This window comes from Ekhidna sp., assembly GCF_040220215.1.
In the GTDB taxonomy this organism is placed as follows: Bacteria; Bacteroidota; Bacteroidia; order Cytophagales; family Cyclobacteriaceae; genus Ekhidna.
Window position 1 is genome coordinate 1 of sequence record NZ_JAVJTR010000023.1, and the last position, 57,671, is coordinate 57,671.

General features: G+C 39.6%; 49 protein-coding genes (1 of these 49 running past the window's edge). 28 read left to right on the top strand and 21 right to left on the bottom strand.

The window, feature by feature from the left end:
• The first annotated feature begins 482 nt into the window (after window positions 1-482).
• From RIC88_RS15550 to RIC88_RS15560, 3 genes are all read left to right on the top strand, one after another.
• Window positions 483-2,018 (top strand): M28 family metallopeptidase, encoded by a 1,536-nt coding sequence (locus RIC88_RS15550; protein ID WP_350218483.1) that lies wholly within the window; start codon window positions 483-485, stop codon window positions 2,016-2,018.
• Window positions 2,019-2,270: 252 nt separating this feature from the next.
• Window positions 2,271-2,657, top strand: coding sequence for a response regulator (locus RIC88_RS15555; RefSeq protein WP_350218484.1), 387 nt, complete (start codon window positions 2,271-2,273; stop codon window positions 2,655-2,657).
• Window positions 2,658-2,766: 109 nt separating this feature from the next.
• Complete coding sequence (locus RIC88_RS15560; RefSeq protein ID WP_350218485.1) at window positions 2,767-3,045, top strand: hypothetical protein; 279 nt, start codon at window positions 2,767-2,769, stop codon at window positions 3,043-3,045.
• 4 nt (window positions 3,046-3,049) lie between these two features.
• Here the strand turns inward: RIC88_RS15560 and RIC88_RS15565 are convergent, their stop codons facing one another.
• Both RIC88_RS15565 and floA read right to left on the bottom strand, forming a co-directional pair.
• Window positions 3,050-4,432, bottom strand: coding sequence for a transglutaminase-like domain-containing protein (locus RIC88_RS15565; RefSeq protein WP_350218486.1), 1,383 nt, complete (start codon window positions 4,430-4,432; stop codon window positions 3,050-3,052).
• 93 nt (window positions 4,433-4,525) lie between these two features.
• Entirely contained in the window at window positions 4,526-5,422 is an 897-nt protein-coding gene (floA, locus tag RIC88_RS15570) for a flotillin-like protein FloA (protein WP_350218487.1), read from the bottom strand.
• 154 nt (window positions 5,423-5,576) lie between these two features.
• Here floA and RIC88_RS15575 point away from each other — a divergent pair, with 154 nt between their 5' ends.
• The 8 genes from RIC88_RS15575 (at window position 5,577) to RIC88_RS15610 (ending at window position 16,048) form a co-directional block, all read left to right on the top strand.
• Window positions 5,577-6,548 (top strand): phosphotransferase, encoded by a 972-nt coding sequence (locus RIC88_RS15575; RefSeq protein WP_350218488.1) that lies wholly within the window; start codon window positions 5,577-5,579, stop codon window positions 6,546-6,548.
• 65 nt (window positions 6,549-6,613) lie between these two features.
• Window positions 6,614-7,252, top strand: coding sequence for an SPOR domain-containing protein (locus RIC88_RS15580; RefSeq protein ID WP_350218489.1), 639 nt, complete (start codon window positions 6,614-6,616; stop codon window positions 7,250-7,252).
• A 115-nt stretch (window positions 7,253-7,367) separates the two neighbouring features.
• Window positions 7,368-7,814, top strand: coding sequence for a DUF3592 domain-containing protein (locus tag RIC88_RS15585; protein ID WP_350218490.1), 447 nt, complete (start codon window positions 7,368-7,370; stop codon window positions 7,812-7,814).
• A gap of 297 nt (window positions 7,815-8,111) precedes the next feature.
• Entirely contained in the window at window positions 8,112-10,853 is a 2,742-nt protein-coding gene (locus tag RIC88_RS15590) for an AMP-binding protein (protein ID WP_350218491.1), read from the top strand.
• The gene (locus tag RIC88_RS15595; RefSeq protein WP_350218492.1) at window positions 10,850-12,694 is read left to right on the top strand and encodes an AMP-binding protein; all 1,845 of its coding nucleotides are present in this window, start codon (window positions 10,850-10,852) and stop codon (window positions 12,692-12,694) included. The genes RIC88_RS15590 and RIC88_RS15595 overlap by 4 nt, the downstream gene beginning before the upstream one ends.
• Window positions 12,691-13,545 carry a hypothetical protein gene (locus RIC88_RS15600; protein ID WP_350218493.1) on the top strand — a complete coding sequence of 285 codons (855 nt, stop codon included), beginning with the start codon at window positions 12,691-12,693 and terminating at the stop codon, window positions 13,543-13,545. The genes RIC88_RS15595 and RIC88_RS15600 overlap by 4 nt, the downstream gene beginning before the upstream one ends.
• A 7-nt stretch (window positions 13,546-13,552) precedes the next feature.
• Window positions 13,553-14,680 carry an MBOAT family O-acyltransferase gene (locus RIC88_RS15605; RefSeq protein WP_350218494.1) on the top strand — a complete coding sequence of 376 codons (1,128 nt, stop codon included), beginning with the start codon at window positions 13,553-13,555 and terminating at the stop codon, window positions 14,678-14,680.
• A 621-nt stretch (window positions 14,681-15,301) separates the two neighbouring features.
• Window positions 15,302-16,048, top strand: a complete 747-nt coding sequence (locus tag RIC88_RS15610) for an SOS response-associated peptidase (protein WP_350218495.1) — start codon at window positions 15,302-15,304, stop codon at window positions 16,046-16,048.
• 100 nt (window positions 16,049-16,148) lie between these two features.
• Here the strand turns inward: RIC88_RS15610 and greB are convergent, their stop codons facing one another.
• Window positions 16,149-16,664, bottom strand: coding sequence for a transcription elongation factor GreB (gene greB / locus RIC88_RS15615; protein ID WP_350218496.1), 516 nt, complete (start codon window positions 16,662-16,664; stop codon window positions 16,149-16,151).
• Between the two features lie 666 nt (window positions 16,665-17,330).
• On the opposite strand from greB, the gene RIC88_RS15620 reads away from it, so the two are divergent.
• The 16 genes from RIC88_RS15620 to RIC88_RS15695 all read left to right on the top strand — a co-directional run bounded on the left by RIC88_RS15620 (window position 17,331) and on the right by RIC88_RS15695 (window position 36,955).
• Window positions 17,331-17,639 (top strand): hypothetical protein, encoded by a 309-nt coding sequence (locus tag RIC88_RS15620; protein WP_350218497.1) that lies wholly within the window; start codon window positions 17,331-17,333, stop codon window positions 17,637-17,639.
• A gap of 76 nt (window positions 17,640-17,715) precedes the next feature.
• Window positions 17,716-18,480: a GLPGLI family protein gene (locus RIC88_RS15625; RefSeq protein ID WP_350218498.1), complete on the top strand. Its 765-nt coding sequence runs from the start codon at window positions 17,716-17,718 to the stop codon at window positions 18,478-18,480.
• Complete coding sequence (locus tag RIC88_RS15630) at window positions 18,470-18,742, top strand: hypothetical protein (protein WP_350218499.1); 273 nt, start codon at window positions 18,470-18,472, stop codon at window positions 18,740-18,742. The genes RIC88_RS15625 and RIC88_RS15630 overlap by 11 nt, the downstream gene beginning before the upstream one ends.
• A 30-nt stretch (window positions 18,743-18,772) precedes the next feature.
• A complete protein-coding gene (locus RIC88_RS15635) occupies window positions 18,773-21,433 on the top strand; it encodes a carboxypeptidase-like regulatory domain-containing protein (protein WP_350218500.1) in 2,661 nt (886 codons plus the stop codon).
• Window positions 21,434-21,817: 384 nt separating this feature from the next.
• Complete coding sequence (locus tag RIC88_RS15640) at window positions 21,818-23,014, top strand: hypothetical protein (RefSeq protein WP_350218501.1); 1,197 nt, start codon at window positions 21,818-21,820, stop codon at window positions 23,012-23,014.
• A 902-nt stretch (window positions 23,015-23,916) separates the two neighbouring features.
• Window positions 23,917-24,909 (top strand): sensor histidine kinase, encoded by a 993-nt coding sequence (locus tag RIC88_RS15645; protein WP_350218502.1) that lies wholly within the window; start codon window positions 23,917-23,919, stop codon window positions 24,907-24,909.
• Complete coding sequence (locus RIC88_RS15650; protein WP_350218503.1) at window positions 24,909-25,514, top strand: LytR/AlgR family response regulator transcription factor; 606 nt, start codon at window positions 24,909-24,911, stop codon at window positions 25,512-25,514. The genes RIC88_RS15645 and RIC88_RS15650 overlap by 1 nt, the downstream gene beginning before the upstream one ends.
• Window positions 25,515-25,842: 328 nt before the next feature.
• Window positions 25,843-26,043 (top strand): helix-turn-helix domain-containing protein, encoded by a 201-nt coding sequence (locus RIC88_RS15655; RefSeq protein ID WP_350218504.1) that lies wholly within the window; start codon window positions 25,843-25,845, stop codon window positions 26,041-26,043.
• A complete protein-coding gene (locus RIC88_RS15660; protein ID WP_350218505.1) occupies window positions 26,044-27,060 on the top strand; it encodes a hypothetical protein in 1,017 nt (338 codons plus the stop codon).
• Window positions 27,057-31,016, top strand: a complete 3,960-nt coding sequence (locus tag RIC88_RS15665) for an Eco57I restriction-modification methylase domain-containing protein (protein ID WP_350218506.1) — start codon at window positions 27,057-27,059, stop codon at window positions 31,014-31,016. The genes RIC88_RS15660 and RIC88_RS15665 overlap by 4 nt, the downstream gene beginning before the upstream one ends.
• Before the next feature lie 79 nt (window positions 31,017-31,095).
• Complete coding sequence (locus tag RIC88_RS15670; RefSeq protein WP_350218507.1) at window positions 31,096-32,802, top strand: DUF262 domain-containing protein; 1,707 nt, start codon at window positions 31,096-31,098, stop codon at window positions 32,800-32,802.
• Between the two features lie 18 nt (window positions 32,803-32,820).
• Window positions 32,821-33,291, top strand: coding sequence for a hypothetical protein (locus tag RIC88_RS15675; protein WP_350218508.1), 471 nt, complete (start codon window positions 32,821-32,823; stop codon window positions 33,289-33,291).
• Between the two features lie 57 nt (window positions 33,292-33,348).
• Window positions 33,349-33,603 carry a hypothetical protein gene (locus RIC88_RS15680; RefSeq protein ID WP_350218509.1) on the top strand — a complete coding sequence of 85 codons (255 nt, stop codon included), beginning with the start codon at window positions 33,349-33,351 and terminating at the stop codon, window positions 33,601-33,603.
• Between the two features lie 825 nt (window positions 33,604-34,428).
• The gene (locus tag RIC88_RS15685) at window positions 34,429-35,145 is read left to right on the top strand and encodes a hypothetical protein (RefSeq protein ID WP_350218510.1); all 717 of its coding nucleotides are present in this window, start codon (window positions 34,429-34,431) and stop codon (window positions 35,143-35,145) included.
• 36 nt (window positions 35,146-35,181) lie between these two features.
• Entirely contained in the window at window positions 35,182-35,538 is a 357-nt protein-coding gene (locus tag RIC88_RS15690) for a DoxX family protein (RefSeq protein ID WP_350218511.1), read from the top strand.
• Between the two features lie 82 nt (window positions 35,539-35,620).
• Window positions 35,621-36,955: a 1-acyl-sn-glycerol-3-phosphate acyltransferase gene (locus tag RIC88_RS15695; RefSeq protein WP_350218512.1), complete on the top strand. Its 1,335-nt coding sequence runs from the start codon at window positions 35,621-35,623 to the stop codon at window positions 36,953-36,955.
• Window positions 36,956-36,964: 9 nt separating this feature from the next.
• On the opposite strand, the gene RIC88_RS15700 is transcribed toward RIC88_RS15695, so the two are convergent.
• The 15 genes from RIC88_RS15700 to RIC88_RS15770 all read right to left on the bottom strand — a co-directional run bounded on the left by RIC88_RS15700 (window position 36,965) and on the right by RIC88_RS15770 (window position 53,604).
• Complete coding sequence (locus RIC88_RS15700) at window positions 36,965-38,314, bottom strand: DEAD/DEAH box helicase (protein WP_350218513.1); 1,350 nt, start codon at window positions 38,312-38,314, stop codon at window positions 36,965-36,967.
• A gap of 54 nt (window positions 38,315-38,368) precedes the next feature.
• Entirely contained in the window at window positions 38,369-39,250 is an 882-nt protein-coding gene (locus tag RIC88_RS15705; RefSeq protein WP_350218514.1) for a sterol desaturase family protein, read from the bottom strand.
• 10 nt (window positions 39,251-39,260) lie between these two features.
• Window positions 39,261-40,175, bottom strand: coding sequence for a sulfurtransferase (locus RIC88_RS15710; RefSeq protein WP_350218515.1), 915 nt, complete (start codon window positions 40,173-40,175; stop codon window positions 39,261-39,263).
• Window positions 40,162-40,620, bottom strand: coding sequence for a cytochrome C (locus RIC88_RS15715; RefSeq protein ID WP_350218516.1), 459 nt, complete (start codon window positions 40,618-40,620; stop codon window positions 40,162-40,164). Before RIC88_RS15715 ends, RIC88_RS15710 begins: the two co-directional genes overlap by 14 nt.
• Window positions 40,621-40,626: 6 nt before the next feature.
• The gene (locus tag RIC88_RS15720; RefSeq protein WP_350218517.1) at window positions 40,627-41,850 is read right to left on the bottom strand and encodes a sulfite oxidase; all 1,224 of its coding nucleotides are present in this window, start codon (window positions 41,848-41,850) and stop codon (window positions 40,627-40,629) included.
• Between the two features lie 194 nt (window positions 41,851-42,044).
• Window positions 42,045-42,458 carry a DUF6691 family protein gene (locus RIC88_RS15725; RefSeq protein WP_350218518.1) on the bottom strand — a complete coding sequence of 138 codons (414 nt, stop codon included), beginning with the start codon at window positions 42,456-42,458 and terminating at the stop codon, window positions 42,045-42,047.
• Between the two features lie 10 nt (window positions 42,459-42,468).
• Entirely contained in the window at window positions 42,469-43,029 is a 561-nt protein-coding gene (locus RIC88_RS15730) for a YeeE/YedE family protein (RefSeq protein WP_350218519.1), read from the bottom strand.
• Between the two features lie 33 nt (window positions 43,030-43,062).
• Complete coding sequence (locus RIC88_RS15735; RefSeq protein WP_350218520.1) at window positions 43,063-44,472, bottom strand: MBL fold metallo-hydrolase; 1,410 nt, start codon at window positions 44,470-44,472, stop codon at window positions 43,063-43,065.
• 60 nt (window positions 44,473-44,532) lie between these two features.
• Window positions 44,533-46,254 (bottom strand): SulP family inorganic anion transporter, encoded by a 1,722-nt coding sequence (locus tag RIC88_RS15740; protein ID WP_350218521.1) that lies wholly within the window; start codon window positions 46,252-46,254, stop codon window positions 44,533-44,535.
• A gap of 60 nt (window positions 46,255-46,314) precedes the next feature.
• Window positions 46,315-46,935 (bottom strand): Crp/Fnr family transcriptional regulator, encoded by a 621-nt coding sequence (locus tag RIC88_RS15745; protein ID WP_350218522.1) that lies wholly within the window; start codon window positions 46,933-46,935, stop codon window positions 46,315-46,317.
• Window positions 46,936-46,995: 60 nt separating this feature from the next.
• Window positions 46,996-48,141: a tetratricopeptide repeat protein gene (locus RIC88_RS15750; protein WP_350218523.1), complete on the bottom strand. Its 1,146-nt coding sequence runs from the start codon at window positions 48,139-48,141 to the stop codon at window positions 46,996-46,998.
• Window positions 48,142-48,155: 14 nt separating this feature from the next.
• A complete protein-coding gene (gene gyrA, locus RIC88_RS15755; RefSeq protein ID WP_350218524.1) occupies window positions 48,156-50,696 on the bottom strand; it encodes a DNA gyrase subunit A in 2,541 nt (846 codons plus the stop codon).
• Between the two features lie 108 nt (window positions 50,697-50,804).
• Window positions 50,805-51,896, bottom strand: a complete 1,092-nt coding sequence (locus tag RIC88_RS15760; RefSeq protein ID WP_350218525.1) for a hypothetical protein — start codon at window positions 51,894-51,896, stop codon at window positions 50,805-50,807.
• 111 nt (window positions 51,897-52,007) lie between these two features.
• Complete coding sequence (locus tag RIC88_RS15765) at window positions 52,008-52,961, bottom strand: FKBP-type peptidyl-prolyl cis-trans isomerase (protein ID WP_350218526.1); 954 nt, start codon at window positions 52,959-52,961, stop codon at window positions 52,008-52,010.
• 31 nt (window positions 52,962-52,992) lie between these two features.
• The gene (locus RIC88_RS15770) at window positions 52,993-53,604 is read right to left on the bottom strand and encodes a hypothetical protein (RefSeq protein WP_350218527.1); all 612 of its coding nucleotides are present in this window, start codon (window positions 53,602-53,604) and stop codon (window positions 52,993-52,995) included.
• A gap of 111 nt (window positions 53,605-53,715) precedes the next feature.
• Between RIC88_RS15770 and RIC88_RS15775 the strand changes: the two genes are divergently transcribed.
• Window positions 53,716-54,009 carry a thiamine-binding protein gene (locus RIC88_RS15775; RefSeq protein ID WP_350218528.1) on the top strand — a complete coding sequence of 98 codons (294 nt, stop codon included), beginning with the start codon at window positions 53,716-53,718 and terminating at the stop codon, window positions 54,007-54,009.
• Window positions 54,010-54,011: 2 nt separating this feature from the next.
• Here the strand turns inward: RIC88_RS15775 and RIC88_RS15780 are convergent, their stop codons facing one another.
• From RIC88_RS15780 to RIC88_RS15790, 3 genes are all read right to left on the bottom strand, one after another.
• Entirely contained in the window at window positions 54,012-55,403 is a 1,392-nt protein-coding gene (locus RIC88_RS15780) for a COG3014 family protein (RefSeq protein ID WP_350218529.1), read from the bottom strand.
• A 100-nt stretch (window positions 55,404-55,503) separates the two neighbouring features.
• Complete coding sequence (locus RIC88_RS15785; protein WP_350218530.1) at window positions 55,504-56,088, bottom strand: penicillin-binding protein activator LpoB; 585 nt, start codon at window positions 56,086-56,088, stop codon at window positions 55,504-55,506.
• A gap of 43 nt (window positions 56,089-56,131) precedes the next feature.
• On the bottom strand, window positions 56,132-57,671 hold the 3' portion of the coding sequence (locus tag RIC88_RS15790) for a TonB-dependent receptor (protein WP_350218531.1). The gene runs 827 nt beyond the window's last position; only the last 1,540 of its 2,367 coding nucleotides appear in the window; its start codon lies off the right edge, out of view — the gene reads right to left on this strand; the stop codon is at window positions 56,132-56,134.

A 57,671-nucleotide genomic window follows, 5' to 3' on the forward strand; every position in this document is an offset into this window, starting at 1 on the left:
ACATCTCTTGAAATAATTATAGAAGACTAAACTAAAGGCCGTGGTGGCCCTTCATTTTTGGTTTGACCCAAAAACGAAGCAAAAAGGTCAAGCTAAAACCAAATCCCGGCCACCGCACAAGTCAACCCCGTGGTTTTAGCGAATTCGCCGTTCCGGCTATTAAGTCTGGTGCATTTCATGGCCGAAGGCTGTAGTTATCTTAAATGAGGAAGGCGCGATGGGAAGGAAACCTCGGAGATGGTCCGGCATTCCGGCCAGCGTCGTGCCTTGTGGGGTGATAGCTTTTGGGTTTCTAGACTTTTGCCGAATCGTTGGACCGCTACTTTTGTCGATGTAAAAGTAGGTGCCTCCGGCATTAGGGAAAAGAAAAATACGGTCTCATCAAACCTCATATACAACCCCAAAACTCCACTCATCACAAATTCATTACACCTTCTATGCGGATGAGTATATTTATCATCTCGAAACCTAACCCTTATACCATGAAAAGATTACTACTTATCCCAGCATTACTATTCGCGTTGGTTACCCTTGCTCAGGAGACTATTGATACCGAAGCGATAGAAAAGATCAAGAAAGAAGGCCTGGAAAACTCACAAGTTGAACAGATTGCGTTTGAACTTATAGATAAAGCAGGCCCTCGTTTATCTAATTCGGCCGGGTATGAAAGAGCAGCTCAGTATGCCATTAGCCAGCTGACGGAGTGGGGACTGGAAAATGCACAAAAAGAAGCCTGGGGTGAGTTTGGCAAGGGCTGGGAAGTCAACAAGAGCTATGTGGCGATGACCAAACCTTATTACATGCCATTCATTGCAGTGCCCAAAGCATGGACAGGAAGCACAGATGGCCCTGTGTCCGGAAAAGTGCAGTTTGTAGAGATCAACAGCGAAGAGGATTTTGAACAATACAAAGGCAAACTGAAAGGTGCTATTGTTGCCTTCAAACCTCGTGGAGATCAGTCGCCGACGTTTAAAGCAGATGCGCTGCGATACACCGAAGAAGAGCTCAACGAAATGACCGAGCCTCGCGTGGAGAGCAGCGGATGGACACCCGAGCAGATCGCAGCATGGCGAAAGCGTAGGGAGTTTAGCGAGACACTGAATACTTTCCTAACGGAAGAGGGAGTGGCACTGATTATCAAAGGGGTGAATGGTCGTCATGGGACGCTGTTTACCAGCAGTCCGCAGGGATATAAAATGGATGCGGCAATCGGAGCTGCTGAGCTAGAGACGGCTCCAGAGCACGTGAACCTGATGGCCCGACTGGTGGAGAATGGTGTAGAAGTGGTGTTGGAAGGAGAGGTGAAGACCACCTTTAATGAAGACGACATACAAGGGTACAATGTGATTGCTGAGATACCAGGCACAGATAAAAAACTGAAAGATGAAGTAGTGATGTTGGGAGGGCATTTAGACTCTTGGCACGGTGGTACCGGAGCTACAGATAATGGCGCGGGATGTATCGTAATGATGGAGGCAGTAAGAATACTACAAGCTGCAGGATTGCAACCGAAACGAACCATCCGTATCGCCCTTTGGGGTGGGGAAGAGCAGGGGATCTACGGCTCACGCAACTATGTGAAAAATCATTTCGGCGATTCGGAAACGATGACCCTGAAGCCTGAGCATGAAAAAATCTCTGCTTACTACAACATAGACAATGGTACCGGAAGGATACGCGGCATCTACCTGCAAGGCAATGAAGCCGTAGGCCCTATCTTTTCTGAATGGTTTAAGCCATACGAAGACATCATGGAAAACACCACCATCACGGTACGCAATACCGGTGGCACAGACCACCTGGGCTTTGATGCAGTGGGCATACCCGGATTTCAGTTTATCCAGGATCCGGTAGAATACTGGTCTCGTACGCACCACACCAACATGGACACCTACGAGCGCCTCGTAATCGATGACCTACAGCAGATCGCTACGATCGTTGCAGGATTTGTGTATAACACAGCCATGCAAGATGAGATGCTGCCAAGGGAGGAAATGGATGTGTCTGAGTCGGATTGATGTAATAACTCACCCCAAGCTTCTTGGTGTTAGGTCGCTATTCCAAAAACAGATGAGGGGCGCAGGTTATTCTTCGCAATGTGTATGTCACCTTTATTTTAAGAATATAGGCCTTTTGTAACGATCTTAGTGGGTAGAAATTTATCGTGGAACTTAAATGGCCGTTGATGATAGAATAACTTCTCGATCGATTCTATTGTAAATATTCGTAGTTTACTGTTTTAATCAATCCATTGGGATAATTTTAGATAAATGACGAAGCGAATAGTACTTATTGATGATGACAATCAAACCAATTACCTCAACAAGTTCATCATTGAAGGATCAAAGCTTGTAAATGAGATACTAACTTATTCTTCCCCTCTGGAAGCATTGAGTTATCTTAAAAACAGGACAGATGAGGAAAAAGGCTCCTTGCTGTTGCTCGATATCAATATGCCTATCATGGATGGTTGGGAATTTTTAAGGCATTATGCTACTCAAAATGGGAATGTGATGGTTGATAAAGTAGTTATGCTAACCTCATCAATAGAACAGACAGATCATGCGTTAGCTAAACAGAATGAATTTGTTTCCGATATTAAAGTTAAACCATTATCCCTTCGAATGATCAATGAGTTGGTAAAAACACACCTTTGATTGTAGTAAACTTAAAGTTCAATCCATTTATTAATCGAGCAGACATTTTAGTTTTGATTAAAATACCATTACATTTCTATCTCGTTTGAAACGATTTTAATATTACATTATGAAAAATCTAACCAAAACCTTAAAGTCACTGTTTGCGATGGCTTTAGTTGTTATTTTCACAGCCACCACAATTGCTTCTTGTACTGGTGGAAGCCAATCAGAGGACAGTAGTGAACAAACGGAAGAAGCATCTGAATCTGCAGAGGAAGCTGCATCAGACGAACACCCATCCGATGATAGTGAGCACCCTAGCGGTGAGCATCCCAGTGGTGATGAAGCTGAGGCAGACAGCACCTCAACAGAGACAAATCCAGCCTCAGAAGAGGATAGTGAATAGCTATTTAGCTTGAAGCATCTTTGCTCTTTCGCTCAAATGAAAAATTCGTTTTCACATGGGCAGACTCCCCATTTATTTCAAAAATAGGGTAGGCCATAAAGGGGACAGAACCGGATGCAGGTCCGGGACTAAACTCAAGATTTCGTCCCCTGCTAAATTCAATTCGATTGGCAGGGTGATGCCCAAAGTAATAGGTGGCTAAAGGCGTGTACTTATTTGCTTCACTAATATCTACTGGCCACCATTTGCCTTCTGCATAAAACTCTGCCCAACAATGGTAACCGTTCACACCTCCTTCATCTCTTTCTGATGGAATAGACGCCCCCACTGCAAACCGGGCAGGGATGCCTACAGACATAGCCAGGGCAATAAAAAAGGAATGAAACTCAGTGCAATTTCCTGATTTGCTGTCACAGGCATAATTAGCATCACCTGTTCCATAAGTACCTTGTTTGGCATAGCGCATATTGTCTATGACATAATCATACAGGGCTCTTGCTTCGGATAATGGGGTACTGGCATTTCGTTTTATAAGAGCCTCTTGAGCGATGGTTGCAAAACGTTCCGTAACCGGGATGAGAGGTGTGCCGGTGAGGTACATGTCCCGGTTTATATCATCTTCCCTGTAGGGGCTCTTTTCTTCACGGACTACATTATAGGTTACAGTGACTACTTGATTACTATGTACAGGTGCAAGTTCCATGAACAGAATTTCATTGCCATGAGTCACTTCCCGGATTATTCGGTAGTCCCCAGGGGCATTGATTTGCTGTCTTTCTATTTGCTGAAAGCGGTCACTTTGAGCTAGCGGTAGCCACATTCTTGCTTCGGTGTTGAGCTCGGGTAAGATCACTTGGTAAGTAAATGTGAAACGATCCTGACCTTCAATGACTCCCAGTAAATCATTCGAAGCGTTCTTAACCGGAACAGTTGTCCATGTTTTGTCTTTTGCTTGCTTCCATGTGTAGTAAGGCTTGCCATTAAGCTTATGTAGATTCGTGCTTGTTACCTCCATGCTATCAGCGGTTCCTTTCAGAAAGAAGTCCACATCATAGACATCACCATCAACAGTCGCAAGATCGACACAGGCAAAAAACTCATTTGAGCCAAGTACAGATAGATATTCCGTATGCACACGAACCAACTTCAATTCGAGTGCAAGGGTGTCACCATCATAATGAAAGTAACCGTCATTGGCAGCCACTTCTTTGCTTATGTGCATACGTATGCCACGATCCACATCTTCAATTTTGACACGATTGCTTTTTTGCTCTTCCTGATATTGCTTATCATTTTTGACTGTACATCCTATCTGGACAATGATTAAGCTGCAAAAGCAAATAGCTTTTAAAAACACTGCACTTTTCGTAAAATGGGTATGCTTCATTTAGAAAAAATACGGAATCATTCAAAAGATAACAAGGGCTGATTGAGGGTTTTACAAACTCATGCAATCAAACATGGCCTTTTAATATTGAATTCACCTTGATGTCATTAGTTTACCCTTCCTGTAGGCCATCGATAATCCTGCAGGAATTTCTGCTTGCGCCTGGATGACTTTCGCCCGGGCCTCTTGTACTTTGGCGAGCATTTCCTGACTAAGCGCAACTGCCTGTGCACGACGCTCTTCTGCTTTAGCCTTTGCTATTTCCAGGTCAGCCATGGCCTGATCAATCTGGAGTTTCGCTCCAATATTTCTTCCAATATTTATATCAGCAATGTCAATGGAAAGAATTTCAAATGCTGTTCCGGCATCCAGTCCGTGAGACAAGACTAACTTGGATATTTCTTCCGGCCTTTCCAGTACTTCTAAAAAGTTAGTTGAAGCTCCAATGCGAGAAATAATGCCCTGACCGACACGTGCTTTGATGGTTTCTTCGCCAGCTCCACCTACCAGTTGTTTAATATTTGTTCGAACTGTGACACGTGCTTCTGCTATTAATTGAATGCCATCGAGGGAAACTCCCGTGATTGATGGCACAATGATCATATAGGGGGTGACAGATATTTGAACGGCATCCAATACATCCCTGCCGGCCAGATCAATAGCGGTGGCCTGAGCAAAAGTCATTTCCAGTTTAGCCTTGTCTGCAACAATCAAAGCTTTAATGACATTGATAAGGTTGCCACCCGCCAGGTAGTGTGTTTCCATCAAGTTTGAGTTGATGTCTTTGATCCCCGCTTTAACAGCAAGTATCAGGGATGTAACAATTAAGTGGGGAGGAACTTTCCTGAACCGCATGAACACCAAATCCAGCAGATTTACTCTGACTCCCGAAAAGATTGCAGTAAGCCACAAATTGAGCGGAAAGAGGTAAAAAAAGAGCCACAAGCCAGCCAGGATCGACCCTGCGATGATAAATAATTGAATTTCCATAAGACGTCAGGATCGAAAAAATGATATGATGGCCGAATGTACGTCTATTTTAGATGGTTTGGTGAGATTTTGTTTGAATTAAAATTGATTTAATTCCATGTATTAGACGTACATAAATCACAATAGCTATACTTGACATCTATTATTTAGGATTATGCAGAAAATTGAAGAGATCATACTTAATTGCACTGGTGCTTCATTAATTCTAAACACGCATTCCGTTCAATCGCTATGGAGCGGGTATGGTGAAATAAAGAGGTATTTTTTAAAAGGGGGAAAGGTTAGCAGTGTCATCGTTAAGCACATTCAATTGCCAAACAATGTCAATCATCCCAGGGGATGGAATACGGCTTTATCGCATCATCGTAAGCTAAAGTCATATCAGGTAGAAAAGACCTGGTATCAGAAGTATGCCACTCAGACTGGTCAACAATGTCGAGTTCCTGATGTTTTCTACGCTATCGAAATAGACAATGAGCTTTTGCTGATCATGGAGGATTTGGATGCCAGCGGATATCACATACGTTTAGATCCAGGCTCAGTGCAATTATCGGATGCTAAGACTTGTTTAAGCTGGTTAGCACATTTTCATGCGACCTTCATGGGAAGGGAACCTGAAGAACTGTGGGGTACCGGTACTTATTGGCATCTGGACACCCGTCCCGATGAATTATCACGGATGAATAACCTTACACTTAAACATGCCGCGAAGCAGATTGATACAAAGCTGAAAAGTGCAACGTTTCAAACGCTTGTTCATGGTGATGCCAAACTTGCAAATTTTTGCTTTAGTGAGGAAAAATCTGTAGTAGCCGTCGATTTTCAGTATGTTGGCAAAGGGTGTGGGATGAAAGATGTAGCCTATTTTATCAGCAGCTGCTTTGATGAAGAGCAGTGCCAAATCCATGAAGAAGCGTTACTAAGTCATTATTTCAATCAACTTGAAATATCATTAGGTAAATACTCTGATTTCCAACTGGTTAAAGAAGAGTGGAATGACCTATACAAATATGCTTGGGCAGACTTTTATCGCTTTCTTGATGGCTGGAACCCCGGTCACTGGAAGATGCATGAGTACAGTGAGCGGTTGACTATGAAAGTAATTGATCAGATTTCTTGCGAATGATTTTGTTATAGTGATTAAATCGTCAATTACATTTAGTTACCTTTAATTAAAAGTTATTCAAATCAATGAGTGAATATTCCAACAAAAGTGGCAAGACCACAGGCATAATTGTAATCGTGGTGGTTGTAATAGCCGCATTGGTAGGTGCATGGTATTTTGGCTCTTATAAACCCGAACAAGAGGCAAAAGAACAAGCACGATTAGAGCAAATTGCACAGGCAGAAGCGGAGAAAAAAAGACAGGAAGAAGCCGTCCAAAGAAAAGCACGTTACGATCAGCTCATAATAGATGCTGATGCTGCATTTGAACTGGAGGATTGGGTAACCGCACAATCACAATATACCGAAGCATCGTCGCTCTTACCGAATGAGCAGTACCCAAAAGATCAACTGGTTCTGGTCAACGCAAAACTGGATGAAATAGCTGATAGAGAGGCCAGGAAAGCTGCCGGCGTAGTTGAAACTGTTTCTTCACCTACCGGGCGTTTCTACGTGATAATTTCCAGTAGTATTGATGATGACCTTGCAATGGATTATGCTAAAAAATTAGCTCAGGAAGGAACGAGTGTCAAGCTTGTACAGCATAATTACAATGAATTACCTTTTCATGGCGTGTCTGTTGGCGATTATGGTTCCTGGGCACAAGCAGAGGCTGCTTTATCCTCATTCAGCAACTTTGGGAATCCTTGGGTATTGAAGTATTGAATTTTCTAAAAAAGTAATGATCTGATTAAAGAGGTTCATAGGATCATCAAGCAAGTAAACAAGTAAAGTGGTTTGCTCATGACGTTTATACCCTAACCCCCGTATTCTTTGACACATGCGAGCTGACAATCAAATTTTTGTGCCCAATTGGATGGGCATGATCCTTTTGCTCTCAGGCCTGGGACTGGCAGCATTCGCGTGCCATGTGGTCTATAAAAACCTTTATCCCATGGTGGAGTGGACCGAAACGACCGGGACGGTCTTTGACACGGTTTTTGAATACGATGATACCGAGCATGAATTTTACGAATATGAAAAAGCATACTTTTATGATCAGGATGGAGCGCGCCGGGAGGTAGTTTCCTTCACTTCCTCCGGAAAGTCCGATCAAGGAATTGCAGTGGAAGGGGAGGTCATCGTATTTTATAATCCTGAGGATCCATCCCAAGCCATGTTGTTCAAGTGGAGCAATTTTTTAGGGGTGCTTATGCTTCCATTCGGGCTGTTTCTGGTTTATTTCGGATGGATCATGCAGCATGAAAAACCCGATTATCGTAAGTAATCGGTACACTCACCCAGCCCCGCGCGTGCTTCAAAAGTGTGGAAAGTGATTCTATGATTTAATCGCCAGGAGTGATGAGAGTCTCTAATGACACTTAATTATTTGATAAACTTATGCGGATAAATATTCCAACTTAATTGAAAGATGGCTTAATATTGACAATAAGTTTACGCTTTTTATTCCTTGATCTCAATGTTCCCGCCTATAATTTGCCCGAATTGCTCCAGTGATTTTGAGTATTCGAATTGTTTTAACGATACTGATTTGTTGTTAAAATGTAATCATTGTTCGACTCATGTGCCTGTAGTAAATGGAATCACTTATTTTGTTGAAAAAGATATCTCATACCAAGAGAATGAAAAAGATTTTTTTGATTCGTTTTATCATAAAATAGATGAGAAAAGAAGAGATTATTTAAAATTTATAGACAATAAAATTTCACGAAATCTCATTGATGCTTATTCTGCTTTTCAACCCTTTAATGAATCTTCAAGATCATTCTATCCATTTATTCATGATATAAAAAATAAATTATTAGAGCCCGGAGACTTGATTCTAGATACCTGGTGCAGGACTGGGTGGACCGGATATTTTCTTGCTTCGATATTTCCAGAACAGTCGGTTGTTTCAGTATGGGAAGGCAATAAAGATGTGCTAGGATATGCTGGATTTGATTACTGGCTGGGTAATAAGAATCGTCCTAAGAATTTATCATTTACTCACCTTGATCTCAATAAGCAATTGCCTTTTGCAAGTAATACATTCAAATTAATCCATGGGCTTGATACACTTCATCGTTACGATCAAACGGTTCTTGTGTCTGAATTACTTAGAGTAGCAAGAGAAGACGGGGCACTAATTTTTCCTCATATTCATCTTTCCAATTCTGAGCCGGAACCATTTTTTGAAAGAGGTGAGAAGCAGATTCATGGTACAGAGTGGGAGCGTTTTTTCTCGAATAGATTGAATCATACTTCCTGGAAATCATACGTTTTTTCAGAACCCAAATTATTTGATTTAAAGGAAACAAAACCGGTAAAAAATAATCCAAAGACCTCTGATTATAATGGACTGATAGCTCTATTACCTAAAGAAGTCTCATGGAACTTAACGCTATACTGGCCAAAATTTAATGATGGGGATCGAGTCATTGTCAACCCTTACTTAAGGATCGATCTAAATAAAGCGAAAGTAAATGTTGATTTAAACTACTTGAATGGTGCTATTGGCAAAATGCTAGAGAGACACCCAATCTATCATAAACGTATTGAACATCTACAGGATTTTAGTTTATCGGCTCAGGAAGCACAACTTTTGTATTTGGCTTCTCATAACGCTACAATCTCGGAAATTGCTGACAAGTTTAGTATTCCTATAGAGTCACTCATTCCAATGCTGGAACGATTACAAAGAAGTGAAATAATACATGTACTACCCTTATCCAGAGAAGCTGTTAATCTTCAGTTGTTTCATTCTGCGTTACCTTTTCTTCCACCTAAAGAGGAGCAAACTTTTTATCATCAAAGATTGAACTTAAATAGTCGTTATTCCGGCAAGTCAATTATTGAAGACCTTTCAGAAAGCGCTAAGTTAAATGGGGAAGAGGTTGCCTACCTTACAGCAGCTATTAAGTCATGCCTGATTGAACAAGAAGTAAGAAAAGGGGATTGTATCATTATTTCTTCCTCACCTCATTTTGAATCGTTATTAATTCTTTGGTCAGCTTTAGAGCTTGGAGTTGAGGTGAGTGTGATAAGTACCGAAATGCCTTTGGAGACAAGGCTAGCACTATTTAAAGAAAGAGAAGCCAATATTCTTTTCCTGGATTCGACCACCTATCTCCAGGCTATTGGAGAAGTTGATGATGATACTGTCATTGTTTTGGATGATGAAAATGATCAGATTCCTGATCATAAATACTTCAGTCAATGGCTCGAATCAGCTTCTGAAGATCATGTTGATCAAACAATAGTTCCTCATCCTAATGATATCGCAGTAACACTTTATTCTTCAGGTAGTACCGGAAGGCCAAAAGGGATTCAATTAAGTCAGCAAACTTTGTTCAAAAGCGGAAAAGTTTTCGCTGAAACTTACGGTTGGACTGATAAAGACAAAATCGTGATGGTTACAGAGTTGGATTCAATGAGTGGCCTTAGAAACATTGCGATATCTACTGCTTTTTCCGGAACTGTCATCGTGATTCCACCATTTAATGATTCTAACAAAATTCTTTCGATTATTCAGGCCATTGAGGATGCGAATGCCACTATTTTAACATGCACACCGGCTTTAATTAAGCAACTGATTGAACTGGGCAGTCGAATACAATCATCTTTGAGATCTCTTAAGCAAGTTCTTTGTACCGGAGTTAATTTATCACCCGCTTTAGTATCTCGATTTGAAGATTTGTTCAATATTAGAATTCTTAACTATTATGGATTAACTGAAACTAGTGGCTTGTGTATAGGGGAAACTCCCGGTAATGCCAATGGCTACAGCGAGGGTTCAATAGGTGTAGCAATAGATTCCATTGCTCAAATAGTAGATGAGAAAGAAAAAATAGTAGATACAGGTAATGTTGGACGTTTAAGAATTTATAATGACCGCTTAATGACTAGATATCTTGATACAGATAATAAAAGTGATTTGTCTCTTAAAAATGGTTGGCTTTATACAGGTGACCTAGCCAGCCAGGATGATGCTGGCAATTTTTATTTAAAAGGAAGAGAGCGAAATATTATTAAAGATGTTGCCGGACAGGTAGTTTATATATCAGAAGTTGAAAACACACTATTGTCGCACGAATCCGTAAAGGATGTAGAGATTTCAAAAATAGTAGTTGAAGAAATTGAATCCCTATATGCTTGTATCTTATTGAAACCGGAGATCCTGGCTAGTCCAGAAGTTGAAAATGATATTAAATCTTTCGTAAGGCAAAAAATTGGTAACACTAAAGTACCCACCATTGAATTTGTGAGAGCGTTAAAGAGAAATGGCCGAGGGAATCTAGAACAAAGCAAATATAAGTTAACCACATGAGCATATTGATTGGTCGGAGTATAGAATATTTATCCGATATATTTCGCAAACTGGATCATAACGATTATCAAAATCGTATTTTTTTAATCACCGGAAAAGATAAACATACCTATAAGCAACTCTTGGATAGGGTAAAGGCAATTGGTTTTTTTTCCAATACCCAAGGACTTAATAAAAAAACAATTTTAGTTTCATTGTCAAATGATTTTGACTTGATATCAACCATCCTGGGGCTTATATCTGTGGGAGCGAAGGTTCTACTTGTAGATCCCAAGACCAAAAAGAGAAGATTGGATAATATTCTATCTGTTATCAGCATAGACGGATGGATTGCAAATAGCGCAATGGTTTCCGAATGGGGGTTGAAGCCTTTAGCTATTAATATTGAAATGCACCCGGATAGCACTTCAGGTAAGGGAGTAGTCAACAAGCTGTTAAAAAAGAAAAATAGAGATCAAAAGCAAACATTTAGTTCTTGGATAGATACGCTTGATCGGTTAGATAGTTTTCCTGATATCAATACTGATGCAACTGGTATTATTTCTTTTACATCAGGGACTACTGCAGATCCTAAAGGAGTGCCATTATCTCACTGCAACATTCTTAATCACCTGAATACGCTTTCAAGCCATTATAAATTGAATGAAAATTCGGTGATTTCCAACGTGCTACCAATTTTTCATGGTGATGGACTTTTTCAGGGACCATTTTTAGCCTTGTTTAATGGAATCACATGGTCAAAGCCAGTGGAGTTTGAGATTCAAAAAATAGAAGAATTAATGTTATCAATATACAAGCATAAAGTCTCTCACTTTGTGGTTGTCCCTACTATCTTAAAGCTTATAGACGAATTTGACAATGGACTAGAAGACAGTTTCGATACCAATGGGTTCAAGTTTGTAATCTCAACCGCCGCTTACCTCGATAAAGAGCTATGGTCACGCTTTATGGATCGTTTCAATGTTCTTGTGATAAATGTTTATGGATTATCAGAAACCGTCGCTGGCAGTTTCTTTTCTGGCCCTGACGATGACAGCTTCAAAATTGGTTCTATTGGTAAACCTGTGGATACAGAAGTCAAAATTGTAAACGATGGTGGACAAGTAGTGGGAGCCAACGAACTGGGTGAACTCGTGATCAGAGGCAAACATGTTATCAAGTCTTATTTGACTCCAAGCGGAAACCCTGATGAGGATGGTTGGTTTTTTACTGGTGATTTGGGGTTGTTTGATAATGATGGTATTTATCATATTAAAGGAAGAAAGAAAAGTGTAATAATTAGAGGGGGAATTAATACATATCCTGAAGAGCTAATGGAAGTGTTGAATCAGCACCCAGAAATCCAGGACTCTTTTGTTTTTGGTGAAAAAGATGACACCTGGGGAGAAAGAATAGTTGTTGCGATTGTTGCGAATGACGGATCAATCCTCGATAGCAATGGTGTTATCCAATATTTATCCAAACATGTTGCTGAAGAGCATATCCCAAATCAGATTCACTTTGTCAGTTCATTGAAGAGAGGGGCTTCTGGAAAAATTATTGAAGAAGAGGTTCGAAAACTAATAGAAGTAGAAGGTAGTAAGGGCGAAGAAGCCAAGTCAAGTGATCTAAAGACAGCTTTAATGAAGCTGGCAGAAGAATCTTTTAATAGTAGCATTAAACCTGATCAATATTATATGGAATCAGGAAGAGTAGAGGGGTGGAATTCTCTGGCTCATTTACACCTTGCAACACGCATAGAAGAAACATTTGCGGTTAAGCTATCTACCAAAGAAATTATGAGTATAACAAGCCTTTCTGCTGCTGAGACAATTTTGCAAGAAAAAATTGGTGAGAAATGAAATATCCTCATCCAAAAGTCTGGTTAGTGGTAATGCTTATTTTTTCTGGATTGTTCTTTTTAAACCTTCAGTTAAAGGAAGAAATTAGAAGCTACTTCAATGGTGTTAGGTTTAATTATTTATTCAATAAACAAGCTAAAGGTAAAGGAGATGTAAAGGTGGTACTACTTTGTTCATCTTTGGGAAAACAAGCTATTAGCGATCCATCCACTCTTAATAATCGAATGCAAGAAATAGATTCTAATAGTTTTGAGTTTGTAAAATTACCAATAGCGGCAGCCACTTTGGAAGACTTCACAGGCAATCAATTGTTGTTGGATAGACTTAAGACTTACAATCCAGATTATTTATTAATTCAGGAATCTTTCCTCTTAGTAGATCGAATTAAGGATGTGAATTCTTTTTCACTCAGAAACACAATAAGCTTTCAAAATATTAAGGAAATGACTCTGAGGTCACCTGATGTGATGGAGAGGGGGATTAAAAATAAAAACACCCTTAACGTTTATTCTGACTCCTTAACGAGAAGCTCTCATTTTCTTACACGAAGAAGTAATATTCGCTCATTTTCCTCATTGGAAGCATTCTCAAATTTAAATAGTGAACTACTTGTTTTTGAAATACCGCTTCCATCTTTTTTGGAAACCGTCATGGATTCTATAAGACAAAGTGACCAATACAGAGAAGTTTACACCACAACCAAGAAGCTTTCTAATTTTAGATACATTAAATATCCTTATAGTCATCCATTTTCTCATTACTACGATGAAAGTCACATGAATGATATTGGAGAGCAGATTTTTACGACTTGGTTCCTGAAAAAAATAAGTGAAATTCACAAAGAATCTTAATCAGTAAATGCTAGTTCTTCTAACTTATCTCTTAATTGGAGCAATATCCGTAGGCGTTTACTGGGCAGTAAAGGAAGAGGTTCAACCTTACGTTTTAATAGTCGCCAGCCTGGTTTTCTTTTCGTTGCACGATTTAATTTCTCTACTTATTCTCTCTATAGCTAGTTTAATTACTTTTTACTTGCTGAGACTTGGATCGAAAAGAAGTTTCTATTTCAGTTTATGTTTCATTATTCTGAGTTTTCTATTTGTGATTTTTAAGGTAGATGCGACGATTGAAGAGGGCTCTTTTAATGCATCATTACCGCTAGGTATGTCATTTTACCTGTTCCGCTTGCTCCATTACGCTATAGAGTCGTACAAGGGTCATTTAAGGAAGACGGAACTTAAGACATTTATTACATATATGTTCTATCTACCTGTTTTGATCATCGGTCCATTAATAAGATTAGGGGACTGGTCCAAAGAAATAAAACGAAGAAGATGGAATCCTGAGCTCTTCTCAAATGGAATGGAAAGGATCATGTTTGGATTCATTAAAATAACTTTTTTGGGCAATTTTTTGGTGAATGCAAAACTTTCCACTTTCATTCGATCTTTTGAAGATGAGCAATCCTGGATTGTAAACTATTTAGAGTGCTTTCAATACACAGCAAATTCATATCTGCAGTTTGCAGGTTATTCAGATATTGCAGTTGGTCTATCAATGCTTTTTGGTATCCGTATTATGGAAAACTTCCGTTTCCCTTTTCTGGCTACTGATATCAATGATTTTTGGAAAAGGTGGCATATATCCCTTTCTAATTGGTGTAGAGATTATATTTTTATGCCCGTCGCTTCGTTTTCAAGACTTACATGGCTTGCCATTATTGCATCTATGCTCGTTCTTGGACTTTGGCATGAATTATCATTGCGATACATTCTTTGGGGTTCGTTTCATGGGGTAGGAATTGTAATTTGGAACTTGCAGGATAAGTATTTTGGTAGAAAACTATCTAGCAAGGCAATGTCGATTTATTCGGTTATTGGGAGAATTATTACTATTCACTTTGTCATTTTTAGCTTTGCCTTTGTGAAGGAAGAATCAGTCAGCGAATCTTTTAGAATTTTATTGATACTTGTTGGACTTGACTAAATGACTATTTACACGTTTTTCACACGCTTCTTTAACAAAAAGATTGCCGGTTTTCTGACGGCAATCACATACCTGATTATGTTGCTTATCATCTGGTATTTTATAGGTGTTGAAGAAGGTGATTTCAGGTATTTGAATTATTAATAGGCAATATTCCAAAAACCAGTTGCAGTATTTCTACTTTGCCTATAATCACCTTCATGATTAATTATTTTTGTTGTATGAAACTGTCTTATCATCATAATTCCAAACAAGGTGATCAGCGTAATTTTAAAGTATTGGAAAAGGTTAAAACTTCCGTTGCATTAAATATTCTATTTGGATTTTGAAAGCCTGCAGAAGGTTCCTTGATTTCAATTTCTTCACTTTTCTAAATGAAAAGGTAATGAATAACAATCAGGTTAAATACCTTTTCGAATAAGGAAACACGGGAACACCATGCGGTAGTAAGAAATGTAACCAGGCGGGAAGGAGGGCAGCAAATAGTCCCTCCGATTTTTAGAAACAATTGATCGCAGTTTTGTGTTGATCCTGAAAGGCTGAAACAAAAACTGTGTGAGTACGTTTGCCCCCAACTTCTAAGGTAATTGCCAATACGTATCTTCTAACTAATTTAGCATTGTGAGTCACGACATTTCCCATTCTACCAAAAACGCCAAACTATACGCCAAACGCTATGGAAACACAGATATGTGGGAAGAGGCGCTAGAAGAAAGCATTCCCTATTATCACGTTTCCGGAATGGATGAACCAGATCTCCCGGTCATACTGAACGAAGATCCTGAAAATGTCAATTTCGTGCATTGGCCATTTATGCCATTTGAATTTGCTCCAAAGATTAATGGCAAGCCCATGAAAACCCTTCATGCAAGGGACGATAGGATTTTTACAGAGAAAAGTATTTATCGGGGTGCTGCAGAATCCAGAAGATGCCTGGTGATGCTGGATGGTTTTTTTGATGAGTATAAGAAGGGTGATAAGACATTCCCTTACTATATCCAACTGAAAACCAAAGAACCCTTTATGGTTGGCGGCTTATGGCAAACATTTACAGATCCTGTCGATGAAGTGGAAACTAACACGGTAACATTGGTCACAGGACCGGCTAATAAGGAAGTAGCCTGGGTTCGCAACGAGGTGCCTTACACTCCTGAGTCTCGAATGATGTTCATCGTTGATAAAAAGGACGATGAAACCTGGTTACATGGAAGTCCAGAGGAAGCTAAAGCCTTGATCAAACCATTTCCCGACGGAAAGCTCGACTATTACCCATGTCAGCCACTCAAGACAGTCAAGAGAATGCACCGGTTTTATTTAGGAAATGTGCCCTCATTGCTTGAGAAAAGGCACTACAAGGAATTGGACTAATTCGATGTGTAAGCAGCAAGCTACCTTGCAGCGCAGATAGCACGACCATGCTAGTAAGTAGTTAAAAAATCATAGTGTAATAGTATCTATTTTGGTTATACTACTTCTGATACTCTATTTTAAGAATTTTCCAAACAAAATCACCCATTTTGGTTTTAACTACAACCTCATCTCCAACCGTTTTATTAAGCAGCGCTTTAGCCATGGGGGAGTCCATGGATATATAATCTTTATTACCGATGAGCTCCTCGTAACCTACAATTCGAAATCGATTTTGAAAACCTTTCGCATCGTTTTTAATTTCTACCCATGCACCAAACATCACTTTTCCTTCTTGATTTGGGTGGTAGTCCACAACTTTTAAATTGTCAATACAGCTACACAGATAGCGAATGCGACTATCAATTTCTCGAAGACGTTTTTTGTTGTAATGGTAGTCGGCATTTTCTGAACGATCTCCCAAACTTGCGGCCCATGAAACCTTAGCAGTAATGTCCGGACGTTCAACACGCCACAAGTGATCATGTTCTTCCCTTAATTTTTGCATGCCTTCGGGAGTAATCAATTGCGAACGGATTATTTTGGGAAGTGTTGATTCTGGAATTTTTCGCCTCATAACCAATGATCTTGTTTCGAAAACATTCGCAAGTTATATAATGATGGATCGTTTGTCTGTGCAGAACAATCAATAGATGTTATAATGTCCTGCGCCTGGCAGGCAGGTTCGACAATGGCCTGTGCCTGCCTTCGTAGGCAGGTTAAGTTAAATCAGCTTTGGCATTAGTGCGGGATTAATGCTCTATGGTATAGTCATTTCCCAAAATATTAAGAACACATCTCTCAGTTAGGAGACTAATTCCAATATAGCTTTATATTGTGAATGAGAAATAAGCTTTCTAGGAGGAATTTCAATATTGGCCTCTTTGATGATCACTCCAAGTGTTTTAGTGCATATCCCAAGTTCTTGTGCGATTTGGGCCCTTGTTCTAAAGGTAACTGAGTTTTGCATCTATTTTTCTTTTTTAGCTTGACGAAAATATTTAGCCTCCGCATTATATCCAAGCTAACTACTTATAAAAAGAAATTAATAATTTCATTACTTTTTTTATGAGAAGATTGACTTTTGCTCACGACTATTTGATGAGAAATTTTAAGCAAAAATAAGAATTTATAAGAAATTATTTGAATCTACCGGTATGGCTATTGTGCAAATAAGAAGTAGGATTTTTCTTCGTTCAAGTAAGCTTACAAAAAAATAGTTTTTTACTTTAAATAAATCGAAATGAAAAATCTAAAAATTTTATCTGTATTTTTTATTGCTGCTTTGATAAGTATTAATTCAACAAGTGCTAAATCTCTTGAATCTGAGCTAAAAGAATCAGCTACTGAAGTCGCTAATTTTGATTCACCTGGAGAACTAAATGGAACCTCAATTTTTGAGAAATTTTCCGAGGTAAGTTTAGAAGAAGATGCTTCATGCACTGTGGAGGTTAAAGTTGGTTTTTTAGGTCTTGGCGGCAGGGTAAGTGCTACAGCTGATACTTGTGAAGAAGCTTGGGCTATGGTTAAAGCACTAATTAAAAAGAAATAGACGCTTCTATTTCATATCATTTGCACTGGAGACTTGATCTAATCATTTCTCCAGTGTTCACCTAAATTATAAACGGATGTACACTACATTTCTACGACTTATTTTACTTTTCCTCAGCTTTTCTGGATTTTATAGTGTTGCATATACCCAAAACGGACTGATTAAGTATTCTCAGGAACTCGGTTTAGGAGTTGATAAAAGTGCTTATTTAGTATTTGATGCTTCAAAATCAATTTATTATTTCCAACGAGGAAAGCTGGATTCAGGAGTAGAAATGGAGGAAGTAAACCCCAACGAATTTGCCTATCAGGTCAGGGACAAAGAAGGAATTTCTTTTTATTTTGATCAAGAAGAAGCAGTTCTTATATCCAGACAATACGTATTCTTTAATGACTCATTTGTCTTACTTGAAGAAGACATTCCGAACTTTCGTTGGGAAATATCCGAAGAGACCAGATTGATAAGTGGTTTTCTCGTACAGAAAGCACTTGGAACATTTAGAGGCAGAAATTATATTGCCTGGTTTACAAGGGAAATACCTTTTGATGTCGGACCGTGGAAATTTAACGGTCTTCCTGGGGCAATTCTGGAGGTAGTCGATAGTGAAGATAAATTCAGTTTTAAGGCTTTATCAATTACTTATCCATCTAAGCAAAAGTTGGATATTACGCCTCCAAAAAAGGGTAAAAAACTGAAAGGATTTGAGGAATTTAAGCAATATGTAAAAGAGAAAGCCACTGAATGGACGAAGTATATTCAATCAAAAGGCCCGGGTTATTCCGGAGCTCCTGACTTTGATAGTTTTATTGAAAAATTTGATACAGACAATAATGAAGAATAACTATTTAATTTTCATAATGATTCTATTTTCATCTCTTTCATGTGCATCTAGTAAGCAGCTTGTTGACACTGAATTGCAGATAGTAAATGAAAAGTTTAAAGAAGCTGAAAATGGGTGCACATATCTAGTAACATTACAAAAAGTAGACGAAGGTGTTCCTTACGAGTTCACTATTTCTTCTACTCAACCGACTTGTGAAGAGGCAAAATTAGATGCTGCCAAGACTATTGAAAAGATGAAACAAGATGTCGATACACCTTAATCTATCTACTAATGCTTTAAATTCATTCGCTTGAGGTTATTTTTTTTCTGTCTCCTCCTGGTCACATCTGCTTTATCTGTAGCACAGAATGATACAAAATCCATCAGGGGGAAGGTTGTAGATGACAATAATGACCCATTGCCTGGTGCTCTGGTGTATTTGAAGAAGACTGCATCGGAAACGGTCATTGCCCATGGTGTGGCTGATGGCGATGGTAATTTTGTATTGAAGTGGGAACGCAGTGGTGATCAGTTAATTACACTGGAAATACGCATGCTTGGATTCGAGAAGTTATCAATCACCCTTGATTCTCTGGATGCGATAGGATCTAATATTTTTATCCTACAAGACGATCCACAATTATTGCAAGAAGTTGTTATATCTGAGTCGCGTCCGGTATCATATAAAAATAATGATACCATCATTTACAATTTGGATAAAGTAAAAGAGGGGAGCGAAAGAAATCTAGAAGATATTTTAAAAAAGCTACCAAATTTCAATATTGGGGAAAATGGCAGAATATCTTATAAGGGTACAGAAATAAGAAAAATATTTGTTGATGGAGAAGATCTCTCCTCCGATGATTACAAAAGAATTTCAAAAAGCTTTAAGGCACAGGTGGTAAAGGATGTAGAAGCTATCGAAAGGTTTGTTGAAAATAGACTGCTTTCAAATTCGGTGCAATCGTCTGATGTCGCACTAAACATCAACATAGAAACACAGGATCAGATAGTTACTGGAGCTGCCACCTTTAAATACGGTTTATCAAATCGCAGAGATATAGATCTAAATATTTTCAAACTCAATAAAGGCCTAAAAGCCTTTGGCGTATTTCAGACTAATAATGTTGGACTCCAGACCGAACCGTATTCTGATCAATTTTCCATGGATCTCATTGCTCAGTTTACAGAAAATGAAGAGATATCATCTTTTGATCCTTTTCTTGATTTATCGGTAAATCCCGATCTTCCATTGTCAACGCAGATCAATCTTAATAATGAAACGACAGGTGCCATTACGGCAGTGATGCCATTATCCTCTAATTCGAAATGGCTATCTCAAGTCAGATATTATAGCAATGATTTGAGAGAAGTTCTAACTTCAGAAGTTAGAAATTTTCTGGATTTTGAGGAAGATCAATCATTTGTTTCTTCAGAATCTAGTAGTAGGATGGAGGATGTAGACGGATATTACCTCACAAACAGATTGAACTTCGGAATCGGGGAAAAAACGGAGGTGGTTCTTGATAATCGATTAAGTCATACAAGTCGGCTTTATGATAACCAATTACTTTTTGGTATCAATAGCGAATCGCTTTCCGATGTTAACGAATTTTTTGATACGGAAAGCAATTCTTTGATACAAAATTTATCCATTACTAAAAAGATTCATGATTTATCCGCACTTCAAATGAATGCGTCCTACGGCTGGTCAGATTATTCACAAAGACTAGATGTGATTCCTGCAGATTTTATTTCTGTAAGTAGCTCATCCCTAGATTTCGCAAGCCAAAAAATTGAAAGTAACAATTCTGAAAGTATTGCAGAAATGCTATGGTTTACGAAAAGAAAAAGTACTTACTATAAGCTTTTCTCTGGCATTCGCTTAGGGAAAACAGCTCATTTCACAGAGTTGGTTGGCGATGCATCAGATTCAGTTTTGAGTAGAAATGATTTGAACAATGACCGGTTTTTGCTTTATGGAGGTGTGAATATTCTCAAGAACTGGAGGCTATGGGAGTTCGATTTTACAGGTCGAATAAATCAATTTAGTGGAGATGTCGCTCAGGTTAGTTCAAGTAGTAGCATATTAGTTCTTTATCCAAGTCTTGAATCAAAGCTCTCCTACAGCATTAGTAGAAATTCACGCTTGAGAATGACCCACACCTTTAATCGATCATTTTATAATGATCGGGAAGTTATCCAGTCGCTGATATTGACTGACTTTAGAAGCGTTGAAAGAGGAGCAAATCAGTTGATTGATAATACTTATCACAAAGCGTCATTGTCATACTTTCTGGAAAGCAGGGCAAGCTATATTGAAGTATTGGCAAATATTGATTATAGATACAACCAAACTGACTATATCTTCAGTCAAACCATTGAAAATGGAGGAATTGAAAACTCGCTTGAGGTTGGCCCATCTACTGGAACATTTGGAGGTTATGCATCATTGGCAAAATTTTTCCCAGGAATCTCCACAAGATTTGAGTTGCTGACACAAATTGAGAGGCAAGCGGCCTTTATCAGAATAAATGATTTTGGTCCCTCTCAGTTATTACTAGATAACCGGCAAAATCAATTAAAATTTGGAACCAGTTTTGATTTTCCAGTGAATGTTTTCGGAGGAGTGTCATTTGTAAATCAACGTGTAATTATTGCATCAGAAAACGTAGAATTATCTTCCAGGGAGATCAAGAAAGTTGATTTAGACATTATTTTCAAGAAAAATCAGTTTCGCGTTAGTCAAAAGAATGAACTTTTTTTTGTTGAGAATGAAAGTTTGCTAATCAGTAAAATCAATGCAAGCTATTCGCCTAACAAAAAAGCTGTAACAATTTACATGAATATTGACAACCTCTTAGACGTGACAACTTTCAATATCCCTGTTGCGACTCAATTCATGGAGGGATCTACCAATCATTTACTATTAGGAAGAGTGATACTCGTAGGCCTTTCTTTCAATTTTTGACATACGGAAATAACCTCACTTTTCATTCCCTAAAACTCCTTAAGGCCAGTAATTCGAAAACTGAATTAATTGTCAAGAACCCCTAGCCGGACACCCCAAAATTTTCAGAGAAGCTGATTTCCAGAGACACGTGTCATATCAATTGGACATTTCAGTCTTTACTATAAGTACCCAATACTTCAGTCATGTTATGAATAAAAATCTGAAAAAAAATAGATGAAATTCAATAAGTCTTTTGGTAAAAGTCGATCACAAATTCTCTGTGTTATTTTTGCTTGACTTTAAAGCACTGTTATATATAACTGTGACCGATTCAAGCTAATAATACAGAATAGGATGCGTTATCTTTGAAGACTAACCTAAAACCTTTAAATAAATTATCTAATGAAATACTCACTACGCTTTATTGCTCATACCAAGAGCATCATATTTCTTTTTTTTTCTTTTGGACTTCTTATCTCTGGGTGTGAAGAATCTGATAATTCGGAGATCTCTCCAGATCAACAGCTTCATGAGATCGGATGTTTATCATATCAGCATGCATTAAATGCTGCTACCGCACGGATTGAATCCGAAACGTCGGGATGTTTTATGGTGAAGATCTATGTCTACCGCGTAATCCAGGATGGCCGCAAGCAGACACAAAGTAAAATCAATGCAGCACTGCAGACCATGTATGATGACTATGCTCCTCTAAACATAGCCTTTGAACACTTGGGTCAAAGCGACATGCAGGATGACCCCAACGGCGAATGGTGGGTTATTGCTGGTGGGTTTCAAGGGCCGAAATACCTGCTTTTTTCACCCAGTACTCCGTATATTGAAGATGCAGTGAACATATATTTCTTACCCGAAGATTACCGAGCGCCAGACGGTAATGCTTTCATTGTCAACGGTGAAGGTCGCATTCTCGATAGTAGCTTCGATGATATTGAAATTGATAAGATTGGTATGTACTTTGGTGGTCAAACCAATATTCCCGGTGTAGGAAAAGAGCAGGGCAGCAACATGGACAACCACATAATCTCCCATGAAATGGGTCATTGCCTAGGCCTAGGACATCAAACTGCAGAAAGTATCCATGATGTCATGCATGTAGGTTCCCGAACTGCGTCAACAAAGCACACGGGACCTTTTGCCCTCGGAGGAATCGTTGAGATCACCTCCAATCAAGAGAGCATCATCAACACCACGGTTCAGACCAATCTCATCGTGGAACCCGCGACAGTTGCACAAGAGCAAGATGCTACTTTCCTCAACTGGCTGACAGCACCCAATCAAGGTCCGAATAATAACTCATGGCCATTTACTACCGGAAGTGTGGTAGATATTAAATGGAATAAATCAATGATCGTATCAAGCCATGTTAAGATTGAGCTGTTAAAAAACGATATCGTTGAAAAGGTATTAACAGGATTTACACCTAATGATGGCTTATGGAAGTGGTCTGTCCCAAGCGCTTCAGGACTGCCAGGTGGGGGTGGGATGAAGAAGTTCAGGATCAAGGTAACTGATCCTGAAAACACATGTACCTACTATGACGTCAGCAACAAGGCGTTTAGCTTAATGATTTCTAACTAAAATTTTAAAATAGGCAGCTATTAGAACATGTTATATTCGAAAAATCACTGATTATCTTATTAATTCAACTATGGAGTACTCACCACTCTTTATCCTGGCGGTGATAGTCATCGCCAGTTGGCAATAGATAGGCTTGATTTTACGAAAAATTAAGAAGTTACTTTCTTAATTTTTTTTAATGATTGAGCAGATCTCTTTTGACGTAGCTTCTCCTTTTGAGTGAGAGATCTTTCCAATCTATCCTTTTTCAACTCATCATATGAACTATATAATTGTAAAGAAGCCATGAAGCAAATGTAATTATGAATAATGGGTAATCAAACGTACTTCGTTTGTGGAAGTTCTTTGTAAGAGAAATAACAGCTTAAATAGCAATATGATACGATACTCAATCGTTCATAGCTATTTTCTCATACCCACATCCATGCCGCACAGCACCTCGGGAATCTCCTCCGTCGATTTAATATAATGTTTATTATCGCGAACACAGAATGTGTTCGATAATGGCCTGTGTTATGTTAAATCAGCTTTGGGGATGGGGTCGGGATTAATGCTTCAGGAAGGGAAGGAAAATTATACGTAACAGGAGGGAAGGGACGGTTCGCCGCTGCGACTGGAACACTCTTTTACTCATACGCTTTATCATGCCGCACAACCTCTCGTGAATCTCACTATGTTCGATTTGACATCTCTTGATTTGTTTGAGTAAATGTGTGTGGAAGACCAGGGTTGGCCTCCCACAGATTTAGAACGAACTACAATTTCAACCAACAACTAAAAGGTTTGATTATATGGAATCAGATATTCATTTAAGTCAAGAAGGAGGTCACTCTAGTTATAAAATAGGTGTCTTCAACAAGATAATTCTTGGTCAATTATCATAATATCGCTTAGTTGCAGGTATGTCAAGAGCGGAGAAATACCTACCATTTATTATCGCTTTAGTAGTTCCTACTATTGGGTTGATTAACGCTAACCTACCTTATGATGAAATTGAAATTAGCAGGCTCATTTCTAACTATATACAGATTTCGGTCATCCTATTGACCATTTGGTACTTCAATAAATGGTTGATCAATAAAACAAATCAGTCGCAAAGCAACAGCTATCCATATAGATACGTGATCATCATTAGTGCAAATGCAAGTCTAATATTAGCCATAAGCTTTCTTAATTCGCTTGATATGTCCGAATCATTGGAACCCGAATTACCAACTTGGTTAATCATTTTCAGGCTTTCGATCATTATTTTGATCTTCAATGTAATTCTAAGGGTATTTCAAGCCCAAAAAGAAAAAAACAAGCTAGAGGTTCAAAACCTTTCTTTGCAAGCCGAGAACCTAAAGTTCCAGGTAGATACATTAAAGCAGCAAATCAATCCTCATTTTCTCTTTAACAGTCTAAATACGCTACTGGATTTAGTTGAAGAAGATAAGGAAAAGGCCATTCAATATATTCGAAGCTTTTCAAGGATTTATCGATCCGTACTGCAAAGCGCGAAATATGATTTCATTGCATTGGAAGATGAGCTTAAGTTTTTATCTGAATATTGGAGCCTGTTAAAAGTACGCTTCCATGATGCCATTGATTTAAGTATTGATATTAATGCGAATAAAATGTCCTCATTAATTCCACCACTTAGCTTGCAATTTTTGGTTGAAAATGCAGTGAAGCATAATGAAGCTTCCTCAACAAATCCATTGAGAATTGAAATAGGTGAATCAAAAAATAGACTCATCGTTCGAAACAAAATCAATCTTAAAAGCTCTGTAGAAAGTGAAAAACTGGGACTTCAAAATTTACAACAGCGCTTTTCACTCCTTCATAAGCCTCTTGAATACAAAAATGAAAACGGTCATTTCATCGTTAGCATTCCACTTAAAACTGTAGCGTAGTGTCGAGAAAAGTGAAAACAGTAATTATTGAAGATGAGCAATCGGCCATTAATCGTTTGAAGAAAGAACTCAACAAAATTGCTGAGGTCGAATTCGAAATTATGGCTACCATAGAGAGTGTGAGAGACACAGTTTCGTGGTTAAGGGAGAACAGGGAGGTAGAATTGATCTTTTCTGACATTCAACTCACAGATGGATTAAGCCTTGAGATATTCAAACAAATAGAAATAGATGCACCGGTGATCTTTACTACAGCGTATGATGAGTATGCCCTTCAAGCTTTTAAACTAAATAGTATTGACTACCTATTAAAACCCATAGATCCAGCAGAAATCACTGAGGCTATTTCAAAATATCTTGCCAGGAGTTCTGCGGAAAGTGATAATTACGTAAAGCAGCTATCAGATCTTGTTTCATCTTTTAAACCATCCACCTTTCGCTCCAGTTTTTTGGTGTCCTACAGGCACAAGATGATGATGATCGATGTAAGTGAAGTTGCCTACCTGTATGTGAAGGAGCGAGGAGTATTCTTAAAAAAGAAGGACGGTCAGGAATACGTTTTAGACTTCTTTCTCGATGATCTGGATAATATGAATTATATCTAACCAAACAGTTCGAAGATCATTAATCCGCTCAAAAGCTCAATACACTGTTTTGTTATATAATGTCCTGCGTTATGTTGAGTAAGCATTGCTATCCTGGAGCCAAATCATTTTTCTTACTTTTTAGGGAAGGGAGAAAGAGTTTTTCATTAGGGCAGGATGGAACACTCTTTTGGCATCCTTGGATTGAGTGTGGGCTTTAAGCGGATGACAAATGTGTGTGGAATCTGCGCTTGCTATTTCATAAACTTCACATCTTATTTATATCTCACATCATGAGATAAATATCTTTCATTTCGTTATATTCGACTTCTATAAACTTCAGAAGCAGATGAACCGCATAAAAGCAGTTTTAGAAGAGAAAGGGATCAAGCAAACTTGGTTAGCTGAAAAGCTGCAAAAGAGCTATAACATGGTAAATAGTTATGCTCAGAATAGGAGGCAGCCTAGTGTAGAGGATCTCTACAAGATTGCCGAAATACTTGAGGTAGATGTTAAAGAATTATTGAAGTCAAACAGAGAATTTATTTAAGTGAGATCTGGTATCGATATATTAGAGAATGAGATTGTAGAGCAGTACCCAGAGGTTCTGGAAATTTTGATTCGAGATCACACAACGCAACAAAATATATTATGGGCAACAGATGATTATGAGCATTTAGGTGAGATGTACAGCTTCAATTCTCATATAACACCTGATTTAATAACAGGTGACAATGGAAGTCTAATTATGCCTAGAGCCCATAAAAACAAAGATTTACAGAAGAACCGGTCAAAGGAGAGGGCAGAAGTTTTTACACCATCATGGGTCTGTAATGCCCAAAATAATCTAATTGACAATGCTTGGTTTGGAAAAGAAGAAGTTTTCAATAGAGAAATTGCCTTCTCAGATGGATCTAAAGGTTGGGATATTAATTCTGGCAAAATTGAATTTCCAAGTGGTCTAACGTGGAAAGACTATGTTAGAGATACTAGACTGGAAATGGCTTGTGGAGAAGCTCCGTACATTACAAGTAGGTATGATACAACTACAGATGAATTCATACCATTAGAACAGAGAATTGGTATTATAGACCGAAAATTAAGGGTGATCAATGAAAATGTAAATTCAACAAGCGAATGGTTAAAAGCTGCGCAAATCGCTTATAAAAATACATATGCCTTTGAATTACATGGTGATAGTTTGCTGTTGGCGCGTGAAGCTATGCTGATTACTTTCATGGAGAATTACACTCAAAAATTTGGTAAAGAACCTTTATTGAAATCAATCAATTATATCGCCTACATAATATCATGGAATGTTTGGCAAATGGATGGTTTAAAAGGAGTCGTTCCAAATACTTGCGGTGGTTTCACAGTGACTGATGTGGACCTATTCGGAAATATTAAGACTGATAGTGTTTTTTGTGAAGGTTGTCTGCAAAACAAAATTCATAGACACAATGGAACGTACTGTTTGATAAAAGATTGGTCAAATAAGGATTCTAAAACTGGCAAGTCCGGTAGGAAAATCAAGTTCATTGATCTATTAAAAAACCGAAGACAATGAAGTTTACATCATCATTAAAACTAAAATTAATTTATGTTTTTCGTATCAATGATGACGCTCATAAAGGCTGTCTTAAAATAGGAGAGGCCACTTCAGATAATGAAGACATTTGGGGATTAGAGCCAAACAGTAAAGAACTTAACAAAGCGGCTAAGAAAAGAATTGATCAATACACACAAACAGCGGGTATTGCCTATGACCTTCTGCATACTGAGTTAACGATTTACAATAGCAAAAGTGGACTTAGAGCATTTTCGGATCATGAGGTGCATAAGGTACTCTCTCGGTCAGGTGTAAAACAGAAGATTTTTGATCCTAAAAACAAGGCAAACGAATGGTACATCACTGATCTTGAAACGGTAAAGAAAGCAATCATTGCGGTTAAGGAAGGAAGAGATTCATTACATTCTAGTGAAGTAACCGAATCTCAATCACCGATTATTTTCAGACCTGAACAAAAAGAAGCTATTGAAAAAACGGCCAAACAGTTCAAGAAAGGAAATGAGATGCTCTGGTTCGCCAAAATGCGTTTTGGGAAGACACTTTCTGGACTGCAAGTTGTAAAAGACAATGGTTTTACACGAACCCTAATTTTAACTCACCGACCAGTGGTAGATAAGGGATGGTTTGAGGATTTTGGTAAGATATTCTATGACTCACCTCAGTATGCATACGGCTCAAAAAATAAAGGAGATCAGTTTAAAACGCTTGAGAGTGAATGCGAAAAAGGTAAGACTAAATACGTCTATTTCGCTTCAATGCAAGATTTGCGTGGTTCGGAATTAGTTGGAGGCAACTTTGATAAAAATGATGAGATATTCGGAACAGATTGGGATTTTATCATCATTGATGAAGCTCATGAAGGCACACAAACTGATTTAGGAAAGAACGTACTTGCAGAGCTAAGAAAAGAAGAAACAAAAATCCTTTACCTATCAGGCACTCCTTTTAATCTCTTGGATAATTACAAGGAAGATGAAATTTTCACTTGGGATTATGTGATGGAGCAAAAGGCAAAAGCTCAATGGGATGAAATTCACTTTGGCGATCCAAACCCCTATGCATCACTTCCAAAACTTAACATCTTCACTTACGATTTAGGTAAGCTGCTAAACGGGTACATTGATGAAGAAGTGGCTTTCAATTTCCGCGAGTTTTTCCGAGTGGATGATACAGGGGAATTTTTGCACAAAAAAGATGTTCTTGCCTTTTTAAATTTAATCTGTAAGCCAGACAAAGAAAGTAACTATCCATATGCTACCGGCGAATACAGAGACAACTTTCGTCATTCCCTTTGGATGGTTCCTGGAGTAAAAGAAGCAAGAGTTCTAAGTACATTGTTACAGTCACATCCTGTTTTTAGCCAGTTTAAAATTGTCAATGTTGCTGGTGATGGAGATGAAGAAGAGGCCAACGAAGAAGCACTAAGGAAAGTAGAAAAAGCAATTAGTGACAAGCCACATGATACTTATACCATTACTCTATCTTGCGGCCGATTGACTACAGGTGTTTCTGTGAAACCCTGGACGGCTGTTTTCATGCTTTCAGGTTCTCACAATACCTCAGCCTCATCTTACATGCAAACCATTTTCAGAGTTCAAACTCCTGCTACCATAAATGGCAAGGTTAAGGAGGAATGCTTTGTTTTTGATTTCGCTCCAGATCGAACGTTGAAGGTAATTGCCGAAACTGCTAAAGTCTCCGCAAAGACCGGTAAAACAAGTGATTCGGATCGAAAAGTAATGGGAGAGTTCCTGAATTTCTGTCCAATCATTGCTTACGATGGTTCACGAATGCAGGATTATGACGTGAACGGTATGCTTGAACAGCTGAAAAAGGTTTATGTCGAGCGAGTGGTAAATAATGGATTTGAAGATGGCCACTTGTACAATCGTGACCAACTTATGCAGTTGAGTGACTTGGAGGTTGAGGAATTCAATGGTTTAAAAAAGGTGATCGGTAGTACGAAGGCCATGCCTAAAAGCAAAGACATTGAAATCAACAAACAAGGATTTACAGAAGAGGATTATGAAAAAATAGAAGAGGCTCAAAAGAAAAAGAAAAGAGAATTATCACCTGAGGAAAAAGAGCTGCTTGAACGATACAAAGAGCAAAAGAAAACAAGAGATACTGCTATCTCAATATTGAGAGGTATTTCCATTCGTATGCCATTACTAATCTATGGAGCCGATGTATCAAATGAAGAAGAAGAACTAACTTTGGATAATTTCACTGAATTGGTAGATGACCAATCTTGGGAAGAATTCATGCCTAAAGGTGTTGATAAGCCAACATTTCAAAAATTTAAAAAGTATTACGAGAGTGATGTGTTTCGTGCAGCAGGTAAGCGTATCCGAGCTTTAGCTCGAGCAGCTGACGAACAAACCATTGAGCAACGAATCGATCGTATAACACATATTTTCGGAACATTTCGAAACCCCGATAAGGAGACCGTTTTAACCCCTTGGCGAGTTGTGAATTTGCATATGGGCGACTGCCTGGGCGGTTACAGCTTTTTAGATGAAAAGAAAGAAAAAATTGTTTCGATACCGCATTTTGTTAATCAGGGTTTAGTGACAAATAAAGTATTCGCGACCGATACCCGTATTCTTGAAATCAATTCAAAATCGGGTTTATATCCCCTTTATATTACCTACTCGATTTTCCGAAATCGGATAAAAGAAAAATACCCAAACCATGAACCGAATACTCTCGGTATTGAGGAGCAACAAGCATTATGGGACCAAACAGTAACTGAAAATGTATTTGTTGTGTGTAAAACACCCATGGCTAAGAGTATCACCAAGCGAACTTTAGTAGGTTTTCGGGATACTAAAGTTCACACACATTATTTTGAAGACATGGTGTATCAAATTACGCATCGTCCTGAAAAATTTATTCTGAAAATCAGAAAAGGGCAGTCATATTGGAAGGCTAATAATGATAATGATATGAAATTTAATGCAATCGTAGGAAACCCGCCTTATCAAGAAATGGATGGTGGAGCGGGATCAAGTGCTAAACCTGTATATCAACACTTTGTAGATATTTCAAAGGCAATTAACCCTAGCTATATTTCTCTAATAACCCCATCGAGGTGGTTTGCAGGAGGAAAAGGATTGGATCAATTTAGAAATGAAATGCTAACAGATAAACGACTGTGTAGGATGGTTGATTTCGTGAATTCTAAAGATTGTTTTCCTACTTCGAGTATCGGTGGAGGTGTTAACTATTTTCTATGGGATTCAAACTACAATGATATCTGCGAATTCGTAAATATTCATAATGGCACCATTAACAAAATGGATAGAGATCTTAATGAATTTGATACTCTTATAAGGTATAATGAAGCTGTCGCAATTATTCATAAAATTCAATCGACCCATTCAGAGAAACTAACCAAGATCGTATCATCAAGAAATCCGTTTGGATTGCCTACAAGTGTTAGAGGATCCGAAAATGCATTTACTAATTCAGTGAAGTTATTATCCAGTGAAGGATATAGCTATGTCTCAATCTCTGATATCAATGAAGGCATTAAGGCTATAAATACATATAAAGTTCTAGTAAGTAGGATAACAAGTGAACATGCTGGAGAACCATCTAGTGATGGTCGGTTTAAAATTCTTTCTAGAACTGATGTATTGGGTCCTAATGAGGTTTGCACCGATTCCTACTTAAGAATAGGTGGGTTTACCGAGAAGTCTCAGGCGATTGCAGCTTTGAAATATCTCAGATCCAAGTTTACAAGATTCCTAATATTACAGTCTTTGAGTTCAATTAATCTTTCAAAAGAAAAGTTCAGTAATGTTCCTCTGCAAGACTTCACAATAAATTCGGACATTGATTGGAGTAAGCCCATTGCTGATGTAGACCAACAACTTTATAAAAAATACAAATTGACTGAAGAAGAGATTGCTTTTGTAGAAAGTATGATTAAGCCGATGACAGACTAACAGAGGTTAGGTTTATTACATTAGACAACTACTTTGACAAAGCATATCATAATAAGTTTCTGGTAATAATTATTTGAAAATGGATGCAGGAAAACGCAGTATAAACGACATATTCAATGGTAATAGAGTATTGGAGATTCCATTTTTCCAGCGTGCATACGTCTGGGGCGATGAGCAATGGGAGAGACTCCTTCAGGATATGGAATTGGTCTCTCAAACCAACAAGCCATACTTTCTTGGTTCTGTGATTTTGAAACAGCATGGCACCACAACTGGGCAAAGTATTGGCGATGTAAGGACAGTTATTGATGGGCAACAGAGACTGACAACACTGAATTTGTTTTTCAAGGTCCTGTGTCTTAAAACAGGTACAAACAGCTCATTCGAACGAGTATTTAAGCTAATAGACAATGCGATTGCTCTGAAACATAATCACAATGACATTGAAGACTTTAATGCCATTTTAGAGATGAATGAAGATGTAAGGGCAGAAGGAGAGGGGTCGATAATCGAAGCATACAACTATTTCAGAGACAACATAGATACTTCAAAGATCGACTTTCAAAGTATACTTAAGAATATCATGTTTGTTGGGATTGATTTGGATAAAGAAGAAGACGAACAACAGATATTCGACACGATCAATTCTCTTGGTGTCAGGTTAACCACAGCGGAACTTTTAAAGAATTACTTCTTCGGAAGAAACGACATTCAAGAATATGAGAATTACTGGAAATCCGTCTTTGAAAAGGATTCAGATACTAAGGAATTCTGGGATCGTGAAATTGTTGCCGGTCGACTAAGAAGAAACAATATTGATCTGTTTTTTTACTCATTTTTACAAATCAAGATCCAGGACCCGAAGCTCAAAGTCAAAGCAGATGATAAAAAACAATTAGGTAAGGTAGAAGGATTGTTTGATAGCTATAAAAGGCTAATCACAGAATATAGTGTTTCTTCAAAGGAACTCATCAAAGAAATCAAGGAATATGCCTTGCTCTATAAAGAAAATATCGATTACGATGTAATTGACAGAGAATTAACAAATGAGTTTGGAATAGAAAGAATCAATGCGATCATATTCGGGCTTGAGAATACTACAATACTTCCGTATGTGCTGTTTGTGTTGCAAAATGTCCAAGACAAGGATGAACAAAAGCTAATATTTGAGTATTTAGAGTCTTACATTATGAAACGAATGGTTTGCCATGCAAACACAAAGAACTACAATCGAATTTTCTCTGAACAGCTGATTTCTAATGAGGCTAACACTAAGTCATTGCTTCAAGAATTGATTGAAAAGAAATCTGATAAGGTTGATTACATGCCTTCAGAGGATGACTTGAAAAATGGCTTCAATAACTCCAAACTAACAAATAAGCAGTCTGCAGGCATTCTTTATTTCATTGAGTCAAGAATAAGAAATAGGAGTGTACATTCAACCACGTTACTGGGTTTAAATCGATACAGTCTTGAACATCTTATGCCCAAAAAATGGGAAAATCATTGGAATTCGGTACAAGATGAAGAGAAGAGAATCCAAAGAAATAGAAAGCTTCTAACGTTGGGGAATCTGGCAATTATTACAGCTTCCTTAAATACATCAATACGCGACGCGGATTGGGAAACTAAAAAAGCAGGAAAGAAAGATAAAAAGGGGCTTGTCGATTATTCAGCAGGGATTGATACGTTAAAAGATTTCCTAAAACTAGATGAGTGGAATGAATCAACAATAGAGAATAGAGCTGATTTCTTATTTAATAAAGCGAGAGATGTCTGGAAATAGTAATGTCTACATACGGAAATGCAAAGAGTAATTTGTGATACCAATGTTTGGTATTGGATAGCAATGGGAAAGTTTATTCCATCAAAAAACGTTGTACTTGTACCAACTCATTTTTCGCTGTATGAACTTGCAACTACTGAACAGGCAGTTACTTATCCATTACTTGTTCAGAATGCCATAAAGGCTGTTTATGAATATGGGACAGACATAATCCCTGTAGGTCCGTTTGAGTTTGTGCTTTCTAACCAAAGTAGTAGCTTCAGTGACTGGGATATCAGTATGATGAAAAAAATGTTGAAGACATTTGAAGAAATGATGAGTATTGATTTTTCACAAATTGATCAAATTCCAGAAGCTCTCGATGCAAAAGTGAGAGAAGAGAGCAAAAAATGCAGAAAAGGAAGAACTGAATTTGTAGCATATGCAAATTCTTTATTACCCCAAATAAGAAAAAACATAAATAAGACAATTGGTAAAAAACGTCACTAAGAAGAGGATCAAACCAATATTTCAAAGGACTTATTATTTGGTTTTATAAATGCATATTTGACTGAAAAGAATGATAAAATTGAATATGATCACTTCAACTGGAAACTTGTTGAATTGTTTTTAAGCGTTACTGAGAATTTCTTTAAACATTTAGAAACGTCCAAGGGTATGAAAATACATCCAAATGACACAACTGATTGGATGAATATGCTGTACGTAGAACCAGGTGATCTGTATTTAACATTTGAGGATAAGTGGAAGAATTACATCATTAATGATGAACGAATTTCGCATTATTATTATGTTAAGTAGAATCCATTGAGCGCTGGCCAGCCAAAATACCCGGGCGTGGGTCGGCCTGTGCGGCTGATAGGTGATTATTTTGGCTAGATTTTTTGCTTCCTTTTTTATCAATGAAAAAAGGAAGTGCCTGCCCGGCATGAGGGCATCAAGCGAACGCCATACGAAAACAAATCAATCAATTGTGAGCAGCACGATCTACGATACGGTGGGTCGGGAAAACACAAGTGTTCCTGACGTTCTGTAATGTCATATATCAACGTATTCTGTACCAATGTTCAGTGACCCTTCAAATATTCGATTCACAGCAATCAGGAAGTCAGGATCTGTTGTGTGTGCGCTGGGAAAAACTCTTTTCGCGCGTTGGCCAAAAAGAAAAATTATTAGGCGCTCAGGATCAGCGATTGGTGTGCGAAGGATTCGTGCGCTGGCCTGAGCGGCTACTTAATATAACGGCTAATTATATAACAACATTCTTAAAAGCACTGAAACAGTCTACGTCCAGGAGCGTCGGCATGTGGAGATAATTTACCCGAGCGCCGTGGCGAGGGCAAGCGAAGAATGAGCGCAGACATAATATCATTATATAACAATGGTTCGTGTACTGGCTGTGATTTGCTTTTAGATTTAAGAGCTGGATCAGGATTACCGTGATTTGCTTTCAACATAAAATCGTTACCGATATGTAACTGACCAGTCGCACAGGCAGCCACACATTACATATCTGATTTATGTTAATTGTTCGCTAAAGCTCACAAACAGCAAATCACTAGTATTGTTATATAATTTATATTATGTTAAGTTACTATTTTAAGAAAGTGCCCTATTTTTGGGTTTATGGCTAAATCAACAATTAACAAACAGCAACTCTTCCTGGAATTCTTATCTGTAGTGACGGGTGTTCTGATTGCCTTGATGCTAAACAGCTGGCGAGAAAATGTGGCTACCTCCCGTACATTGGATCGCGTTAAGCAAACCATTCGTACAGAAATGAATAATAACACAAACGAAGTTTCTGATGCACTGACCTATCATAAGGCATTGATCAAAGAACTGTATGAAGGTCGTCACCTGATTATGGCAATACCTGCTTCAGCATTTCCCGTCAATGTGAATGATGACACAGCCTTCGAACAATTCCTCAGAGAAACGGTCCCATTCATGCAATCTACAGCTGTGACACGATTGGAGCTCTTACGAAACGGTAACGAACGCATTCTCATCCTTAATGATCAGAATCTGAGACTGGTGGTTGAAAATGATACAATTAAGCTCTTCGGAGTTTCAAACTTGCAGCTTCGTACGGCCGATGTTAGCAATCGTTCATGGGAAATTGCACAGGCCACCGGTATGTTGGTTGAAATGGATCTCGAGCTGGTAGATGTCCTCAATAAATGTTATAACCTCAACAATCAATATTTAGAGACCAGTAACAAAGCCATTGAAATGATCTACAAAGGTGAACCTGGTATCATTTCAGTCATGGAAGACATGGCATATTATGAGCAAGAGATCATAAAAGCTGATTCTCTTGTCTTAAATTTGATTAAATGACAGTACATTAGATAATTAACCCTAACCTCATAAGTCATGAAAACCAACAAGATATTATACTGGACATTTACCATATTGATCAGTTTATGGATGCTCCTGCAAGGCGTACTTTTTGTTTTCATGCAGGATACGATTGTCCCCGTCTTCGAAAGTTTGGGTTTTCCTCTTTGGCTGATTGCACCTTTGGGTATTGCTAAAATACTGGCTGTCATTGCTATATTAAGCAACAAGTCACCGCTGCTCAAACAACTGGCCTATGTGGGTTTAGCTGCGGAGTTTGCGATTGCACTTATTAGCCACCTGATGGTTGGTGACAGTCAATGGCCTGCTGCAGCAATCGCCCTGGTAATACTTAGTGGATCGTACATCTTTGGTAAACGGATCGGTCAATAGTGCTTCATATTTTATGATCACCTGCCAACCGAAACAGTTTTAATTTATAGGTGTTCTATTACGTAACCACAAACTGACGTCTGTGATCTACCGCCTGCTCAAACTAATTCTTAAGTTTTCATTCTTCCTGTTCTATAAGAAGATGATCGTGACGGGTCGTGATAAACTCCCAACTGATGGTCCGCTAATGATTGCAGTGAATCATCCCAACACACTTATTGATCCATTGATCATTGCCGTGCTCACCAAGCAACGTGTTGGATTCCTGGGCAATGCCGGTATTTTCATCAATAAATGGGTTACTTCCATTTTCCGATATTTTCATGTGATCCCAATCTATCGCAAACAAGACCTCAAGCCTGGTCAGAAATCAGACAACCGTGCAGCATTCGCGGCATGCCATCACTATATGGAATCCGGTGGCACGTTGATGGTATTCCCTGAAGGCACCAGTCATTATGAGCTGAAACTGCGTGAGATCAAAACCGGTACGGCTAGAATTGCTTTGAGCTACGAACAGGACAAAAACTATCAGGGAAACTTACGTATTGTACCTATCAGCCTGGATTATGCTGATTCCCTGCAATTCCGCACGATTGTCTCTGTACACATCGGTGATCCTATTTCTGTGGCAGATTTTAAGTCTTTGTATGAAAAAGAAGAAAAAGATGGCATTGATGCACTCACCAACGCCATCCACGATTCGCTTAGTTCAAAGATTCCCACCACTACGGATAAAGATCAGGAACGTTTTCTCATTCAAGCTCATCAATTTTATACCACCTATCTCAAGCCGGAAGCTAATTTGTATGCAAATCCTGCCCTGTCGCTAAAGCTCCGAAGTGTACTTTCCAGGTCACTACAGCACCTACATGAGCAGAAACAAGAATTATATAACGACCTGAAGTTTAAGCTTCAACGTTTCTACACTTCACTCGACCAGTTGAACATTACTGCGGGATTCGTTTCTGAGAAATTTCAGCGAAAAATCATCCCGTTAATCTACCCAGGATACCTCCTGCTTTTCACCCTGCTGCTTCCCTTCTACCTGGTAGGATTATTGACCAATTACCTCCCGTACGTACTCCCTGGCAAGATTTATAAGGCATTAAGCGTAGATATCGAATATCGGTCTTCCGTCCTATTGGTGGGCGGAATTGTCCTATTTCCCCTGTTTTATACGGTTTATCTGCTACTTTTTCAACAGTTCATAAGTGATTACTGGATTTACAGCCTCGCATTCCTGCTTTTGTTGGCTATTTCGGGTTTTGTGACGATCTACTTCTGGAGGAGCATGAAGCGTTTCATCCGGTTGATCCGCTTTACTTTTCATGTCCCTAAGGATGCCCTGCAGCGTATTATCCAGCTACGGGATGCTATTTTGAAAGATCTGGGTGGGATAGAAATCACGCATTGATTCCAATACCTATTTCTTTCTCCTGTTTTGATTCTTGTCGCCACGTGTCAGTGGCTTCTTGTACTTTTTGGCGAGCTTGTAGCGATACGACCCACCCAGGTTGACCTTTTTGTTTTTGTCTTTTTTCTCGTGTGTGGCTTCTCCCTTGGGCTCCTTAGAGCGCAGCTTATGAGACAACTCCTTCTGCTTGTCCTTTGGTCGTTCCTCTGGCAGCAGTTCATTCGATCGTTCTACTTCTTCAGGAAATGGTTCTTCAGCAATCGCTATCTTCATCAGCGCTTCAATGGTTGTCTTCAGTTCGGTTTCCTTTTCGGTGTACAGTAAAATGGATGAGCCTTCTTTCTCTGCACGCCCGGTACGGCCAATCCGATGCATGTAGTTTTCCGGATAAATCGGTACATCCATATTCACCACATGGCTTACGTCTGTGAGATCCAATCCACGGGCAATTACGTCTGTAGCAATCAGAATTCGCTTCTTTCCTTCATTGAATGCTTCCAGCGATCGCTGACGATAATTCTGGCTTTTATTGCTGTGGATGATGCACATATCTTTCTCGTACGTTTCCTCCATCTCCTCATATAGCCGATCGGCGTTTCGTTTGCTGGAAACAAACACCAATACTTTAGGGAATGCTTTAGCGGAAACCAGCAAATGCTTGACCAGCTCTACTTTCGTATAGAAGTTTGGTGCTTTGTATGCCACTTGTGAGATATTCTCCAGCGGTGTACCACTAAGAGCTATCGTGATTTTTTCTGGCTGGCTGAAGTAATCATCGATCAGCTCATCTACTTCTTCGGTCATCGTAGCTGAAAACATGATGTGCTGGCGCCTTGTTGGCAGCATATCAAAGATATTGGTCAGCTGAAACCGAAAACCTAAGTCCAACAGCACATCCACTTCATCGATTACGACCTTTTTTACGCTTTTAAGCGACAGTGATTTGTGCAATACCAGGTCATACAGTCGTCCGGGCGTACCCACCAAAACGTCCATTCCTGCTACGACCGCTGGCTTTTGCGTATTGATGTTTTTACCTCCATGCACGCCAAGCACACGGATGTTCATGTAGGTAGTCAGTGATTCCAACTGTTCTACCACCTGCCCTACGAGTTCCCTCGTTGGGACGATGATCAGCACCCTTGGAGGTATTTCTTTCGAAAATTTCAGGTCTCTGAGCAGCGGTAATAGGTATGCGAAGGTCTTCCCTGTTCCTGTTTGTGAGATGCCTACCAGGTCCTTCCCTGATCGTATGGCATTATAGGCCTGCTCCTGGATGGGCGTAGCTGTGTGAAAGCCCAGGTCTTCCAATGCATGCTGGAGGGAATTGGAAAGGTCGAGTCGCTCAAAGTTGCTCATGGAGTGGGGATTTGCGCAAAAGTACGGAATCCCAGCTTTGCATTCGTTCCCTGGCTACTCAGATTGTTTTTTCCCAAATCCATGTAGGTTCTGCTCTGCAAAACCTTTAGGGAATTCTTCTACGCCAGGAAAGCCAAGCTTTATGTCTTTGCCATCGTGCGGGATGTAGTTTGTTTTAAACAGGTAGTCCCACAGGCTGAGCGTAAGCCCAAAATTCACTCCATACCTCCGCTCCTTTGGTAAATGATACGAATGGTGCCAGATATGCATCTGAGGGTTATTAAAGATATATTTCAGTGGGCCAAGGTTGAGTTTAAAGTTGCTGTGATTGAAATGACCTACAGCCAATGTGAATATGTGAATGATGAAGAAATCCCTCAGACCAATACCTATTAGCGCCAATGGGATGTATTCAATGGTTCTATAGACCACATTCTCCATCCAATGGTAACGTAGATGCGCGGCAAAACCCATTTGTTCCACCGAATGATGCACTTTATGAAACTCCCAAAGGAAATCAACCCGGTGCAGCAGCCTGTGCGTCCACCACTGCACAAAATCACGTACCACAAAGCCTATCAGCAAGTGTGACCACATGGGCCAGGTCATCACCTCAAATGCCAGGAGGTTGGTGATTCCGATGGATTCAAGTAAACCATTGAAGAAGTTTACTACCACATTTGAAGCTGCATTGTAGATAATCAGCGAAAACAGGAAGAAATTGAAAAACATATAGAAAAAGTCCAGCCAAAAATCCTTGCGAAACCGTGGTTGATTTTCCCGCCATGGACGTATCAGTTCCAATCCATAAAAGAACCCTGAAACCCCGATCAGCCAGTAAAAGTAGTTGTGCCAGCTTGGGCTTTTAATTTCACTCCACAGGTAGTTGGCATACCCCTGATAGCTTTCGATGATGATGTTGATATACTCTTCCATGGCTTGTTTTCTAATTAACTAATTCCTGCTGAAAATGATTTGTCCATTCCACCCATGAACCATCATAATTTGTAACATTTTTTCTCCCTAATAATTCTGTCAACACAAAATACGTATGCGTGGATCGTACCCCTGAATGACAATACGTAACGGCTAATAGATCATTATTAAGCATTTTATTGTAAATATTTTGCAATTCTGTTGGTTCTTTGAATCGGTAAGTGGACTGATCCACTGCCTCCATCCAGTCGATGTGAATGCTCCCGGGAATACGGCCTGCCCATTGGGCTCCTTGCTTTAATGTGAGACCTTCATACTCTTCTTTTGACCGTGTATCCAGCACTACCACCTGGTTTTGATCAATCATTTTTGATAGATCCGTCACCAATATGTTGTCTGATGTTGGTGCTTTCGCATACTCCGGGAATTTAAAATTACCCTGTGGTTTGACTGTTGTGACACTAGTCAGTGAATCTACCTGTGACCATGCCTGTGTGCCACCATTCAGGATAGCCATTCGGTCATAACCATAGTGCTTCAGTATCCACCAGAGCCGGGTTGCCTCACACGATCCACGGTTGTCATACAGTACCAGAAAGGCATCCGGTGAAACGCCTTTGTTTTGCAATACTGCTTCCAGCATTTCTCTTTCTGGCATCATTCCATCATATTTAAATGAAGGATTATTAAGTGCTGAACGCCAGAGGTTTATGGCATTTGGTAAATGACCTTTATTGAAATCTTCGGGACGTTGTAGGTCCAGTAAGATAAGGCTGTCCTGATCAATGATCGATCGCAATTCATCCGCCTCTATCAGGTATTTAGATACTACTGGCAACTTTGCCCCCGCATCCTTCACAGGTTTGTTGCACCCGGCACCCAGGCAAAGGACCATCAACATGCTTATGTAGTTATTCCAGTTCATACCATTCTATGTTTTCTAATCGTGCCCTTCTGCCCTTTTTTTGAGGCGCATAGTTGGCGGCCAGGTAGTTAATGATTGGGGCCTCCTGATCCCCCAGATCCCAAAGGTTTTGCGTCTTCTGCATCCACTGGATGGTGCTCTGCCATCCGGTTTTGGTCATCCGGTTCTGTGTTATCAGCTTAGACGAGTGGCAGCTTGTGCAGTTTTGTATTACCAAATCCAGTCCTTCCCCTTCCACAAGTCCGGTTTGCACATGTACGCCGTTCACAATCTCGGGAGCTTCTACCCTTTCAGATGTTACCGTACGGTCGGTATAAAATTCCTTTTTGAGCAGATCATATCCCATATCCATCACAAGTACCAATAGCAGAATCATTGAAAATATAGCTGCATTTAGTATGATAACAACTTGCCTGAGTATTCGATGATATTGCCTGTTATCCATAGGCCATTAACCAACTTTGATTGCAATGCGATGACATGCGTTATTTAAGTATCCTTTGGGGTTCCAGCCCGGAACCAGCATCGGTTGCATATTTCCTTTGGAATCGGTTGCTCTTGCCCATACTTCATAATACCCATCCTTAGGAAAGGAGACATTAGCACTCCAGTGCTGCCATGCCAGTCGATTGGCAGGCGCTTGTACATGGCACTTCTTCCAGGTCGCTCCATAATCGATGGAGTAGTGCACTTCTTTTATACTTAGCTCTCCGGCCCATGCATGTCCACGAATAGCTAATGATTTTTTAGTCCCCAGTATCGCTCCGGACTTTGGATAAGTGATGAGTGACTTGACAGGCATGGACTCAATGATGCACATGTTTTCATCAAGTACTTTCTCTCCGGGCGCTACGGGTTCGCATGGCACCCGATATGAACTGCCTTCCATCTTTTCACCATCATGCACTTTGTTTCTGATACTTAACCGATGCAGCCACTTTCCTGAAGCAGATGCTGGCCACCCACCTGCTACGAGCCGAAGCGGAAAGCCGTGAACCAGGGGAATATCCTCACCATTCATTTCATACGCTATCAGGGTCTCTTCCATCATCGCTTTGCTGATGGGCACTCCTCTGGATATGGGGTTCTTATCCGGACTTCCACTCAGGTGCATGTCTTTCCCATAGTAACCGACATAAATGGCATCCTCCTTCACTCCTACGTCCTTGAGTAGGTCGCTAAGTCTGACTCCACCCCAGTTAGCACAGGAGACCGCACCGATGGTCCACTGATTGCCTTTTGCCGGTGGGTCAAATTCGTTTCTACCATTGCCGCCACATTCAAGTGTCAGTTGGTAGGTGTGCTTTGGAAAGCTTTTGAGATTTGCTAATGTATATGTTTTGGTAGTTAGCGCCGATTCGCCATTAATCGTTAAGGTCCATTGATCCGCCTTGATGTCTTGAGGAATCAACCCATTATTTCTTACGAACATTCGGGAAGCCGGGGTGATCTTGTCATCCAATATGTGGGCTTGTGCTTCCGCATTCCAGGGCCGGTCATTCAGTACGACCATGGCAGGATCTTTTCTGAATTTTTGATGAAAATCTTCCTGATCAAGAATGAGCGGGATGTAATCCTTGGGAAGCCATTTCCCAAAAACAATGGGAGCTCCAATGATCCCGGAGAATGCCGCAAGGGTACTCTTTTTAATGAATTGTCTTCTACTTGAACTCAAAACGCAATTGTTAAATCATAAAGCTAGTCGGAACTTGCTTATATAAATGTAACAATTGTTACCAAGGCTCAGGAATGATGTGGCCCTTCATCTTTGAAGATGTACCGGATAAAAAGGATGATTCCGACCAATGTCAGAAGTAGCATAATTTTAAGTAACATGCCTGTAAGTTACTATTGGAAACTAACCTGTTCCTAATGCGGCAAATGATTCTTGAGTAATCCGTACACGTAGGTTCCAAGGGTTGCAGATGCAATAGCAACCAGCATAACACTTACGCCATTCCCGACTAAGATGAATAATGGTCCGGGACAAGCGCCGGTGAGTGCCCAACCCATTCCAAAAATGATTCCACCAATCAGGTAGCGTGCAATGCTACGCTCCTTTGGTTCGATTATAATTGGAGTGCCATCCAGAGCTTTTAGTTGTCTTCTCTTAATGATTTGGATGATAATAATGCCCAAAACAACCGCTGAACCTATCACACCGAACATATGAAAGGACTGGAATCGAAACATTTCATAGATGCGATACCAGGAGATTATTTCTGCTTTTGTAAGCGTAATACCAAAGAGGATTCCAAAGAATAAAAACTTAATGAATTTCATATGCTTGTGCTTACAGGTTTAATAAAAATGGTGTGACGAAGTAGGTAATGGCCAGTCCTCCAATGAAGAAGCCAATCACCGCAATCAGAGAAGGAAGTTGCAGATCGCTGAGTCCACTGATGGCATGTCCGGATGTGCAACCTCCGGCATATCGTGCACCGAATCCAACCAAAAAACCACCTGAAACAACAACAATTAAACCTTTAATTGTCAGTAGGTTATCCCAGCTGAATAATTCTGAAGGAACGATACTTTGACCCGGATTCGACACCCCCATTTCTTTCAATTCTGCAATGGTCTCCTGAGAAATGTGTACACTATCTACATCCATCCATTGACTAGCGATGAGACCTCCTGCCATTAAGCCTACAACAAAGACCAGGTTCCAGCTTTGCGCTTTCCAGTTGAAATCAAAGAACTCACAGTGCTTTCCTGCGCCCATGATGGCGCACATGCTTCTCAAGTTGCTGCTGAGTCCAAAGCGCTTTCCACTCAATAAGAGGCTCAACATAATAAGGGCAATAAGTGGTCCTGCCACGTACCATGGCCAGGGTTGGCTAATAAATTCCATATTTTTTTGATTTAAATGTGCCCTAACTAAGTGCTATTTCAGCGTTGTTGGGCATACAAAGTTTGTTGTTGGGATATCTGTTTCTTTGATGGCCTTATAGCCACCTGCTATATCCACCAGTTTGTGAAAGCCTCTGGATTTCAGAATAGATGAGGCAATCACCGAGCGGTATCCACCTGCGCAGTGAATGTGATAGGTTTTGTTCTCATCAATTTTGTCCATCTGCTCACTTATAAAGTCCAATGGAATACTCTCCGCATCTTCTACATGTTCAGCTTCAAATTCTCCGGGCTTGCGCACATCCATCACATGAAGACCTCCCGACTTATATTGGCTTGCGAACTCTTCGGCCGAAATGGATTCCATATCTTGAATCTCCTTCCCTGCTGATTTCCATGCTTCCATGCCTCCTTTGAGATAGCCAAGGGTATTATCATATCCTACGCGTGAAAGTCGTGTGACTACTTCTTCTTCCCGGCCTTCGGGTGCCAGAAATATGATTGGCTGCTGTAGATCAGGAATTAAAGCACCTACCCATGGCGCAAAGCTGCCATCAATTCCAATAAAAATGGAATTAGGAATGTGACCTTTAATGAAATCTTTCTGATGACGGGTGTCGAGAACCAGTGCTCCTTCGTGGTTAGCCATTGCCTCGAATGTTTCAACATCCAATGGCACATTTCCTTTTTCGAGTACTTTGTCCAAACCAACTGCTCCGGATTTATTCATGGCCACATTCTGAGCGAAATATTGTGGCGGAGGCAATAATCCATCCGTTACCTCTTTGATAAACTCTTCTTTGGTCATATCCGCTCGCAAGGCATAATTATTCTTCTTTTGGTTGCCCAATAGATCGTGCGTCTCTTTGCTCATATTTTTACCACATGCAGAGCCGGCTCCATGTGCCGGATAGACGATCACATCATCCGGAAGTGTCATGATTTTAGTTCTCAGGCTATCATAAAGCATTCCTGCCAGGTCTTCCTGGGTCATGCTCCCTTTTTGAGCTAAATCAGGTCGACCAACATCTCCAATAAATAAGGTATCACCACTAAAAATCGCATGCTCCTTCCCTGCTTCATCGATCAGCAGGTAAGTCGTGCTTTCCATTGTATGACCGGGTGTATGAAGTGCTTTGATGGTGATTTTTCCAAGTTTAAATTCTTCGCCATCCTGTGCCTGATGTACATCATACTTAGGATTTGCATTAGGCCCGTATACGATTGTTGCTCCGGATTTTTCAGCCAGATCAACATGGCCTGATACAAAGTCAGCGTGAAAGTGTGTTTCAAAGACGTACTTGATTTTAGCACCTTCTTTTTCCACTTTTTTCAAATATGGAGCAGACTCTCTCAGCGGATCAATGATCGCAGCTTCTCCCTCACTTTCAATGTAATATGCGCCTTGAGCGAGGCATCCTGTATATATCTGTTCAATGTTCATATCTCTTATTAATTCTTTTACAAAAGTACGATGCTAAATGGTTCGGGTTTGTAACATTTGTTACGTTTTGATATTTGTCTGTAACGTCACTTTCTTGTACGGGTCTTTAGCATTGGATAAAGCATTTTCTACCGCTTCACTCAAACTTAAAAACAGGTTTTTCTTTCCGATCACCTTCGTGAGTCCTGTTTGCTTCATCGTATCCCGTACCGGCCCGATAATGTCGCATAAAACCAGCCTCACTCCTTTTTGGTTCAGCTCATCCAGGATGTCATGGAGTCCGTCGGCAGCTGTTGCATCCATGTGGCTCACAGGCCCGGCATCTATTATAATCTCTTTGATCTTATCTTCTGTTGCCACCAGGTTTAAAATATATTCTCTTATTTCCTGGATGTTAATAAAACTAAATGGGGCATCAATTCTTAAAATTGCCAGCCCTTCCCAGGTTTCCAGATCAGAAAACCGGGTGATATTTCTAAACTCATGATGCCCTTTGATCTTACCTAACCTGGCGATATGTGGATAGGCGGCCCGGTACAGAAACAGTAAGATCGAGAGAATAATCCCGGTGACAATCCCTATGACCATGCCTATGTTCAGTGTTACCAAAAAGGTGAATAATAGCACCAGAAATTCTTTTTTGCTATCATGCCAAAGCTTTTTAGCGTAGGTCCAATCAAACAAATTGCTTACTGCAACCATGATGATAGCTGCGAGGATGGTGTGAGGTAAATAATAAAAAAGAGGAGTTAAAAAAATCAGCGTCAACGCTACCAGTGCTGCAGAGATTATGGATGACAAAGGAGTGTTCGCTCCTGATTGTTCATTAACAGCCGTTCGGGAAAAGCCTCCGGTAACGGGATACGATTGGAAAAGAGAACCAACCAGGTTGGCAGCCCCTAATCCTATTAATTCCTGGTTAGGGATTACTTTGTGATCGCCTTTCTTCGCTTCGACGGCTTTAGCAACGGAATAAGCTTCCATAAAAGCTACCACCGAGATGGTAAATGCAAGCGGAAGGACCTTACCAAATTGACCCAATGAAAAATCAGGAAGTTGAAAGGCAGGAAGTCCTTCAGGGATTGTTTGAACGATACTCACTCCCTGATTTTCAAGTCCCAGCAAATACACAATGATGGTACCAAACAAAACGGCAATAAGTGCTCCGGGTATATTTCTGTGTACTTTTTTTAATGTTTTAATTAGAACGATCCCTCCCACACCTATCATCAGGGTTACCAGGTGTGTTTCATCCATTTTCTCGAATGAGTTAATGATCACTTCATAAAAACGATTGCTTTTATCGATATCAGCTCCCAACAGGTATTTCAGTTGATTAAACCCTATGATCAAAGCAGCAGCAGATGTAAACCCACTAATGACCGGTTTTGAGAGCAAATTGGTAATGAAGCCTAACCTGAAAATTCCTAATAGGAATTGAAAACCACCCATTATGAAGGCGAGCAAAATCGAAAAAGCAATGTAGGTATCCGTCCCCTCTGTGGCAAGAACTGAAACTCCTGCAGCGACGAGCAACGAATCCATCGCTACAGGTGCGACAGAGAGCTGTCTGGATGTACCCAGAATGGCATAGATCACTTGTGGGACAATGGATGCGTACAGGCCATAGACGGGTGGTAAACCGGCAATCAACGCATACGCCATTCCCTGTGGTATTAGCATAATTCCAACAGTAATACCTGCAAAAAGATCACCGCTGAGGTGCTCCTTTTTATATGAAGGTAGCCATTGGAGTATAGGGAGAAAACGTTTGATGCTCATAGTTGGCTCAAAAGTAGCAGTCGCCAAGATAGCACCTTGTAACTTTTGTTACATGCTATCTTAAAGAATTTCAATGCAATTCCTTCGTTGCAAAATTTTGTTTTCCCGCTCCAACTTTTTTAAGAGCCTTGATACGACCACCCGGGAAGTGTTGAGTTCATTGGCGATCTCCCGGTGGGTTTTCACAACCTCAAATGAAGCTGTAGCCTGCTTGGTATCCAGTAAGTACTTCATCAACCGCTCTTCCATATTCGTAAACACCAGACTGTCAATGGTTTGCATCAATTCATCAAAGCGCGTTTGATAAGCCTGAAACACATATCTTCTAAAAGAAGGATACTTAGAAACCCATCGGTCTAAATTGACACTTGGTATCATCCAGATTTCGACATCAGTTTCAGCTATAACCTTTACTTCGGATGGCTTTTGCTCCAGACAGCAGGTAATGGACATAGCACAGGTCTCTCCTTTCTCCAGGTAGTAGAGTAATACCTCATTCCCGGTGGCTTCCTTTCGGTACACTTTTAGGATGCCACTTAAAACCAGTGGGATATCGCCCTTATTGAGTCCGGGATCAATCACATGATCTCCCTTTTTCACTTTTTTCAGATAACCGGTATCCTTAATTTCCTGCTTTAATAAGGGCTCAAAAGATGATTGTAGAAGGTGTTCTTCGATCATTGCTTTGTAACAAAAAAAGCCGATCAAAAGATCGGCTTTAGTTAAATCTATTTTCAGAACTTAATTTCCGCTAATTGCATCAAGTTCGTCTTGAATCTTGTTGTATTTATCTTTCTTACCAAGACTATTATAAATGTAACCCAGGGTTTCAAGTACCGTCTGATCAGTACTGTTCAAAGAATAAAGTTTTTCCCAAATAGGAAGCGCATTTTCTAATTTCACATTGATTTTCTTAGTCAACTCTTTGCTTTTTGCTTCTTCTTTATAGCTCAAAGCATTTCTTTGCTTAATAAGCTCATTGGCTTCATTGAAAACAGCCACACCCAAGTTGAAGTTAGAGTTATAGTGATCCGGATTTACATCAATTGCATTTCTGTAGCTTGCGAGAGCACCTTCTTTGTCTCCCAACTCTTCTTTCAAAACTCCTAAACTAAAAAGTAAATCGGCATTTTCAGGATCCGCTTCAATCGCCTTTTCCAATTCAGCTTTTGCATCTTCTGTTTTCTCCAACTGAATCAAAAGATTGATTTCGTATTTAGCAAAATCAATATCATCCGGATATGCTTCTTTACCATTTCTGATAACTTTCAATCCATCTTCAAATCTTTCCTCACGAATTGCAAAATTGTATAACTGTAGAAATACCGTTTTATCCCGAACTCCTGCCTCGTAGGACGCATAAAAGTTTTTTTCTGCACGTTCATCATCACCATCAGCAACTGCTGCATAAGCGGCATTCAAAATTGCATTGGTATCACTGGGGTTGATATAATAAGCAGTTTCAAAATTGTCAGCAGCGGAACCAAATTTTTCATCATTATAATCGGATATAGCTTCATTGTAGTAATAAGCATAATACCCTTGTTTTTTGGAGTCTATATTTTCAACTCCAGTACCTGTGAAAGAAGAAACAACTTTCTGCTCCGGATCAAGCTCAAGTGCTTTATCAAAGGCTTTTAAAGATTCATCCAATGCACCAGGCTCATTGTTTGCTGTATCCAAAGCAGCATAAATCTGACCTCTGTAGTACCAGGTTTTTGCATCATCTTTTGTTTTTTCATGTTGGATGGCAGCATCAATAATTGTTTTTGCCTCAGCCAGGTTCCCGTCTTCCATTGCAGAGAGTGCCTGATTGATTTTGGGCTTTTTCTGCGCGTATCCTACTACACAAATAGCCGCTAACATAAGGGTTAAGAATGTTCTCATTATTCGTTTAAGTTTTATTCGTTATCGTTTTGATTCTCATTATTATCTGAAGAAGGTTCTATTCCATCTACTTCCTCATCTTCATTCGTAATGTTGGAAATTTTTTCTACAGCCGATATTTCATCTTCATCATTAAGTTTTATTAAGCGAACACCTTGTGTTGCCCTTCCCATTACCCGAAGATTATCAACTGACATCCTGATTGCAATACCGGATCTGTTAATGATCATTAACTCATCTCCATCAACAACATCTTTTATAGCAACAAGCCCTCCGGTTTTATCCGTCACATTCAGCGTTTTCACTCCTTTACCTCCTCGCTTGGTAATACGGTAATCCTCAAGGTCAGATCGCTTGCCATATCCTTTTTCAGATACAACCAATAGGTTCGGTGGGTTCTTGTAGTCAACACAAACCATACCAACTACCCATTCTTTGTCAGAAATGTTGATTCCCTTAACACCAGCCGCCATTCGACCCATTGAACGTACGTCTGCCTCATGGAAGTTGATGGCCTTTCCGCTATTGCTAGCTATAACTATATGATTATCGCCATCCGTAAGGCGAACATTCAATAGTTTGTCATTTTCCCTAATGGTAATGGCATTGATCCCGTTCCTTCTTGGTCTACTGTAAGCTTCCAAAGAAGTTTTCTTGATCACCCCACGTTGTGTACACATTACCAGGAAATTGTTATTGATATAATCAGGATCCTCCAATGTTTTCACATTAATGACCGATCGTACTTTATCATCTGATTCAATATTGATTAGGTTTTGGATTGGCCTTCCTTTGGATGCCTTGCTTCCTTCAGGTAATTCCCAAACCTTTTTCCAGAACACTTTTCCAAACTCTGTGAATATCAGCAGATAATTATGCGCTGATGCGATGAACAAGTGCTCTGTAAAGTCATCATCCTTAGATGTAGCTGCCCTGCTGCCTACTCCACCTCTCCCTTGTGTTCTGTATTCTGTGAGTGGTGTTCGTTTGATGTATCCCTGGTGAGAAATAGTAATCACCATGTCCTCATCAGGAATCATATCTTCAGCAGTGAATTCGTCAGCGCTATGCTCAATTAAAGATCGTCTTTCATCTCCATAGCGCTCTTTCATCTCAAAAAGCTCATCCTTAATGATTTGCATTCTTCGACCTTCATCACCCAAAATCTCTTTCAATTCCTTGATCAGCGCCTGAATCTCTTCATACTCCTTCTGAATCTTGTCTCTTTCAAGACCTGTCAGTCTTTGCAAACGCATATCCAGAATGGCTTTTGCCTGGACTTCTGATAAACTGAATTTTTCAATTAAACCAATCCTTGCTTCATCTGGATCTTTTGATTTTCTAATCAGGTTGATAACCTCATCCAGGTTATCCAGAGCAATTAAGTATCCTTCCAGGATATGTGCCCTTCGTTCTGCCTCGTCCAGCTCATACTCAGTTCTTCTTACTACAACCTCATGCCGATGGTCAACAAAATGAATGATTAAATCCTTGAGGTTTAAGGTTTTAGGGCGTCCTTTTACAAGTGCAACATTATTTACACTAAAAGAGGATTGAAGTGCTGTTTGCTTATAAAGATTGTTAAGGACAATGTTAGGGATTGCATCTTTTTTCAGGTCATAAACGACTCGCATTCCTGCCTTATCAGATTCATCCCTGATATCTACAATTCCTTCAATTTTTTTGTCATTGATTAAGGCAGCAGTCTTCTCAATCATAGTGGCTTTATTCACCTGATATGGAATCTCTGTAATGATAATCTGCTCTCTGCCCGTACTTGTTGTATCGAATTCAGCTTTTGCTCTCAGGACAACCCGGCCTCTACCTGTTTCATAAGCTGAACGAACTCCTTGATAGCCGTAAATCGTGGCTCCAGTAGGAAAATCCGGTGCGGTAATATGCTCCATCAATCCTTCGATAGTAATTTCTTTATCGTCGATGTAGGCAATAACACCATTGACAATTTCTGTAAGGTTGTGAGGAGCCATGTTGGTAGCCATACCTACTGCAATACCGCTAGCCCCGTTTACCAGTAGATTTGGAAACTTAGCTGGTAATACGCTTGGTTCCTCCGTACTGTCATCGTAGTTCGGAACATAGTCAACCGTGTTTTTTCGAATATCGCCAAGTAATTCCTCAGATATCCTTCTCAATTTGGCCTCTGTATAACGCATCGCTGCTGGTGAATCACCATCAACCGAACCAAAGTTACCCTGCCCATCTACAAGAGGATATCTCATCGACCAGCTCTGAGCCATTCGAACCATGGTGTCATATACGGCAGTATCACCATGCGGGTGGTACTTACCAAGCACGTCCCCGACAATCCTGGCGCACTTTTTATATGATTTATTATAGTTGACACCCAGTTCATCCATCCCGTAAAGGATTCTTCTGTGAACTGGTTTTAAGCCATCCCTAACATCCGGGAGAGCTCTGGAAATGATAACGCTCATCGAGTAATCGATGTAGGCGCCTCGCATTTCTTCTTCTATATTGATTGGGATGATATTCTCTTCGAATGAGGACAAGTTATCGTTATCTCCGTCTGCCATTTATGCTTATTTGGGTTTGCCAAAAATCAACCCGCAATTTAACGAAATTATAGTGGAAATCATTGGTTTTGTTGCAACAGAATTTGCTAAAAACCAAGCTTGATCAAGTTAGTTTTTTGTTGGGTTGAGTTTGCGCTTATTCTGTCTTTTATAGCGCCATAAAGTGCGATGGTTCTCTCCTACTTTAGGGTTCTGTCTTTTCCAAATTGGCTGCCCTCTAACCTCCATTCTTTTGCCAGTAACAGGATCGGTGTAAACATGCTTCAATTGGACATGGTCGCTCTTCATCGGAGATCGTGGGATATCAGGTATATTGATGCTAATTCCCGCCTGGATAAAAAATGTTGGGTATTTATGGTTGACCGTTGAGCCGTCAGGTATGTTGACCATGTACGATTTAAAATCTATACTTGGGCGTATAATAACCCGAAAGTATTCTGACCAGTTATTCTCGATACTCACCCCGAGATTCGTGTAAATACCTCTATTGATTAGGCCATTATTAAATTGCTTTCCTGCGTTGATCTTACCAAACTGTAATTCAGCGACAAAATCATAGCTCCAGAATTGATAAAACTTATAGCCAACCATACCAAATAGTCGACTATATCTTGTCCGGGATATATTGGGTTGATAGTTACGGACTTGATTTGAAAAGGCTGTTGACTCAAGATCTCTCAAATAGTGGATTTCATAGGAATAGCCAAATCCCACCCTGAACTTTTCATATTCATAATGAATGGCTAGCGTAATCGGTATTCCTCTGGAACTCCCCTTAAAGCCAAAGTTTGTAGTGTCGGTATTCACTAAAAAGGTTTGATCGCCTAAAGCAGGATTGTAAACCGGGTTCGGAAGATAATTGAACGGTACATCAAACGGATTTTCTAATGATGTCTCAAATCCTTGTTGTGGATCATTTAACCAGTTAGTGTAGCCGGAAAAAGTACTTCCCAGGTTCTCTATCTCATTAGAAAATATAAACTGATTCTCTGCATCCTGATAAAAATAGACACCAGAAAGCTGATGTGAATAATTGGTAATCGCCAACCCCGTAGTAGCGGTAATGCTGAATTGGTTAAGGAAAACCTTTACAGGGTTTCTATATATATCATACTTCTGGTATATATCCTGGGAGGTAGCTTGTAAGCTAGTAAGGCCCAGTAAGTATAGGAGGCAATATCGTTTGACAGCAGCGAGCAAATCATTCCAAAATTACATGGTATCCATGAGATAGTTAGGATTACTACAATCCGGAAGAATTTTATCAGAGGATTTTTGGTGCAAAACTTCAATAAAAATCATCTGGCTGTATTAATCGATTCGTGTGATTTCAAATAAAAGGGTACTGTATGGCGGGATAAGTGATACATAGTCAGGGACGATTCCATCTTCTATCAGGCCATCAATAATGAAGCCGGGAACGACTAACGCACTTTCTCTGTATCCTTGTGAAGATGGGATCATAATCAGGGCGTCTTCTCCTGTTTGCATTAACGAAACTCCGAATTCAAACCCGGGTAATAATTCCCTGGGTTCGCCCGAGCCAAAGTTCCATTGAAATCCTGATGCACTTCCAAAATTTGAATCATCAATGAAGCGACCGGAATAATCAACAACGATGGTATCGCCATTCAATGGCATGCTTCCTGAACCAGCAGCACGACGCTTATAAACAATGCCGGTGGCAGGAAACAGCTCAGTAGAATCCAATGGATTGATTTGAAGGCTATCCAGGTAGTTATCATCAATATAATCTTGTATAGCCACATTCTCCTGGATAAATAAATCCGTTTCATTATGTACACCTACCAGTTGAACTTGAAAATGTGCAATTAGCCGCGAATCAATATCGCCGGAAGTCAGGTCTGTATATGCCTGTGACGGAGGAAAGATGAAATTATAGATTTCCCCTACTCTCATAAGACTAACACCAAAATCAAGCCCAAGTGGATAAACAGCGGAAGCCCCTATTTTAAAAATCAATGAATCACCATCAGACCTTAAATGCTGGGCAATAATATTCCCGTCCGGATCGCGAAGTGTATAGTAAACGGCTGCTACAGCACCGGAGACGGCCTGATTCCCAGAGGGGTTATCCACCACTTCGTAATAGTAAATTCCAGTATCATCATCACGACTGGCGCTGATGCCCATTGTGTCCAACCAGGCCTGTATTTCAGCATCCGCAGATAGGACGACAATATCATCATTGCTACATGATAACAGAAATACACCAAGGAATAATGTTATGATAAATCTACTCACTACCACTATCAACGCTTTTGGTCGGACTAGATTATTGAAAGGTCTTACAAAACATCTTAAATACAGACATGTGATTCAATTCCAGCTTTTCAGCTATCAAAATCATTCGATCATACTCTGAACGGCCTATTTTATGATTTTTATTGATAATGTCCTCATCATTTTCAAGGAAAAAACTGGAAATAAATCGAATAAGTAGATAAGGTGAATGCAGTACTACTTCCCGGTATTCATTGTAGTCTAGATCATGGTTTTCATCAAAAGGCTTTAAATTCATGCTATCTAGCCCGCAAGTCACTTTTATGGTCAATTTAAGAACCTCTGAAAACTTATCGAGCCAATTATCATAGTTCTTAATAAGGAACTTCATCGCATAAACTACCGGATCTTTCTTCATGAAATAACCACCTTTAGATAGTTTCCTTGCTTTCTTATTGAGTGCCATTTCTTCAATGAGCGATATTTTTCCATCCGCCATGGCAATACCAATGGTTGGCGTCATAATAATAAGGGAGAAAAAGTCTTCGTCGCTTATTTCAAGATATGGAGCTTCGGTTTTAAGAAAATCCTTCTTTAAAGCTTTCGTCGCTTCCTTCACTTCAGGATATTCTATCATGGATTCTATTTCGTACTCGGTGAACATGCTCTTAGGTTGGTTATTTATTTAACCTCAAAATAAAGCCTTTTAACTAAATAGGGAAAAGTCCTCGACTAATAATTCAAAGTTTTATTTTCGCTCAAAACACAGAGTTATATGACGGATAAAAATATTCAGCTTGCAATTCAGGTAGTACCACTGGAAAGAAATGGAAATGTGTATGAACAAATCGATGCAGCTATTGAGGTGATTCAGCAATCCGGAGTGGAATATATGATCACACCAATGGAAACGGTGATGCAAGGACCTTATGAAAAATTGCAAGTAGTGGCAAGAGAAGCCCAGGAGGCATTGGTAGATGCAGGATGCAATGAATTCCTTGTAAATATCAAAATGCACATCAGAACGGATCGTGATGTTACCATGGAAGAAAAAAGACTGGACCGGTAGATTTAAAAAGCGATGTTACTTTCCAATGATTGAAAGGTTTGAAACTGAGTCTCTCCCTTCTCTCCTATGAATGTAAAAGTCTGCTGGTTTTGACCTTTTGATCCGTCGGTATGTAACGTGACCTGATTTTCACCCTTCTCAAGCGGGACTCTTGTGTAATGGATACTATGCGGAATGGTTTGCCAGTTTCGTGTGTCTGCCTGTTCGGACGCAAAGTTCATTACACCTACTAAAAAGCCCAGCGTTTCATTTTCTTTTCTAACTTCTTTTTCTACCGTTTTCTTAAGAGCTACCCGTAACAACCCTTTTCCAAGTTCTTCAAGCATTCGTTCCTTCAGGGTCTTAAAAGCAATCGCATTTATGTCCTCAGCCTTTTCCAAAGGATAATAGTAATTATCTATTTCAAGACTGGCATGCTGGAAGAATGGTTCTCGTTCTACATATTTTGGAAAAGCAACGCGTGTCCCCGTTAAGTCTGTAATACTGGCATTTCCATCTTCATCTGTGTCATAAAAGAATGGAAAATTCAAACCATACTCTTCGTTTTCAAAGATGATCATACCTCCAGATCCTTTTACCGCAACAAAGTTTATAGACCATTCATCCTTGACAGGCACAAGTCCATTATGCCAAAAGAAAACCAATTCCCCTCCTTCCGGACTTGGCTGTGGTACATAGTTCATCCCAAATTCTTCACTATACCTATCAACCTCTTCAGGAAATCCTGCAAGAGAAGCTGTGCGAAGGAGGTCTTTCTTAAGCTGATCCGGAGCAGTTAAACCAAACATTTCCGAAAACTCTTTCTGATAAATCTCCAATGAATTCCTGTAGGCAATAAATGCATTGTTATAATCCCCACTTGCATCATAGATAATGCCCATCAGATTATGAATAAATGCATCTTTCTGGTACTTGTTTTCAGAAAGGTATTTATCTCCTAATTCATATAATCTTTGATTTAGCCTTCTACATTCAATTAAAGCAGACTCATAATTTTTGAGCTTTAAGTAATTGAGTGCCTTATAGTAAAGCAGCATCAGGTGCTCATGATCTTCGCCCGGATAAACGATCAGGTTTGGATTTAGAAAATAGGAGGCTGCAAAATTCAGGTAGTTCTTATGGTAATCTTCACCAAACAAATAGGCCTTTTCCAGCCAGTTATTACTTTCCTCATAATTACCAAGCAGATGCTCAACCACACCCTGATTGGCATAATAAAGAAATCGGGTTTTGCTTTTAGCTGCTCTTTTGTTTTGATCTAATATATCAGCTGCCTGCTCTATGTTTCCTTCTTCAAAATTCTTGTTAAACTCATAATTGAGCTGATAAAAGGAAGCACAGCTGGTGAGCCCGATAAACGCAGCAAATACTAAAATGGTCTTAGATGAAACCATGCGAAGTGGTGATTTTAAAAAAAAAAGGAATTAATAGCCATAAACATTAAGGTTAGAATGACAACCTATCTGGTTATGGCTATTCTGAATTTATCTGATTCTAGTTTTTGATATACTTTTTGATTTCTTTATCGCCAAGCCAAACCTTTTCATTCGTCTCCACATTGACCAACTCAAGATTCACTTTGTAGTTGACTACTTTTTCCTTTTTGTAAGAATCAGTTACCGCCGTGATGACACCAAACATCATGAAATCAGCACCTAATTCTTTACCCCATTTAGCCTGGGTTTCAGGAGATGAAAATTCGTTTTGATCAGCTCTTTCCTCTCTTAGTTTTTCACGGAACTCGGCATTTGAAACTACTCTCACAAAACCGGAATTAATAAACTCTCTTTCAATGTCTTTGATGAACGTTTCCGATTCGATATGTTCAGCGCTTTTGTTTTGAACATACCCTACAATTATAACAGGCTTACGATCATTTTCATTTCGAAAATTATTGTGCCATGGTCTGGCGGTAACATCCTTGATCATTTCTTCTGCTACCAACTTTGAGTCAGTATCATTCCAGCGACCACTGAGGTCAACCTGCTGATCAGGGTTAATTCTTGTCACTTGTCTATTGCAAGATGCCAATACGATTATAGCGAGTACCAGCATGGATAATTGAGTAAATTTTTTCATGTTAAAGCGTTTATGGTGAAACAAAGATAGGTGAATCTTTCACCTAAAAATCTGCCGAAATTCTTAAATTCAAAAACCTTGCCGATAATGAATTAGGGATGGCCAATTGGGCGCCTGTCACATCCTGAATCCAGGAATATGAAAGTGTATTATCAGCGCCTAATACGTTAAGTACTTCTGCTCTTAACCATAAGGTTTTCAGGTACTTATGATTACTTAATTCAAATGATTTGGACAACCCGATATCTACACGATAGTATTCATCACCGGAAAAAATATTTCTCGCATTTATTTCGTTTGGTGGACCTAAAGGGTAACCGGAACCGAATACGGAATTAACATAAACACGCATGCTAGGATCATTAGGCAGGTGATCTTCGAAGTAGAATGCAAGATTGATTCGCTGATCTGTAGGTCTGCGTATGTAGCCTTTGTTATCTTGAGCTATGTCTTCCTGTGTATTTAAAATACCCAGACTAAACCATGACTGAGTGCCGGGAATAAATTCACCATTGATTCTGAAATCGAATCCATACGCAAATGCCTCTGCATCATTGTTAGCAAAATACCTAAGCCTAACATTATCTATATCATACGCTATTACATTCTTCAATGCTTTGTAATAAGCTTCCGTTGAAAACAAGAATGGTCTGCCCCACCAGTTAAACACCCGCTCCATCGCCCCGATCAAATGAATGGATTGCTGTGATTTAATATATTCTTTTATCTCACCATTTTGATCCCTGAGCTCCCGATAAAATGGGTTCTGAACATACTTCCCGGCAGAAATCCTAAATGAGGTTTCTTTTTCCCAGTTAGGTTTGTATCGATAGATAACCCTCGGACTGAAAAGGGTTTCTCCATTGTAGTCCAAATGGTTTACACGTCCACCGAAGTTCACGGCATGCATTGAGTCTTTCGAGAATACAGTAGCCTGTAAATATGCAGTGTAGGTATTCGTTTGCAAATCAAGATCATTAAAGGTGCTTTCGTTCAGGTTAACAAACCCTGCAGAATCGAGGAAGGCATATTCATTCAATTCATCATTGATGATGTTTCTATTAAACCCCACACCTGCTTCGAGAATAGACCAATCAGACAGTAAGTATTCATTTCTCCATTCCGTATTGTAGATCCGGGCTTCCAGCTTATTCCTGCCGTAATCAAAATTTCGTCCGATCCCTCTCACCACCACACATTCATTGAAGCTGTTGGACCCGGGGTTGTTGTCTACATCGCAAATACGATAGGCACCTTCCACATTGTAATTTTCTCTTTCAGAAGTGGAAACTGCAGAGGCTATCCATCTGCTTAGAAACTTGTTTGACCATTTGTGTGAAAGGTTGAATCCACTTTGATAAGTATCATAATCCAGCTCTTCCCTCCCTTCAAATGCTGTTTGAATACGGAGATTTTGCGAAACTGATCCAAACTCTGTGGTCTGGGATTCAGGTAGCGTTAAATACCGATTTCTTCCATACGCCAGTAGCCAATTAAGCTTGGTTCTGTTGATTTGATCACTATTCCTTCCGGTGAGGTCAAATGTAAAAAAGGCCTGCACATCCGTGTAGGTAGGTAAGTAT

Excerpts from the sequence above, each read along its gene's own strand:
- RIC88_RS15600 (WP_350218493.1), top strand. The coding sequence starts at position 12,691 with ATGAAATATCCTCATCCAAAAGTCTGGTTAGTGGTAATGCTTATTTTT.
- RIC88_RS15785 (WP_350218530.1), bottom strand. The coding sequence starts at position 56,088 with ATGAAAAAATTTACTCAATTATCCATGCTGGTACTCGCTATAATCGTA.
- RIC88_RS15770 (WP_350218527.1), bottom strand. The coding sequence starts at position 53,604 with ATGTTCACCGAGTACGAAATAGAATCCATGATAGAATATCCTGAAGTG.
- RIC88_RS15645 (WP_350218502.1), top strand. The coding sequence starts at position 23,917 with ATGTCAAGAGCGGAGAAATACCTACCATTTATTATCGCTTTAGTAGTT.
- RIC88_RS15775 (WP_350218528.1), top strand. The coding sequence starts at position 53,716 with ATGACGGATAAAAATATTCAGCTTGCAATTCAGGTAGTACCACTGGAA.
- RIC88_RS15605 (WP_350218494.1), top strand. The coding sequence starts at position 13,553 with ATGCTAGTTCTTCTAACTTATCTCTTAATTGGAGCAATATCCGTAGGC.
- RIC88_RS15700 (WP_350218513.1), bottom strand. The coding sequence starts at position 38,314 with ATGAGCAACTTTGAGCGACTCGACCTTTCCAATTCCCTCCAGCATGCA.
- RIC88_RS15745 (WP_350218522.1), bottom strand. The coding sequence starts at position 46,935 with ATGATCGAAGAACACCTTCTACAATCATCTTTTGAGCCCTTATTAAAG.
- floA (WP_350218487.1), bottom strand. The coding sequence starts at position 5,422 with ATGGAAATTCAATTATTTATCATCGCAGGGTCGATCCTGGCTGGCTTG.
- RIC88_RS15750 (WP_350218523.1), bottom strand. The coding sequence starts at position 48,141 with ATGAGAACATTCTTAACCCTTATGTTAGCGGCTATTTGTGTAGTAGGA.
- RIC88_RS15665 (WP_350218506.1), top strand. The coding sequence starts at position 27,057 with ATGAAGTTTACATCATCATTAAAACTAAAATTAATTTATGTTTTTCGT.
- RIC88_RS15710 (WP_350218515.1), bottom strand. The coding sequence starts at position 40,175 with ATGAACTGGAATAACTACATAAGCATGTTGATGGTCCTTTGCCTGGGT.
- RIC88_RS15595 (WP_350218492.1), top strand. The coding sequence starts at position 10,850 with ATGAGCATATTGATTGGTCGGAGTATAGAATATTTATCCGATATATTT.
- RIC88_RS15725 (WP_350218518.1), bottom strand. The coding sequence starts at position 42,458 with ATGAAATTCATTAAGTTTTTATTCTTTGGAATCCTCTTTGGTATTACG.
- RIC88_RS15640 (WP_350218501.1), top strand. The coding sequence starts at position 21,818 with ATGAAATACTCACTACGCTTTATTGCTCATACCAAGAGCATCATATTT.
- RIC88_RS15730 (WP_350218519.1), bottom strand. The coding sequence starts at position 43,029 with ATGGAATTTATTAGCCAACCCTGGCCATGGTACGTGGCAGGACCACTT.
- greB (WP_350218496.1), bottom strand. The coding sequence starts at position 16,664 with ATGAGGCGAAAAATTCCAGAATCAACACTTCCCAAAATAATCCGTTCG.
- RIC88_RS15565 (WP_350218486.1), bottom strand. The coding sequence starts at position 4,432 with ATGAAGCATACCCATTTTACGAAAAGTGCAGTGTTTTTAAAAGCTATT.
- RIC88_RS15550 (WP_350218483.1), top strand. The coding sequence starts at position 483 with ATGAAAAGATTACTACTTATCCCAGCATTACTATTCGCGTTGGTTACC.
- RIC88_RS15580 (WP_350218489.1), top strand. The coding sequence starts at position 6,614 with ATGAGTGAATATTCCAACAAAAGTGGCAAGACCACAGGCATAATTGTA.
- RIC88_RS15575 (WP_350218488.1), top strand. The coding sequence starts at position 5,577 with ATGCAGAAAATTGAAGAGATCATACTTAATTGCACTGGTGCTTCATTA.
- RIC88_RS15620 (WP_350218497.1), top strand. The coding sequence starts at position 17,331 with ATGAAAAATCTAAAAATTTTATCTGTATTTTTTATTGCTGCTTTGATA.
- RIC88_RS15690 (WP_350218511.1), top strand. The coding sequence starts at position 35,182 with ATGAAAACCAACAAGATATTATACTGGACATTTACCATATTGATCAGT.
- gyrA (WP_350218524.1), bottom strand. The coding sequence starts at position 50,696 with ATGGCAGACGGAGATAACGATAACTTGTCCTCATTCGAAGAGAATATC.
- RIC88_RS15715 (WP_350218516.1), bottom strand. The coding sequence starts at position 40,620 with ATGGATAACAGGCAATATCATCGAATACTCAGGCAAGTTGTTATCATA.
- RIC88_RS15740 (WP_350218521.1), bottom strand. The coding sequence starts at position 46,254 with ATGAGCATCAAACGTTTTCTCCCTATACTCCAATGGCTACCTTCATAT.
- RIC88_RS15630 (WP_350218499.1), top strand. The coding sequence starts at position 18,470 with ATGAAGAATAACTATTTAATTTTCATAATGATTCTATTTTCATCTCTT.
- RIC88_RS15670 (WP_350218507.1), top strand. The coding sequence starts at position 31,096 with ATGGATGCAGGAAAACGCAGTATAAACGACATATTCAATGGTAATAGA.
- RIC88_RS15780 (WP_350218529.1), bottom strand. The coding sequence starts at position 55,403 with ATGGTTTCATCTAAGACCATTTTAGTATTTGCTGCGTTTATCGGGCTC.
- RIC88_RS15705 (WP_350218514.1), bottom strand. The coding sequence starts at position 39,250 with ATGGAAGAGTATATCAACATCATCATCGAAAGCTATCAGGGGTATGCC.
- RIC88_RS15585 (WP_350218490.1), top strand. The coding sequence starts at position 7,368 with ATGCGAGCTGACAATCAAATTTTTGTGCCCAATTGGATGGGCATGATC.
- RIC88_RS15655 (WP_350218504.1), top strand. The coding sequence starts at position 25,843 with ATGAACCGCATAAAAGCAGTTTTAGAAGAGAAAGGGATCAAGCAAACT.
- RIC88_RS15625 (WP_350218498.1), top strand. The coding sequence starts at position 17,716 with ATGTACACTACATTTCTACGACTTATTTTACTTTTCCTCAGCTTTTCT.
- RIC88_RS15685 (WP_350218510.1), top strand. The coding sequence starts at position 34,429 with ATGGCTAAATCAACAATTAACAAACAGCAACTCTTCCTGGAATTCTTA.
- RIC88_RS15675 (WP_350218508.1), top strand. The coding sequence starts at position 32,821 with ATGCAAAGAGTAATTTGTGATACCAATGTTTGGTATTGGATAGCAATG.
- RIC88_RS15735 (WP_350218520.1), bottom strand. The coding sequence starts at position 44,472 with ATGAACATTGAACAGATATATACAGGATGCCTCGCTCAAGGCGCATAT.
- RIC88_RS15560 (WP_350218485.1), top strand. The coding sequence starts at position 2,767 with ATGAAAAATCTAACCAAAACCTTAAAGTCACTGTTTGCGATGGCTTTA.
- RIC88_RS15555 (WP_350218484.1), top strand. The coding sequence starts at position 2,271 with ATGACGAAGCGAATAGTACTTATTGATGATGACAATCAAACCAATTAC.